Origin of the sequence: Kitasatospora sp. NPDC057223 (assembly GCF_042669755.1) — a bacterium.
Classification (GTDB): domain Bacteria; phylum Actinomycetota; class Actinomycetes; order Streptomycetales; family Streptomycetaceae; genus Kitasatospora.
The window spans coordinates 1-57671 of sequence record NZ_JBHUWW010000016.1; the positions used below are offsets into that span (position 1 = coordinate 1).

41 protein-coding genes, 1 tRNA gene and 2 pseudogenes (1 of these 44 running past the window's edge) are annotated in these 57671 nt (G+C 73.9%); 38 read left to right on the plus strand and 6 right to left on the minus strand.

All coding sequences use genetic code 11. The features are described 5' to 3' along the window. Window positions 1-350: 350 nt before the first annotated feature. Together ACFUK0_RS09000 and ACFUK0_RS09005 are read right to left on the minus strand one after the other, a co-directional pair. Window positions 351-2651, minus strand: coding sequence for a SulP family inorganic anion transporter (locus ACFUK0_RS09000; RefSeq protein WP_380247739.1), 2301 nt, complete (start codon window positions 2649-2651; stop codon window positions 351-353). Window positions 2652-3086: 435 nt separating this feature from the next. Then, entirely contained in the window at window positions 3087-4079 is a 993-nt protein-coding gene (locus tag ACFUK0_RS09005; protein ID WP_380247741.1) for an ATP-binding protein, read from the minus strand. Between the two features lie 185 nt (window positions 4080-4264). On the opposite strand from ACFUK0_RS09005, the gene ACFUK0_RS09010 reads away from it, so the two are divergent. Then, on the plus strand, window positions 4265-5182 hold the full coding sequence (locus tag ACFUK0_RS09010) for an oxidoreductase (RefSeq protein ID WP_380247743.1): 918 nt from the start codon (window positions 4265-4267) through the stop codon (window positions 5180-5182). 572 nt (window positions 5183-5754) lie between these two features. Here the strand turns inward: ACFUK0_RS09010 and ACFUK0_RS09015 are convergent. Continuing rightward, complete coding sequence (locus ACFUK0_RS09015; protein ID WP_380247878.1) at window positions 5755-6588, minus strand: HAD family hydrolase; 834 nt, start codon at window positions 6586-6588, stop codon at window positions 5755-5757. A 986-nt stretch (window positions 6589-7574) separates the two neighbouring features. Between ACFUK0_RS09015 and ssd the strand changes: the two genes are divergently transcribed. The 7 genes and pseudogenes from ssd to ACFUK0_RS09050 all read left to right on the plus strand — a co-directional run. Beyond that, window positions 7575-8690, plus strand: a complete 1116-nt coding sequence (gene ssd / locus ACFUK0_RS09020) for a septum site-determining protein Ssd (RefSeq protein ID WP_380247745.1) — start codon at window positions 7575-7577, stop codon at window positions 8688-8690. Continuing rightward, a complete protein-coding gene (locus ACFUK0_RS09025) occupies window positions 8690-10033 on the plus strand; it encodes a TadA family conjugal transfer-associated ATPase (RefSeq protein WP_380247746.1) in 1344 nt (447 codons plus the stop codon). Before ssd ends, ACFUK0_RS09025 begins: the two co-directional genes overlap by 1 nt. A gap of 483 nt (window positions 10034-10516) precedes the next feature. Beyond that, window positions 10517-11293, plus strand: coding sequence for a type II secretion system F family protein (locus ACFUK0_RS09030; RefSeq protein ID WP_380247748.1), 777 nt, complete (start codon window positions 10517-10519; stop codon window positions 11291-11293). Window positions 11294-11595: 302 nt separating this feature from the next. Further along, a complete protein-coding gene (locus tag ACFUK0_RS09035) occupies window positions 11596-12132 on the plus strand; it encodes a type II secretion system F family protein (protein WP_380247880.1) in 537 nt (178 codons plus the stop codon). A gap of 43 nt (window positions 12133-12175) precedes the next feature. Then, on the plus strand, window positions 12176-12532 hold the full coding sequence (locus tag ACFUK0_RS09040) for a DUF4244 domain-containing protein (protein WP_380247750.1): 357 nt from the start codon (window positions 12176-12178) through the stop codon (window positions 12530-12532). After that, complete coding sequence (locus tag ACFUK0_RS09045) at window positions 12522-12971, plus strand: TadE family type IV pilus minor pilin (protein WP_380247751.1); 450 nt, start codon at window positions 12522-12524, stop codon at window positions 12969-12971. Before ACFUK0_RS09040 ends, ACFUK0_RS09045 begins: the two co-directional genes overlap by 11 nt. After that, a pseudogene (locus ACFUK0_RS09050) lies at window positions 12959-13288 on the plus strand (Rv3654c family TadE-like protein); the annotation flags it as partial. The gene ACFUK0_RS09045 and the pseudogene ACFUK0_RS09050, both read left to right, overlap by 13 nt. Before the next feature lie 116 nt (window positions 13289-13404). Here the strand turns inward: ACFUK0_RS09050 and ACFUK0_RS09055 are convergent. Further along, window positions 13405-15786, minus strand: a complete 2382-nt coding sequence (locus tag ACFUK0_RS09055; RefSeq protein WP_380247753.1) for a DEAD/DEAH box helicase — start codon at window positions 15784-15786, stop codon at window positions 13405-13407. 222 nt (window positions 15787-16008) lie between these two features. Between ACFUK0_RS09055 and bldG the strand changes: the two genes are divergently transcribed. The 17 genes from bldG (at window position 16009) to ACFUK0_RS09140 (ending at window position 37297) form a co-directional block, all read left to right on the plus strand. Continuing rightward, the gene (bldG, locus tag ACFUK0_RS09060; RefSeq protein WP_014178436.1) at window positions 16009-16350 is read left to right on the plus strand and encodes an anti-sigma factor antagonist BldG; all 342 of its coding nucleotides are present in this window, start codon (window positions 16009-16011) and stop codon (window positions 16348-16350) included. A gap of 118 nt (window positions 16351-16468) precedes the next feature. Next, window positions 16469-16885, plus strand: coding sequence for an ATP-binding protein (locus ACFUK0_RS09065; RefSeq protein WP_380247755.1), 417 nt, complete (start codon window positions 16469-16471; stop codon window positions 16883-16885). A 351-nt stretch (window positions 16886-17236) separates the two neighbouring features. After that, window positions 17237-17605 carry a cyclophilin-like fold protein gene (locus ACFUK0_RS09070; RefSeq protein WP_380247757.1) on the plus strand — a complete coding sequence of 123 codons (369 nt, stop codon included), beginning with the start codon at window positions 17237-17239 and terminating at the stop codon, window positions 17603-17605. 81 nt (window positions 17606-17686) lie between these two features. Continuing rightward, entirely contained in the window at window positions 17687-18454 is a 768-nt protein-coding gene (locus tag ACFUK0_RS09075; protein ID WP_380247759.1) for a hypothetical protein, read from the plus strand. Between the two features lie 68 nt (window positions 18455-18522). After that, complete coding sequence (locus ACFUK0_RS09080; RefSeq protein ID WP_380247760.1) at window positions 18523-20070, plus strand: methyltransferase; 1548 nt, start codon at window positions 18523-18525, stop codon at window positions 20068-20070. Between the two features lie 189 nt (window positions 20071-20259). Then, window positions 20260-20763 carry a hypothetical protein gene (locus ACFUK0_RS09085; RefSeq protein WP_380247762.1) on the plus strand — a complete coding sequence of 168 codons (504 nt, stop codon included), beginning with the start codon at window positions 20260-20262 and terminating at the stop codon, window positions 20761-20763. Window positions 20764-21103: 340 nt separating this feature from the next. Further along, entirely contained in the window at window positions 21104-23989 is a 2886-nt protein-coding gene (gene topA / locus ACFUK0_RS09090; RefSeq protein ID WP_380247763.1) for a type I DNA topoisomerase, read from the plus strand. A 148-nt stretch (window positions 23990-24137) separates the two neighbouring features. Continuing rightward, complete coding sequence (gene tmk / locus ACFUK0_RS09095) at window positions 24138-27356, plus strand: dTMP kinase (protein WP_380247765.1); 3219 nt, start codon at window positions 24138-24140, stop codon at window positions 27354-27356. Window positions 27357-27593: 237 nt separating this feature from the next. Beyond that, window positions 27594-28805, plus strand: a complete 1212-nt coding sequence (locus tag ACFUK0_RS09100) for a DNA polymerase III subunit delta' (RefSeq protein WP_380247767.1) — start codon at window positions 27594-27596, stop codon at window positions 28803-28805. Window positions 28806-29094: 289 nt separating this feature from the next. Then, window positions 29095-30237, plus strand: a complete 1143-nt coding sequence (locus tag ACFUK0_RS09105) for a hypothetical protein (protein ID WP_380247769.1) — start codon at window positions 29095-29097, stop codon at window positions 30235-30237. A gap of 89 nt (window positions 30238-30326) precedes the next feature. Beyond that, window positions 30327-31976, plus strand: a complete 1650-nt coding sequence (locus ACFUK0_RS09110; RefSeq protein WP_380247771.1) for an alpha/beta hydrolase — start codon at window positions 30327-30329, stop codon at window positions 31974-31976. Between the two features lie 74 nt (window positions 31977-32050). Next, window positions 32051-32713 carry a leucine efflux protein LeuE gene (leuE, locus tag ACFUK0_RS09115; protein WP_380247773.1) on the plus strand — a complete coding sequence of 221 codons (663 nt, stop codon included), beginning with the start codon at window positions 32051-32053 and terminating at the stop codon, window positions 32711-32713. 124 nt (window positions 32714-32837) lie between these two features. Beyond that, window positions 32838-32911, plus strand: a tRNA-Thr gene (locus ACFUK0_RS09120). 353 nt (window positions 32912-33264) lie between these two features. Further along, a complete protein-coding gene (locus tag ACFUK0_RS09125) occupies window positions 33265-34353 on the plus strand; it encodes an MBL fold metallo-hydrolase (RefSeq protein ID WP_380247775.1) in 1089 nt (362 codons plus the stop codon). Between the two features lie 151 nt (window positions 34354-34504). After that, entirely contained in the window at window positions 34505-35308 is an 804-nt protein-coding gene (locus ACFUK0_RS09130) for an alpha/beta hydrolase (protein ID WP_380247776.1), read from the plus strand. A gap of 49 nt (window positions 35309-35357) precedes the next feature. Beyond that, entirely contained in the window at window positions 35358-36359 is a 1002-nt protein-coding gene (locus ACFUK0_RS09135) for an alpha/beta fold hydrolase (RefSeq protein ID WP_380247778.1), read from the plus strand. Then, a complete protein-coding gene (locus ACFUK0_RS09140) occupies window positions 36356-37297 on the plus strand; it encodes an alpha/beta fold hydrolase (protein WP_380247780.1) in 942 nt (313 codons plus the stop codon). Before ACFUK0_RS09135 ends, ACFUK0_RS09140 begins: the two co-directional genes overlap by 4 nt. A 253-nt stretch (window positions 37298-37550) precedes the next feature. Here ACFUK0_RS09140 and ACFUK0_RS09145 read toward each other — a convergent pair whose 3' ends face one another. Beyond that, on the minus strand, window positions 37551-40625 hold the full coding sequence (locus ACFUK0_RS09145) for a putative bifunctional diguanylate cyclase/phosphodiesterase (RefSeq protein WP_380247782.1): 3075 nt from the start codon (window positions 40623-40625) through the stop codon (window positions 37551-37553). 240 nt (window positions 40626-40865) lie between these two features. Here ACFUK0_RS09145 and ACFUK0_RS09150 point away from each other — a divergent pair. From ACFUK0_RS09150 to ACFUK0_RS09210, 13 genes and pseudogenes are all read left to right on the plus strand, one after another. Further along, window positions 40866-41015, plus strand: a pseudogene (locus ACFUK0_RS09150) (MbtH family NRPS accessory protein); the annotation flags it as partial. Window positions 41016-41048: 33 nt separating this feature from the next. Beyond that, complete coding sequence (locus ACFUK0_RS09155) at window positions 41049-44204, plus strand: amino acid adenylation domain-containing protein (RefSeq protein WP_380247882.1); 3156 nt, start codon at window positions 41049-41051, stop codon at window positions 44202-44204. A 19-nt stretch (window positions 44205-44223) separates the two neighbouring features. Beyond that, window positions 44224-45036 carry a leucyl/phenylalanyl-tRNA--protein transferase gene (locus ACFUK0_RS09160; RefSeq protein ID WP_380247784.1) on the plus strand — a complete coding sequence of 271 codons (813 nt, stop codon included), beginning with the start codon at window positions 44224-44226 and terminating at the stop codon, window positions 45034-45036. A 136-nt stretch (window positions 45037-45172) separates the two neighbouring features. Further along, on the plus strand, window positions 45173-46498 hold the full coding sequence (locus tag ACFUK0_RS09165) for a LamG-like jellyroll fold domain-containing protein (protein WP_380247786.1): 1326 nt from the start codon (window positions 45173-45175) through the stop codon (window positions 46496-46498). A 359-nt stretch (window positions 46499-46857) separates the two neighbouring features. Further along, window positions 46858-47610 carry a glycosyltransferase family 2 protein gene (locus tag ACFUK0_RS09170; RefSeq protein ID WP_380247788.1) on the plus strand — a complete coding sequence of 251 codons (753 nt, stop codon included), beginning with the start codon at window positions 46858-46860 and terminating at the stop codon, window positions 47608-47610. Beyond that, entirely contained in the window at window positions 47607-48344 is a 738-nt protein-coding gene (locus ACFUK0_RS09175; RefSeq protein WP_380247790.1) for a hypothetical protein, read from the plus strand. Before ACFUK0_RS09170 ends, ACFUK0_RS09175 begins: the two co-directional genes overlap by 4 nt. 44 nt (window positions 48345-48388) lie before the next feature. Further along, the gene (locus ACFUK0_RS09180; RefSeq protein WP_380247792.1) at window positions 48389-49489 is read left to right on the plus strand and encodes a glycosyltransferase family 4 protein; all 1101 of its coding nucleotides are present in this window, start codon (window positions 48389-48391) and stop codon (window positions 49487-49489) included. After that, entirely contained in the window at window positions 49486-51786 is a 2301-nt protein-coding gene (locus ACFUK0_RS09185; protein WP_380247794.1) for a DUF2206 domain-containing protein, read from the plus strand. The genes ACFUK0_RS09180 and ACFUK0_RS09185 overlap by 4 nt, the downstream gene beginning before the upstream one ends. Continuing rightward, window positions 51783-52949, plus strand: coding sequence for a glycosyltransferase family 4 protein (locus ACFUK0_RS09190; protein ID WP_380247796.1), 1167 nt, complete (start codon window positions 51783-51785; stop codon window positions 52947-52949). Before ACFUK0_RS09185 ends, ACFUK0_RS09190 begins: the two co-directional genes overlap by 4 nt. Beyond that, a complete protein-coding gene (locus ACFUK0_RS09195) occupies window positions 52946-53419 on the plus strand; it encodes a hypothetical protein (protein ID WP_380247798.1) in 474 nt (157 codons plus the stop codon). The genes ACFUK0_RS09190 and ACFUK0_RS09195 overlap by 4 nt, the downstream gene beginning before the upstream one ends. Then, window positions 53412-54863 carry a lipopolysaccharide biosynthesis protein gene (locus ACFUK0_RS09200; RefSeq protein WP_380247800.1) on the plus strand — a complete coding sequence of 484 codons (1452 nt, stop codon included), beginning with the start codon at window positions 53412-53414 and terminating at the stop codon, window positions 54861-54863. The genes ACFUK0_RS09195 and ACFUK0_RS09200 overlap by 8 nt, the downstream gene beginning before the upstream one ends. Then, a complete protein-coding gene (locus ACFUK0_RS09205; protein ID WP_380247801.1) occupies window positions 54860-56143 on the plus strand; it encodes a polysaccharide pyruvyl transferase family protein in 1284 nt (427 codons plus the stop codon). The genes ACFUK0_RS09200 and ACFUK0_RS09205 overlap by 4 nt, the downstream gene beginning before the upstream one ends. After that, complete coding sequence (locus ACFUK0_RS09210) at window positions 56140-57285, plus strand: glycosyltransferase family 4 protein (RefSeq protein ID WP_380247803.1); 1146 nt, start codon at window positions 56140-56142, stop codon at window positions 57283-57285. The genes ACFUK0_RS09205 and ACFUK0_RS09210 overlap by 4 nt, the downstream gene beginning before the upstream one ends. A gap of 13 nt (window positions 57286-57298) precedes the next feature. Here the strand turns inward: ACFUK0_RS09210 and ACFUK0_RS09215 are convergent, their stop codons facing one another. After that, window positions 57299-57671 carry the end of a cellulase family glycosylhydrolase gene (locus ACFUK0_RS09215; protein WP_380247805.1) on the minus strand. The gene runs 884 nt beyond the window's last position, so the window shows 373 of its 1257 coding nt (coding positions 885-1257); its start codon lies beyond the right edge, outside the window — the gene reads right to left on this strand; its stop codon occupies window positions 57299-57301.

Genomic DNA, 57671 nt, shown 5'->3' on the forward strand with positions numbered 1-57671 from the left:
GCGAGCCGGTCCTCGGAGGCCTGCGCGTACGCGGCCGCCGTGACGTTGGCCGCAGCCGCGAGCTCCGCGGGCGGAGCGAAACGCCGCTCCTCCTTGAGCAGGTTGGCCAGGCTCTCGTTGCTCAACGCGCACTCCTCATCGAGTTTCTTCATGGGGCACTCCCGTGCGTAGGGATTGTCCCGTGTGTCCCAGCACACAGCTCACCAGGCGAACAGGGCTGTTGACAAGAGGCTCCGGGAAATTGGTGTAGACCTTTGACCAAAATCGGGCCTCGGAGGAGGAGTGGCCGGCGTCGATGCGCGGTGGCTGTGCCGGGCCCCGGCCGGTGCGGCAGGGGCCCGACGTGGGCCTCAGGCGATCGCCTCCACCGGAGCGGTCAGCTCCGTGACCGGTGCGAACAGGCCGCTCTCCCGGTCGAGCACGTAGGTCTGGGCGGTGGCGAAGTCGAAGTACATGCCGACCAGTCGCAGGGTGCCCTCGTTGACCCGGCGCTCCACGGCTGGGTTCGCCAGGAGCTGGTCGAGCTGCTGGACGACGTTGGTGAGGCAGAGCTGCTCGGCCAGATCGACCACCGGCCGGCCCGAGAACCCGGCCGGGGCCCGGCGCAGCCGGTCGAGTGATCCGCGCCCGTTGCGCAGCCAGCGGGTCAGGGCGGTCGGCGGGCCGGGGCGCTCGTGCACGCCGTCCAGCAGGGCCTTCATCGCGCCGCAGCCGGAGTGGCCGCAGATCGTGATGGACCGCACCTCCAGCGCCTCGACGGCGTACTGCACGGCGGCCGCCACCGAGTCGTCGGCCGCGCCCGGCTCGAACGGCGCGGGGACGAGGTTGCCGACGTTGCGCACCGTGAAGAGGTCGCCCGGCCCACTGTTGGTGATCATGCTGGTGACCAGGCGGGAATCCGCGCAGGTCAGGAAGAGCTGGGAGGGCGTCTGGCCCTCCCTGGCGAGCCGGGCCAGCTCGGGGCGGATCAGCGGGGCGGTGTGCTGCTGGAACACCCGCACGCCGTCGAGCAGCCGCCCGTGCGGGTCCTCCTGCTGTTCGATGCAGTGGTGGCCGACCCACGGCGTCCAGGCCCGGCAGCGGTGCGGGCCGGCCGAGCTGCCCGAGCGCACGGCGCCGTCCGGATCCAGCACTTCGTCCGCCTGGCGTTCGGTCACCAGCACGACCTGGCCGCCGCCCGCGTGGTGGCCGGTGCGCCAGGAGTGCAGGGACTCGTACGCCGCGTGGTCCAGGAACGAGCCGTCGTGGCAGACGGTCACCCGGGCTCCGGCGGGGATGCCGGCCAGTGCCCGGCTCAGACGGGGCACGGCCGCGAAGGTCAGCGGACCGTGCGTCTGCACGGCGAACGACCCGTCGGGCTCGGCCGTGACGTCCACATGGGCCCGGGTCAGCCGGTGCAGTGCCAGCAGCGCGGCGACCGCCGCGCCGAGCGCGACGCCCGGGAGCACGCCGAGGGCGACGACGCCGAGGACCGTGGCCAGGTACACCGGGAACTCGCGGTGCTCGTGCACCCGGCGGATGTGGGCGAAGCTCACCATCTGCAGGCCGACCACCAGGACCAGTGCGGCCAGTGCGGACAGCGGGATCCGGCGCAGCCCGCCGGTCAGGGCGACGGCGGCGAGCAGGACCCAGACACCGTGCAGGACGGACGCCCACCGCGTCCGTGCCCCGGCCCGGACGTTGGCCGTGCTGCGGACGGCGCCACCGGCCACCGGAAGGCCGCCGAACAGGCCGCTGGCGACGTTCGCCAGGCCCTGGCCGCGCAGTTCGCGGTCGAGGTCGCCCGCCCGCCCGGACATCCGGTCCACCGCGACGGCGGAGAGCAGCGACTCGATGCTCGCCACCGCCGTCACGGTCAGCACCGCAGTCAGGACCCCGAAGAGGGAGCCGTGCGGCAGCATGGGGAGGCCCTGCGGCTGCCACGCGGGCAGCTCGACCCGGGCGAGCCGCAGGCTCAGTGCCATGGACAGGGCGGTGGCGGCCGCGATGGCCACCAGCGGGCCGGGGATCCGCGTCAGCCGGGTGCCCAACTCCCCGGCCCGGCCCGGGAGCCTGCCCAGCCTGGGCCAGCCGCAGAGGATGACGACGGCGAGGGCGCCGACGATCAGCGCCGGCGGATGCGGTTCGGACAGCTGCTTGGGCAGCGCCAGCAGGTTGGCGAGCGCCGAACTCTGCGGCGAACCGCCGAGCACGACGTGGAACTGGGCGATGGCGATCGCGAAGCCGACCCCGGCCAGCATGCCGTGCACCACGGCGGGCGAGACGGCGAGCGCGGTGCGGGCCAGGCCGCGTGCGCCGAGGAGGAGTTGGAGCAGTCCGGCGGCGAGGGTGATGGCGCAGGTGGCCTGCCAGCCGTACTGGGAGATCAGCCCCGCGGTGATCACGGTGAGAGCCGCGGAGGGGCCGCTGACCTGGAGGGACGTGCCGCCGAACAGGCCGACCACGACGCCGCCGACAGCGGCTCCGACCAGGCCGGCGATGAGTGGCGCGCCGGTGGCGAGGGCGATGCCGAGGGAGAACGGGACGGCGATCAGGAAGACCACCAGGGAGGCCGACAGATCCCGGGAGGCCAGGGCCCGGCGGCCGGCGGCCGGCGGGGCGTGGTCGGTGGTGTCGGAGGCGATGGGGGCGCTGGAGATGTCGAGGGTCATGTCTTCCCGTCTTTCCGGGGGAACGAACGCAGTCAGGTCCGGGGTGGTGCTCGGGGATCGGATCGGCTGTCGTGGGTCGCGACGGTGTGGCGGGATGGCGTGGGCGCGGCGGACTGTGCGGGGAGTGGCACAGGCGGGCCCATGGACCATCAGGGACTGTCGAAGGTCACCGAGCGTTGGTCGGAAATCGGCGGACCATCAAGAGTGGGTAAACCGAGAGTAATGAAAGCTTTGCACAGCGTAGAACACGACGACAGGGCCGGGGCTCCGATTCACCCCTATGGGTGGTAGTCGAACCAAGGGGGAACATGGCAGGTGGGGTGGCTGATGCGGTACGCCGCAGCGGGCCGCTCCCTCGGGGAACGGCCCGCTGCGCTGTGTCTCCTGCGGTGCTGTGTCTCGTACCGGTACGGCTCTGCCCGGGAGCCGGCCGGGTCAGGCGTGCGCGCCCGCGGTGGCCGCACGGTCGCTGCCGAGGACGAACTCCTCGTCGACCTGGGTCGCGAGGTCGATTCCGGCCTTGGCGTTGCCCCAGCTCTCGGCATTGCGCAGATGGAACTGGACGGCCTGGCGGGTGTAGCGCTGCGGGTCGCGCCGGTCGTGGGCCGCATCGGCCTCGTGCCGGAGCAGCTCCAGTACGGCGCGGTTGGCGGGTTCCAGCGTCCGCAGCGGCGGCTCCGCACCCTGTTCCAGGCGACGCACCCACTCGGAGTGCCCGAAGGCGGCCAGGAGGTCGTCGCCGGCCTCGCGCCGGAGGAAGGCGAGGTCGTCGGGCCCCTGCACCTTGTTGCCGATCACCCGAAGCGCGACGCCGAAGTCGCGGGCGTACTCCTTGTACTGGCGGTAGACCGAGATGCCCTTACGGGTCGGCTCGGCGACCAGGAAGGTCAGGTCGAAGCGGGTGAACAGCCCTGAGGCGAAGGAGTCGGAGCCCGCCGTCATGTCGGTGACCACGTACTCGTCACGGCCGTCGACCAGGTGGTTGAGCAGCAACTCCACCGCGCCGACCTTGGAGTGGTAGCAGGCGACGCCGAGATCCGCCTCGGTGAAGGCGCCGGTGACGAGCAGGCGGACCGATCCCTCGTCGAGGGCGACCGGCCGGGCGCAGGCCGCGTACACCGGGTTCTCCTCGACGATCCGCAGCAGGCGGGAACCGCGGCCGGGCGGCGTGGTTTTGATCATCTGATCGGCCGAGCCGATCAGCGGGTTCTCGCCGCGCAGGTAGTCCTTGATCTGCGGCAGGTGAGCGCCCAGGGAAGGCAGGGAAGCGGCTTGATCGTCGGTCAGGCCGAGTGCTGGGCCCAGGTGTTGGTTGATGTCGGCGTCGACGGCGATGACCGGGCGCCCGGCGGCGGCCAGGTGGCGGATGAACAGGGAGGACAGCGTGGTCTTGCCGCTGCCGCCCTTGCCGACGAAGGCGATCTTCATCTGGGACTCCGGCTCTCGCTCGTGCTCTTCCCGATTCCCATTGTTGGAAATCGTTATCGTCACCGATAGTGGCCATGCTAGCGGCGGTCCGGGGTGCTCGGCCCCGGGGAGCGGAGGATTGCCTCTAACGGGTGATGGCGGGGTTGCTGTGTCGGGCCCGGCGGCCGTGACCTTACTCTCGGGTAGTGAGCACTGGAACAGATCCCCTCGCCCCGCTGGCCGAGCTGCCCGGGGTGCCCGAGGCCGTCGCCGAGGTCCGTAAGTCCGTCGACCGCCTCTACGGCCACCGCGTCATGCGCCGCAGGGCCGCCGAGGTGACGTCCGAAGCCGCGCTGCGCGGTGCGCGCGCCTCGGCCGCGCTGGACGGCGCGGACTGGCCGCTGGAGGAGGTGCGGCGGCGCAGCGACTTCGGGGCCGATGCCGAGTCCCGTACGGTCGGCGCCGCGCTGCGCGTCAGCGCCGAGGCCGGGCAGCTGCTGAGCGTGTGGCGGCACTCGCCGCTGCAGGTGCTGGCCAGGCTGCACCTGCTGGCGGCCGGGGACGCCGACGGGTCGGCCGGCCGGCCCAGGCGGGCAGGAGAGGGTGCCGAGCCGCTGTTCCCGCTGGATCTGGAGGCCGCCGAGGGGTTGGACGGCGGAGGGCACCAGGAGGCGGCGGCGCCCGCCGCCCCGGGCCGGGCCCGCGTCGAGCTCCCCGCCGCGCCCGGTGCGGAGGAGGTGGCCGCCCGGCTCGACCAGCTGTCCCGGCTGATCGTCGCGCGCGCCGAGGGCCCAGGCGGCGGGGCTCCCGCCCTGGTCGTCGCCGCCGTGGTGCACGGTGAGCTGCTGGCCCTGCGGCCGTTCGGCTCGCACAACGGCGTCATCGCCCGGGCCGCCCAGCGGATCGTCCTGATCGCGGAGGGGCTGGACCCGAAGGCGATCTGCCCGGCCGAGGTCGGGCTGGCCGAACTCGGCACCGGGGCGTACCGGCTGGCGCTGAGCGGCTACCTGGCCGGCACCCCGGACGGGCTGGCCAGGTGGATCGGCCACTGCGGGCAAGCGCTGCGGCTCGGCGTGCGGGAGAGTACGGCCGTCTGCGAGGCGATGCAGCGCGGCATGGTCTGAGTGCGTGCGGCAGGCGGGCGGGTGACCGGCTGGGGCGGATCGGCTGCGGTTCGCCCCGGCCCGCTCTCCGGCGACCGCTGATCGGGCCCGGGGAATTCAGAGTGCGATCAGGAGAATTGACGGCACAAAGATGCGGCGGCACCGGATTCCACCGGGTGCCGCCGCTGGTACAGGTGCCGGGTTACCAAGCATGCACCGGAAGTGCCCATCAGACGGGGATCCTGCCCGTTCGTCTGGTGCGGCGGCCCGACAGCGGGTCGGCTGCATGTGGGTGCTCAGCTATCTGTACGCGGTCCGTGGGGCCTGAACTGCGTTGTCGGTTTGACCTCTTCGGGTCCTGACCGGGTCTCGCGGGCCGTGCTTCATTTGTATCGCGTTTCGGACGAAAGGGGAACCCGAAACGTGCAAGTCTTTGGCTTTTGCCCGTTTTGCGGAGAGCGTTTCGCCGACCGGCCCGGCGGGGTGATCAGGTGCCCGCCGGGCCGTGCTCGGATCGCCCGGGCCGGGGCGCCGAGGCCAGGCCGCCTCGGTCGTCCCACGGTGGCCGGGCCACGTCGGTCGGCCCGCTGCGGTCAGGCCACCGGCCGCCGCCGCTTGGCCGCGTACCAGATCACGGCGGCGGTCAGCACCGCCGTGCCGACGGCCACCGCGGTCAGTACGGAGCCGCTCGGGGCGGAGAACTCCGGCAGCCGGCGCCGCAGTTCCACCGGCCGGTCGAAGACCAGTACCGGCCATTCGCGGGCGACGGCCTCCTTGCGCAGCGCGCGGTCCGGATTGACCGCCGAGGGATGGCCGACGGCTTCGAGCAGCGGGAGGTCGGTCGAGGAGTCGCTGTAGGCGTAGCAGTCGGCGAGGTCGTAGCCCTCGGCCTCGGCCAACTCCCTGATGGCGGCGGCCTTGTTCTCGGCGTAGGCGTAGTACTCGATCTCGCCGGTGTAGCGGCCGTCCTCGATCTTCAGGCGGGTCGCGATGACGTGATCCGCGCCGAGCAGGGCACCGATCGGCTCGACCACCTCGGAGCCTGAACTGCTGACGATCACGACGTCGCGACCGGCAGCGTGGTGCTGCTCGATCAGGGACGCGGCCTCGTCGTAGATGATCGGATCGATCAGGTTGTGCAGCGTCTCGGCGACGATCTCGCGGACCTGTTGGACGTTCCAGCCCCGGGTGAGTGCGGAGAGGTACTCGCGCATCTTCTCCATCTGGTCGTGGTCCGCGCCCCCGGCCAGGAAGACGAACTGCGCGTACGCGCTCTTGAGTACGGCCCGACGGTTGATCAGACCGCCCTGGTAGAACGGCCTGCTGAAGGCCAGCGCACTCGACTTGGCGATGATCGTCTTGTCGAGGTCGAAGAACGCGGCCGTCCGCGGCCCCGCCGTGACCGGCCGCGGGGTGGCGGGGCGCAGTGCGCCGGGGTCCCGGTCATCGAGGTCAACGTCACCGCCCTCGCCCTCGCCCTCGCCGTCGACCGCGTTCCCGATGGTTCCGCCCGCCCTGCCGGCCCCGCCGTCCTCCTGACCGGCGAGGCCGTCGGCCGGCTGGGCCCCGTCGCCGCGCCGGGCGGCGACGGCTCCGGCGGGGCTTTCGGAAAGGGGCTCGCGGGCTGCGGCGGAGTCTGGCCCGGAGTCCGGTTCGGGGGCGGCCTGCGGGCCGGTCCTGGGGCCGCTCTCGGAGTTCCCGCCGGTGTCGGCGGTGTCGTCCGCGTACTCGTCGGCGTTCTCGGTGGTGTCCACGGGAACCGAGGATAGAGGGCGGTGCAAAACGCCCCGCCATTCGGTGTACTCCGGCGTGTGCGGGTTTGTGTTTCTGGCCGCTCGGGTACACCATGGAAGTCACGGATCGTTCGCGACCGTGCTAACCCGGTCCGGCTCCTCCCCCCCGAGTCGGACCGTGGATAGACGACCCCCGCTCTCCCCCCCGGCGGGGGTCGTCGCATGTCCGGGCCCGTTTTTGAGCCGTCGAGGCTCACTCGGGAAGGCCGGCGCAGGGGGTGTCGTCCCGGCCGGGCGGGGTAATCCGGCAAGCTCCTGAGCCATTGAATCGTCACGCTGCGTGTTCGATTACTCCGGGTGGCCAAGGCGCGGACAATACGTCATCCCGCCGATGCCGACCGTGCGCGTTCTTCGCATCGCGGTCTTCCCGTAGGTGCTCTTTCGTCAATTCTTTACCCATTAGCCCCCCGGGGGAGTGAACCCGGTTATCCACAGCCCCGAGTTGTCCACAGGGAATCGGAACGGGGATGACGGATTCCGCATGGCCCCCCACCGTGGTGATCGGCAACAGCGCACAGGCCTCCCCGCCGGAGGACACGGGCTGCTGCCGTACGGCAGGACTTGGACCGCGTGCCCGTACCGCCCCGTGCGGTGCGCACGCCCCACCGGGGGAGACCGCCATGTCGACACCGATCACCGACCACGACCCGGCAGCCGGGCCCACACCCGACCGCCCGCTGATCATCACCCAGGACGAGGCGCTCGCCGAACAGCTGCTGCGCCTCTGTGCGGCCGCCGGAGCCGAACCGCTGCTGCTCTGCTCGGCGCCCCCACCTCGCCAACTGTGGGACGACGCACCGCTCGTACTCGTCGGGGACGACCTCGCGGAGTACTGCACCGGCCTGCCCCGCCGCCCCGGCGTGCTCCTGCTCGGGCTCGACCTCGACGACTCGGAGATCTGGGTCCGGGCCGTCCAACTCGGCGCCGAACACGTGTTGTTCCTCCCCGACGCCGAGAGCTGGCTGCTGGACCGGATCGCCGACACCGTCGAGGGGGTCGGCCCGCCGGCCCTCACCGTCGCCGTGCTCGGCGGCCGGGGCGGGGCGGGGGCCTCGACGCTGGCCTGCGCCCTGGCCGTCACCGCCGCCCGGGCGGGCCACCGTACGACACTCGTCGACGCCGATCCGCTGGGCGGCGGGCTCGACATCCTGCTCGGCGGCGAAGCCGCGTCGGGGCTGCGCTGGCCCGATCTGGCCGGCTCGCGCGGCCGGGTGAGCGGCGCCGAGCTGGTGAAGGCGCTCCCCGTGCTCCACCGGCTCGTCACGCTCTCCTGGGATCGCGGTGAGGCACCGGCCGTACCGCCCGAGGCCATGCGAAGTGTGCTCGCCGCAGCCCGGCGCCAGGGCGGGCTGGTGGTGATCGACCTTCCGCGCCATCTGGATCCGGCGGCGGGCCAGGCCCTGGAGCAGTCCGACCTGGCCCTGCTGGTGGTGCCCGCCGAGCTCCGGGCGACGGCCGCCGCGGGGCGGGTGGCCGCCGCCGTCCGGATGCGGCTGACCGACGTCCGGGCCGTGGTCCGGGCCCCTGGGCCCGCCGGCCTGGCCGGCGCCGAGATCGCCCGGGGGCTGCGGATGCGGCTCGCCGGCGAGCTGCCCCAGGAGCCCGGCCTCCTGGTCGACGCCGAACGGGGGACCCCGCCGGGCAGCCGGGAGCGGGGCCCGCTGGCCCGCTTCTGCGGGACGTTCCTGGACGAGGTGATGCCGCCGGTTCCGGCGGTCGGCGGGGGCGTGCTCTGATGAACCGCCTACGCAGAAGCCGGGGCCCCGGCGCGGCCGGCTCCACCGACTCGGGCAGCGCGGTGACGCGGCGCCCGCTGGGCCCGGGGCCGGTACCGGCCGCACGGGCGGCGCCGGCCGCGACCCACCCCCCGGACACCGGTGACGACCCCGGCCGGGAGCGTGCCGCAGCCCTGGTCGACGCCGTGCGGCTGCGCCTCGCCGAGGCGGGCGCGGCGCCCACGGCCGGCTCGGTGGCGGCCGCGCTGCGTGCCTCCCGGCCGCCACTGGGCGGCGACGACGTGCTCGACGCCGTCCGGACCTTGCGCGCCGAGCTGGTCGGGGCCGGGCCACTCGACCAGTTGCTCGCCGCACCGGACGTCACCGATGTACTCGTCAACGGGCCCGACGAGGTCTGGGTCGACCGTGGCGGCGGCCTGCAACGAGCAGTCGGCATCCGGTTCCCCGACGCCGAGGCGGTGCGCCACCTCGCGCACCGCCTGGCCACCGCGGCCGGCCGCAGACTCGATGACGCCAGGCCGTGGGTCGACGCCCGGCTCCCCGACGGCACCCGGCTGCACGCGGTGCTGCCGCCGATCGCGGCCGGCTGCACCCACATCTCGCTGCGGGCCTCCCGGCCCCGGCCGTTCACCCTCACCGAACTGGTCCGAGCCGGTTCGCTCCCGCCCGCCGGAGCCGAACTCCTCGCCGCGATCCTCCAGGCCCGGCTGTCGCTGTTGATCAGCGGCGGCACCGGCACCGGCAAGACCACGCTGTTGGCCGCCCTCCTCGGCCTGGTCGGCCCCGGCGAGCGGATCGTCATCGCCGAGGACTCCGCCGAACTCCGGCCCGCGCACCCGCACGTGGTCCGGCTGCAGAGCCGCCCGCCCAACCAGGAGGGCCTCGGTGAACTGACCCTGCGGGACTTGGTCCGCCAGGCGCTGCGGATGCGCCCGGACCGGCTGGTGATCGGCGAGGTGCGCGGTGCCGAGGCCGCCGATCTCCTGGCCGCGCTCAACACCGGCCACGAGGGCGGCTGCGGAACGGTGCACGCCAACACCGCAGGAGACGTCCCGGTACGACTGGAGGCACTCGGCTCGCTGGCCGGCCTGGACCGCCTCTCCCTGCACAGTCAACTGCGGGCGGCGCTGGACATCGTGGTGCACCTCGTCAGGGACCAGGCCACGGGGCTGCGCCGGATCGCCGAGATCCACACCCTGGCCTGTGACCGCGACGGCCTCGCGGTCACCACCCCCGCCGTGATCTTCACGGCGACCGGCACCCTGGCGCCCGGCGCCGGCTGGGAGCGGCTCGCGCAGCTGTGCGCGGTGCGCGGAGTGCCGCTGCCCGGCAGGCCGGGATGACGGCGGGCGGCGCCGAGGCGCTGTTCGTCCTCGGGCTCTGCGGCCTGGCGTTGGCCGCGGGCGTGCTGCTCGGCCCGGACGGGTCTACGGAGCGCCGGTGGCGACGTCGGGCAAACCCCTCACGAGGAAGCAAATGTGATGGCACATCAGATTGGTCTGTACTGGACCGCTGCGCTCTGCGGGTTGGTGGCAGCGGCACGGCATGCGCTTCGGCGCCGGGCCGTCGGAAGTCGGCACACGCGGCTGTTGCCGGAGGGCAGTTGGGGCGACTGGGGCGACTGGGAGGACGGGAGCATCGGGGGCGGCCGACGGAGGCCGGGGGACGGGGGTGGGGTGAATGCACGACTGCGGCGAGGCCGCGCGGTTCTGGGGGCCGCCCGACCGCCCTGGCTGGTGCCGGAACTTGTCCTTCTACCGGTCGGTCTGGGGGCCTGCCAGGTACTCCGCTCACCCCTGCCGCTGCTCGCCGGTGCGGCGGCCGTGGTGCCGCTTCACCGATGGCGGGCGCGCCGGCTGCAGGACGGGCAGGCGCGGCACCGGGCCACGGCCGTCATCGAGCTCTGCGCGGCGCTGGCCGCCGAGCTGCGCAGCGGGGCTACGCCTGAGCAGGCGCTGGACACGGTCACGGCACGTCTGGGCGCCGACCGGCCGGCCCTCGGCAGGCTCGGCCCGGAGCCGGTCGCGAGGTTGGCGGCCGGCCGGTACGGAGGCGATGTGCCCGCTGCCTTCGGGATGCTCGCCGAGTTGCCCGGTGGCCGTGGTGCCGCCGCGATCGCGGCGTGCTGGCAGGTCTCCTCGCACGGCGGGGCCGGGCTGGCCGGTGGGCTCGACCAGGTGGCCGAGGCCCTGCGGGCCGAGCGCGCGATGGCGGAGGAGATCGAGGGCGAGCTGGCGGCCCCACGCACCACGATCGCGGTGCTCGCCGTACTGCCCCTGCTCGGGTTGCTGCTCGGCGTCACCCTGGGAGCGCACCCGTTGGACATCCTGTTGCACACCCCGGCAGGGCTGGCCTGTCTGGTGGGCGGTACGGCCCTGGAGGCCGCCGGTCTGGCCTGGACGGCGCGCATCGTTCGCGCCGCCCGGGGAGCACCCGTAGAGCCCGGCCGGCGACCGGGCGAGGCCGGCCCGGGTCGGTCCGGTGCGGGTCGGTCCGGTGCGGGCGGGAGCGCGTGTGGGATCACCCGGCGCCGAGCCGCGCCCACTCCCGCCCACGCCCCCGCCCCTGCCTTTGCCGGGCACGAGCAGGCGGTGCTTCGGTGACCGGGGCGGTGGTGCCGGGCTGGCTGCTGCTCTCGGCCTGGGGCGTGGCGTGTGGTGTGGGGTTGCCGGCCCTCGTGCGGCGCCGCCGGTTGCGGCGCCGGGTACGGTCCTGCCGGGACGGGCGAGGGCGGCCTTCTCCCCGGTGGACGGCTCTCCGGTGGGCGCGGCGGGCCCTTGTGCGGCCCGTCGGTCGCGGGTCGGCCGGGGAGTACCGGGCGCTGTCCCCGGCAGTCGGCAGGGCCGCCGTGGTGTTGGTGGCCGGGATCGCCGTGACCGCAGCACTCGGCGGGGTGGGCGGCCTGGTGGCAGGGTTGTTGCTGACTGCGGGCCTCCACCGCTGGCTGCCGAGGGCTCGTTCGCCCACTGAGCGCCACGCGGCCTGGGAGCAGCAGGTCATCGCCGGACAACTGCCTTTGACCGCAGATCTGTTGGCGGCGTGCCTTGCTTCCTCCGGAGCACCGTCGGCGGCTGTCGCCGCAGTCGGACGGAGTGTCGGAGGGCCCATGGGCCGGCGGCTGGGGGCCATCTCGGCCGAACTGGCCCTCGGCGCACCGCCGGAGCTCAGCTGGAACCGGCTCGGCGAGGAGTGGCCCGTGCTGGCCCCGCTGGGGCGGTGCCTGGTCCGGACGAGCATCAGCGGGGCCCCGCCCACCGGCCCGCTGCTGGGGCTCGCGCAGGCCCAACGTGCCTCGACGGCGAGGGCGGCCCACATTCGGGTGCGGCGGGCCGGCGTCCTGGCCACGGCGCCGCTGGGGGTCTGCTTCCTCCCGGCTTTCATCCTGATCAGCGTCGTGCCCGTGGTGCTGGGGCTGACCTCCGCCTTCGCCCGCCACACATGACTGACCGTCAAGGCTTTTTCCCCGTGAGTAAAGGAGTCTCGCCATGGAAAGCACGGCCGTCCTCAGGACCGCCGCGAACGCGGCCGGTACCGCCGCCTCCGCCTCCGCCCCCACCACTGCGCCCACCACTGCGCCCACCACCACGCCCATCGGCCTGGCGGGCGGGCCCGTGCCGTACCGCTCGTTGTCGGCGTTGTTCCGTCGTCGGGGCCGCTGGGCGGCCTTCCGGGTCAGGAGGATGGCGATCGGCCGGTCGGACAGCGGCATGACCACGGCCGAGTACGCGGTCGGGACGGTCGCGGCCTGTGCGTTCGCCGCACTTCTCTACAAGGTCGTCACCAGCTCCGCGGTGAGCGGCACCCTCACCGAGCTCCTCGACCGGGCCCTTCATGCGGCGTGATCGGCGGACGGGTGCCCGGAGTGCCCCGGGTTCGACGAGCCGGCCGGGCGCCGTTCGGCGCGGACGGGACGCGGGTTTCGTGACGGCGGAGACAGCGGTCGCGCTTCCGGCCCTCGTGCTGCTCATCGCCATGCTGGTCTGGGGCGTGACCGCTGCCGCCGGACAGCTGCACTGCGTCGACGCGGCCCGGGTGGGGGCCCGCGCTGCGGCCCGGGGTGACGCGAACGCCGCGGCTCTGGCGCAGTCCGCCGCGCCGTCCGGAGCGGTGGTGCGCCTGACGGCCGGGGGCGACTTCGTGCAGGTGACGGTGGAGGCGCCCTACCCGGGCCCGGGGCGCCTGGCGGCCCTGGTGTCCGTACGGCTGGGCGCGACGGCGGTGGCGGCCCGGGAGGACACCCTGACGGGCGCCGGGGGAGGTGCGTCGTCATGGCCTTCGTGACCGGTCGGGCGCGCCGTGGCCGGGGTGCCGGTGGGCTGGCACCGGATGCGGGATCGGCGACGGTCTGGCTGGTCGCCCTCGCCATGCTCGGGTGCACGGTGTTCGCGGGAGTGCTGGCCGTCGGGTCGGTCGTCGTCACCCGGCACCGTGCGGAGTCGGCCGCCGATCTGGCGGCTCTCGCGGCAGCCGACCGCATGCTGCTGGAGCCGGACGGCGGCTGCGGCCGGGCGCGCGGGATCGCCGGCGCGCACCACGCCACCGTGGTCTCGTGCTCGGTCGAGCACACCCCGGACGCGGTGGAGGTGGTGGTCGAGATCCCCGTCCGGGGGCTGCCGTTCCCCGTGGGCCCGGCGCGGGCACGGGCACGCGCCGGGCCGGTGTGGGCAGCGGCCGGGCCCGGCGTCGGCGTCGGCGCCGACACGGAGGCGGCCGCCTACTCCTCCTGGGCGCCGCCCGCGACGTCGCCGGCCGTCCCGCCCGGGGCGTCGGCCGGTTCGCCGCCCGGGGCTCCCGCGAGCAGGATGTCCAGCAGCCGTACCGCCGCTGCCTTGTCCAGCGGATCGTTGCCGTTGCCGCACTTGGGGGACTGCACGCAGGACGGGCAGCCCCGCTCGCACTCGCAGGCGGCGATGGCGTCCCGGGTGGCCGTCAGCCACTGCGCCGCCCGCTGGAACCCGCGCTCGGCGAAGCCGGCTCCGCCGGAGTGGCCGTCGTACACGAACACGGTGGGCAGTTGGGTGTCGGGGTGCAGGGGCACCGACACCCCTCCGATGTCCCACCGGTCGCAGGTGGCGAAGAGCGGCAGCAGGCCGATCGAGGCGTGTTCGGCGGCGTGCGCGGCTCCGGGGAGCTGGTCGAACGGGATGTCGGCGTCGAGCAGCTGGTCCTCGGTGACGGTCCACCAGACGGCCCGGGTGCGCAGCGTCCTGGGCGGCAGGTCGAGCTTGCTCTCGCCCAGGATCTCGCCGGTGGAGATCCGCTTGCGGAGGTATCCGACCACCTGGTTGACCACCTCCACGGAGCCGAAGCTGAGCCGGGCCTCGCCCCAGTCCACGGTGGTGTCGGTCGAGAGCACGGAGATGGAGGTGATGTCCCGGGCGGCCGTCGTGTACGGCGGGTCAGCCGGCTCGACGAGAGCGACCGAGTGCTCCAGATCGAGGTCCCGGACGAGGTAGGTACGCCCCTGGTGCAGGTGGACGGCTCCTTCGTGGACGGCGGTGTGCGCGGCGGACGCGTCCACCGTGCCGAGCAGCCGCCCGGTCTCGGCCTCGACGATCTGCACCGGGCTGCCGCCGCTCCCGCGCAGGTCGACGCCGTCGACGGCGCGGTCCCGCCTGGTCCAGTACCAGGTGCCGTCGCCGCGCCTTCGCAGCAGGCCGCGCCGCTCCAGTATCGGCAGCAGGGCGCCGGCGGACGGGCCGAACAGGTCGAGGTCGCTCTCGCCGAGCGGCAGTTCGGCGGCGGCGGCGCACAGGTGGGGGGCCAGGATGTGCGGGTTGTCGGGGTCGAGCACGGTGGCCTCGACGGGAGTGTCGAACAGCGCCTCCGGGTGGTGCACCAGATAGGTGTCCAGCGGGTCGTCGCGGGCGATCAGGATGGCGAGGGCGCCCTGGGCCTCCCGCCCGGCCCGCCCGGCCTGCTGCCAGAGCGAGGCCCGCGTGCCCGGGTAGCCGGCCATCAGGACGGCATCGAGCCCGGACACGTCGACACCGAGTTCGAGGGCGGAGGTGGAGGCGAGCCCGAGCAGCCGCCCGGAGTGCAGGTCGCGCTCCAGTGCGCGCCGCTCCTCGGCCAGGTAGCCGCCGCGGTAGGCGGCCACCCGGTCGGCCAGCGGCCGGCCGAGCTGGTCCTGGGTCTGGAGGGCGACCAGTTCGGCGGCTCGCCGGGAGCGGACGAAGACGACCGTTCGGGTGTTGTTCTCGACGAGTTCGGTGAGCAGGTACGCCGCCTCGGAGGTGGCGGTCCGGCGGACGGGCGCCCCGTGCTCGCCGACGTTCTCGGTCAGCGGGGGCTCCCACAGCCCGAACACCAGCGGCCCGCGCGGCGAGCAGTCCTCGGTGACGGCGACGGCGGGCAGTCCGGTGAGCCGCTGGGCGGTGGCCGCCGGGTCGGCGGTGGTCGCCGAGGCGAGCAGGAACGTGGGCGTGGAGCCGTACCGCGCGCACAGCCGGCGCAGTCGGCGCAGCACCTGGGCGACGTGCGAGCCGAAGACGCCGCGGTAGGTGTGGCACTCGTCCACGACGACGTACTTCAGGGTTTTCAGGAAGGACGCCCAGCGCGGGTGGGCGGGGAGGATGCCGCGGTGCAGCATGTCCGGATTGGTGAGGACGTACGAGGCGTACTGGCGCACCCACTCGCGCTCCTCCGGCGGGGTGTCCCCGTCGTAGAGGGCGGCCCTGACCCTGGTGGGCGCGAGTTCGGCGGCGCGGCGCCGCTGGTCGGCGGCGAGGGCCTTGGTGGGGGCCAGGTAGAGCGCGGTGGCCCCCCGGCCGTTGCGGGCCTCGGTGCCGTCCAGCAGGTCGCTGAGCACCGGGGCGAGATAGCCGAGCGACTTGCCCGAGGCGGTGCCTGTGGCGAGAACCACAGTTTGGCCGGTTTTGGCCAGATTCATTGCCTCGGCCTGATGGGCCCAGGGCTGCGCCACGCCCAGGGCCAGCGCGGACGCCACGATCTCGGGCCGGATGGCCTCGGGCCACGGTGCGTAGCGGGCCTGGCGGGCAGGGAGATGCTCCGTATGGGTGAGTCGGTCGGACCGTCCACGGGAGGCGGAGAGGGTCGCGAGCAGTGCCTCGGGCGGGCGGTGACGGGGCGACATGGGGACCCAGTGTGTCACCGGCATGACGGACAATCGTCGTAAGCCATCGTGCGGGCATGGTCACAGGTGGTTGAATGAAGCCGTGACGGCCACATGGCCGAGGGTCGCAGTGTCGAGGCTCGCCGCGTGCTCATCAGGCGCGCCCAGGCCCGCGATCACGCGGTGGCGGCCGTCAAGGCCGAGGATCGCAATGACGTAGCAAGGCAAGGTGCTGGAGGTTCCGTGGACCTGTCCCTGTCGACCCGTACAGTCGGCGATCGCACGGTCGTCGAGGTTGGCGGCGAGATCGATGTGTACACCGCCCCGAAGCTGCGTGAGCAGCTGGTCGAACTCGTCAACGACGGCAATTACCACCTGGTCGTCGACATGGAGGGCGTGGACTTCCTCGACTCGACCGGTCTCGGCGTCCTGGTGGGCGGTCTGAAGCGAGTGCGTGCCCATGAGGGTTCGCTGCGCCTGGTCTGCAACCAGGAGCGCATTCTGAAGATCTTCCGGATCACCGGTCTCACCAAGGTGTTCCCGATCCACACGTCGGTGGACGACGCGGTCGCCGCGACCGACTGAGTCACCTTTTTTGGGGCGGCGGTGCCCGTCGGGTGCCGCCGCCCCGGTCAAGGACCGGTGCAGTCCGGTCCTCGGGGCTGGCTGTCCAGCCCGTGGTCGGAGAACCCGAGGGGGAGACATGGCAACGGTCGAACTTCGATTCAGCGCGCTTCCCGAGCACGTGCGCACCGCCCGGCTGGTGGCCGCGGCAGTGGCCAGACGCGTCGGGGTCGACGAGTCGGTGCTCGACGAGGTGCGTCTCGCGGTCGGCGAGGCGTGCTCCCGCGCGGTGGGTCTGCACCAGCGGGCCGGAGTGTTGGGCGGCGCTGTCCGGGTCGCTCTCACCGACCAGGAGAAGCGTTTCCTCATCGAGGTCGAGGACGAGGCCGGCCCGATGTCCGTGCCCGCTCCCGGCGCCGACGAGGATGCCGACGAGGACATGCTCGGCCTCGCGGTGATCACCGGACTGGTCGAGGACCTGGAGGTCACCAACGGAGTACGCGGTGGCCTGATCCGGATGAGTTGGCCGGTACCGGCCGACGTCCTGGCCCGCTGAGCCGACGCGCGGAACCGTAGGACCGAGCCGGAAGGCCGAGCCGGAGGGCCGAGCCGGAGGGCGAGTACCGAGCCGGAGGACCCGGCCGGGCCTGAGGTCTGCCCGCCCGTGGCAGGGCCGCCTGCTGCGCCCCCGGCCCTGCGTACCCACATCCCGTCCCACGCACATCCGTCCATCCGCCCATCCGGCCTCGTGTCGTACCGAGTCCGGCGTCGGTGGCTCCGCCGCGAGCCTCGTACCGCCCTGCCCTGCCCCGCCGATGGTTGACAATTTGTTGAACCGGACGGTTCCCTGCTCCTCGGCGCGATCGCTTCGAACCTGTCGGACATGGTCGGACATGAGGGAGCACGCATGCGCATACGCATCCTTTGGCCGGCCGGTCAGCTGACGGCCACGCTGAAGCCGACGCCGTCCGCCGAGGCGGTCTGGGCGGCGCTGCCGATCAGTTCCCTGGCGAACACCTGGGGCGAGGAGGTCTATTTCGGCACCCCGGTGAGCGTGCTTCAGGAGGAGGACGCGCAGCAGGTCGTCGCTCCGGGCACGGTGGCGTTCTGGACGGACGGGGACAGTCTTGCGCTGCCGTACGGCCCGACGCCGATCTCGCGGGCGGGGGAGTGCCGGCTGGCCGGCCCCTGCAACGTCCTCGGCGTGCTGGACGGGGATGCGGAGGTGCTGCGAACGGTCCGTCCGGGCGACTCGATCCGGGTCGAGCGGGCCTGAGGCCGGCCGGTGCCCCGGCAACGGCGGTCGGCGGCCGTGTAGGTTCGCAGTTCGACGACCGCAACCGAAGGGGCTCTCCCGGTGAACAAGCGACTGCTGGCCGTACCCGCGCTGGGCGCGCTGCTCGCGTTCGGCGCCGTGGGGTGCGGCGGTGACAACAGCGCGCAGCTGAACGCCTGGGCGACGAGCGTCTGCGCAGCGGCCAAGGACCCGATCGCACAGGCGCAGGCGGCGCTGGCCGACACCGGGCAGGTCAAGGAGGGTGAGACGCCGGTCGACCTGCAGCAGCGGTTGTCCGCCGACCTGGCCGGTCTGGCCAGGACCAACCAGCAGATCGCCGAGGCCATCGACAAGGCGGGTGCGCCCAAGGTCGAGAACGGCGCCGGCCTGCAGAAGGACGCGGCCGACGAGCTGAACAAGGCGGCGCAGGGCTACCTGGACGTCCAGAAGAAGCTGGACGCCCTGCCCAACACGGACCAGGCGAAGTTCGCGGACGCGCTGCGCAGCGTCGGGGACCAGATCCAGCAGTTGTCGAACCTGTCCACCCAGGCGCAGAACAAGCTCCAGAGCGGTGACCTCGGCGCGGCGATGGCGAAGCAGGCCGGCTGCAAGCCCGGCGGCGCCGCCACTGCGGCCACCGATGCGCCGGCACCGGGCACACCGGCCACCGACGCGCCGGCACCGGGCGCATCCGCCGCCGGGACGCCCGCCGCGGGTGATTCCGCCGCGCCGGCCGCGCCGCCGGCCGCGACCTCCGCTCCGGCGTCGCCCGCGGCCGCACCGGCCTCCTCTGCCGCCACCTCCCCGGCCTCCGCCTCGGCCTCCTCCCCGGCGGCGTCGTCCGGCTGACGCGGCCGCCGCCTTCGCGTGGCACGTCGACGTCGGGACAGGGGTGTGCACCGCGAGACAATGGGGTGGTGACCAGTAGCCCAGTTCTCGACCCCACCCGTCTCGCCAAACTGCGTGAGGCACTGCTCGCCGCCTCGTACACCGCCGACGGCTGCCTCGACCTGCTCGGGCCCACCGGGTACGCGGCGTTGGCCCGCAGTGAGTCGGTGCCCGCGCTGCGTGCCACTCGCGGGGGCAGCCCGTTGGAGACGCTGCTGCGGCTCTTCCTGCTCCAGCAGCCCGTTCCCTATGCCGCCGCGGCTGCGGCGCTGCCGGTCGAGGACTGCCTCGCCGACGGCTGGCTGCGGCCCGACGGCGATCTGGTGCGCGCCACCGTGGATGTCCGTCCGTATGCCAATGAGGTCGCCGGGCTGCCGAGTTCGGACGCCTGGGTGGTGTCCGACCTGGGCTGCGCCGTCGGCGGCGCGGGCGGGATCGGCTCGGGGGAGACGGCGCACGGGGTCGCCCGCAGGGAGCTGGTGCTGGGTGTGGGGGGCGCGTCCACGACGCTGGCCAACCTCGCCGTGCGCCGGCCGGTACGGGCGGCGCTCGACCTGGGCGCGGGCTCCGGCGTGCAGGCGCTGCACGCGGCGCGGCACGCGCAGCGCGTCACGGCCACCGACCTCAATCCGCGGGCGCTGCGGTTCACCGAGCTGACCCTCGCGCTGTCCGGTTTCGACAACACCGAGACGGCCGAGGGGAGCCTCTTCGAGCCGGTCGCGGGCCGGAAGTTCGACCTGATCGTCTCCAATCCGCCGTTCGTGATCTCGCCCGGCAACCGGTTCACCTACCGGGACGGCGGAATGGCGGGCGACGACCTCTGCCGCGGCATCGTCCGGGGCGCGGCCGCGCACCTGGAGCCCGGTGGCTACTGCCAGCTGCTCGCCAACTGGCAGCACGTCAGGGGCGAGGACTGGCACGACCGGCTGGCGGGCTGGGTGGCGGGCACCGGCCTGGACGCGTGGGTCGTCCAGCGGGAGGTGCAGGACGTGGCGCAGTACGCGGAGTTGTGGCTGCGCGACGGCGGTGACCACCACGGCCCCGGCGGCGACTACCAGGCCCGGTACGGCGAGTGGCTGGACGCCTTCGAGGCGGCGAAGGTCGAGGGCATCGGATTCGGCTGGATCACGCTGCGCGCGAGCGGCGCGGACAAGCCGGTCGTGCAGGTGGAGGAGTGGCCGCACTCCGTCGAGCAGCCGCTCGGCCCGCACATCGACGGCTGGTTCGACCGGCAGGACTTCCTGCGGTCGCACGACGACGCGGGCCTGCTGTCGACCCGGTACGTACTCTCCGACGACGTCGTCCAGGAGCAGATCGGCCGCCCCGGTGCGGAGGATCCCGAGCATGTGATCCTGCGCCACAACCGCGGCATGCGGCGGGCGACGAAGGTGGACACCGTGGGCGCGGGCTTCGTCGGAGCCTGCGACGGAACGCTGACGGCGGGCGAGATCGTGGACGCGATCGCCCACCTGCTGGACGAGGACCGGATCGTCCTGCGCGACCAGGTGCCGCAGTCGCTGCGGATGCTGACGGAGCAGGGCTTCATCGAGCCGGCCGGGACCGGCGCGGCGGGCTGAGCTCCTCCGGCGGCGCTCCGGCAGCACGGTGACGGGCCCGGCTCCGCGCCGCCGGTTGCCGTTCACCGTCCCGTCCCCGCTGGTTCGGCTCCCGTACGGCGGACGTCGGTCGGGTGTTGTCCCCGGGCTGCGACTGTCTGTCCACAGGCCTGTGGACAGACAGTCGCGGGCGGAGCGGGGGAGGCAGCGGTGGAGACGCTCACGGGGGTGGTGGCGGGGGTCGTGCTCGTCCTCTTCGGTGGCGCACTGCTGTTCTGGTGCGCCGTCGAAGTGCGTCTTCGCCACCGGGTGCGCCGCCACGGGATACCGACCGCCGCCCTGGTGGTCGCCGACGGCGATCCGTACGGTGCGCTGGACAGTGCTCCGCTGCTGACGTTCTGCACCCTGCCGTCCGTCGGCGGCCAGGGCGGCCCGGGTGCGGCGGACGGGGGAGTACCGTCGGACGGGGCTGTCGCCGGGCGCGCCGAGACCGTGCTCGCCCGGCCCCGCGGACACACGCCGCTGCGCCGGCCGGCCCGGCTGGTGCCCGGTACGGAGGTGCGGGTCGCGTACGATCCGCGGCGGCCGGCCCGGGTCGTCCTGGCCGCCGCCGACACCGGGTCGACGCTGGCCGGCGATGTGATGTGGCTGGTGCTGAGCGCGGCGAGCCTGGCCGCCGGCGGCGCTCTGCTGGCCGCCCTGACCGCTCGCTGAGCGGCGTCCCGCCGGTCCTCGGCGGCGCCGCGACGTGGGCGGAACCACGACGGGACCCGCATCGCCGCGTGCACCGGATCTCGCACCTAAACCCGCCGAAGCACCCCCTCTGCGCGGCACGATCCTCCATCATCGGGTTACCGTTCGAGTGGCGTGGGTCGGCCTTGCCGGTGAAAAAGCAGGATCCGTCCGTTTGACAAGAGTGGCCGGGGTACGGTCACACTCCGCTGGTGGGGTCGTCGCGCAGCGGCAGCCCCGGACGGTGGTCGGGTCGGGCGGAGGACTATCCGTACTGCCTGCGCCGACCAGCTCATATAACGACCGGGAGAGAGAAGCGAAGGTGTCCCCGAGCAGCGAGACCGCGCGCAACGGCCAGCGACTCGTGATTGTCGAGTCGCCGGCCAAGGCGAAGACGATCAAGGGCTATCTCGGCCCCGGCTACATCGTCGAGGCGAGCGTCGGGCACATCCGCGACCTGCCCGGCACGGCCGCCGAGGTCCCGGACCAGTACACCGGCGAGGTCCGCCGGCTCGGAGTCGACGTCGACCACGACTTCGCTCCCATCTATGTGGTGAACGCGGACAAGAAGTCGCAGGTCTCCAAGCTGAAGGCCCTGCTCAAGGAGTCCGACGAACTCTTCCTCGCCACCGATGAGGACCGCGAGGGCGAGGCCATCGCGTGGCACCTCCAGCAGGTCCTGAAGCCCAAGGTGCCGGTGCACCGGATGGTGTTCCACGAGATCACCAAGGCCGCGATCCAGGAGGCCGTGGCCAACCCGCGCGAGCTGAACCAGCGCCTGGTCGACGCCCAGGAGACCCGTCGGATCCTCGACCGCCTCTACGGCTACGAGGTCTCGCCGGTGCTCTGGAAGAAGGTCATGCCGAAGCTGTCGGCGGGCCGCGTCCAGTCCGTGGCGACCCGCCTGGTGGTCGAGCGGGAGCGGGAGCGGATCGCGTTCCGCACCGCCTCCTACTGGGACCTCACCGGCACGTTCGCGACCGGTCGCACCGCCGCCGACGCCGCGAACCCGGAGAGTTTCGGCGCCCGCCTGTCCACCGTCGACGGCAGGCGCATCGCCAGCGGCCGTGACTTCGGCTCGGACGGGCAGATCAAGGGCGCGAACACCCTGCACCTCGACGAGCAGTCCGCCCGTGCGCTGGCCGCCGCGCTGGAGCAGACCGCGTTCAGCGTCCGCAGCGTCGAGTCCAAGCCGTACCGCCGCTCGCCGTACGCGCCGTTCCGCACCACGACGCTCCAGCAGGAGGCCAGCCGCAAGCTGGGCTTCGGCGCGAAGCGCACCATGCAGGTGGCCCAGAAGCTGTACGAGAACGGCTTCATCACCTACATGCGTACCGACTCCACCACGCTCTCCGAGACGGCGATCACCGCCGCCCGGGCCCAGGTGACGCAGCTCTACGGAGCCGACTACCTGCCGGACGCGCCGCGCACCTACGCCAGCAAGGTCAAGAACGCGCAGGAGGCGCACGAGGCGATCCGCCCCTCCGGCGACCGCTTCCGCACTCCGGCCGAGACCGGCCTGAGCAGCGACGAGTTCCGGCTCTACGAGCTGATCTGGATGCGCACCGTCGCCTCGCAGATGAAGGACGCGGTCGGGCAGTCCGTGACGGTGAAGGTCGGCGGCGCGTCCTCGGACGGCCGGGACGTGGAGTTCTCCGCGTCCGGCAAGATCATCACCTTCCACGGCTTCCTCAAGGCCTACGTCGAGGGCGCGGACGACCCGAACGCCGAGCTGGACGACCGCGAGCGCAGGCTGCCGCAGGTCACCCAGGGCGACCCGCTCTCCGCCGAGCAGCTCAACCCCGAGGGCCACTCGACCAAGCCGCCGGCCCGCTACACCGAGGCCTCGCTGGTCAAGGAGCTGGAGGACCGCGAGATCGGCCGGCCGTCGACGTACGCGTCGATCATCGACACGATCATCAACCGCAAGTACGTCTTCAAGAAGGGCACGGCGCTCGTCCCGTCGTTCCTCTCCTTCGCCGTGGTCAACCTGCTGGAGAAGCACTTCGGCCGGCTCGTCGACTACGACTTCACCGCGCGGATGGAGGACGACCTCGACCGGATCGCCGCCGGCGAGGCGAAGTCCGTGCCGTGGCTCAAGCGCTTCTACTTCGGCGAGGGCGAGGGCCACGCCGTGGGTGGCGCGGCCGAGGCCGGCAACGGCGACGGCGACCACCTCGGCGGTCTGAAGGAGCTCGTCACCGACCTCGGGGCGATCGATGCCCGCGAGATCAGCTCGTTCCCGATCAGCGACACCATCACGCTCCGCGTCGGCCGCTATGGCCCGTACGTGGAGAAGGCCTCGCAGGTCGAGGGCGAGCCCGGCCAGCGCGCCGACATCCCGGACGAGCTGCCGCCGGACGAGCTGACCGTCGAGCTGGCCGAGGAGCTGCTGGCCAAGCCCAGCGGCGACTTCGAGCTCGGCACCGACCCGGTCAGCGGCAACCCGGTGGTGGCCAAGTCCGGCCGCTACGGCCCGTACGTCACCGAGATCCTGCCCGAGGGCACGCCGAAGACCGGCAAGAACGCGGTCAAGCCGCGCACCGCCTCGCTCTTCAAGACGATGTCGCTGGACACCATGACCCTGGAGGACGCGCTCAGGCTGCTCTCCATCCCCCGGGTGGTCGGCACCGACCCCGAGGGCCAGGAGATCGTGGCCTACAACGGCAAGTTCGGGCCGTACCTCAAGCGGGGCACCGACTCGCGGTCGCTGACCAGCGAGGAGCAGATCCTCACCATCACCCTGGACGAGGCGCTGGCCGTCTACGCGCAGCCCAAGCTGCGTGGCCGGGCCGCCGCCGCCCCGCCGCTCAAGGAGCTCGGGACGGACCCGGTGAGCGAGCGTCCGGTGGTGGTGAAGGACGGCCGCTTCGGCCCGTACGTCACCGACGGCGAGACGAACGCGACGCTGCGCAAGGACGACGAGGTCGAGTCCCTCACGCCGGAGCGCGGCTACGAGCTGCTGGCCGAGAAGCGGGCCCGCGGGCCGGTGAAGAAGGTCGCCAAGAAGGCGCCGGCCAAGAAGGCCGCCGCCACCAAGACGGCCGCGAAGAAGACCACCACCGCGAAGAAGACGGTCGCCAAGAAGACCGCGACCAAGACCGTCGCCAAGACGGCGGCCAAGACCACGGCGGCCAAGACGGCCGCCAAGAAGGTCGCGGCGAAGTCGGCCGCCGCCGAGAAGAGCACGGACTCCGACGAGGGCTGATCCTCCGGCCCCCGTCGCGGGCCCGTACCTCCCGGCCGGGAGGTACGGGCCCGCAGTCCGTCCGCGAAGCGTCACAACCGTGCAATGACGGGCATCCGGAGGCCCACTCCCCCCATTTGCGGTCACCGCAGACCGCTACGCTGACGGTATGACGAGCGAGGAGCAGCCCACCCCCAGCGCAGCCGCGGCCGCGAGAGCAGCCGCGCCGGACCTCCCCGAGGTCGATCCCGCCGGGAGTCCCGGTGAGCGGGCCCGCGCACTGCTCCGCCTGCGCCCCTACCGGCGGTTGTGGACGACCCAGCTGGTCGGCGGCACCGCGGACCGGCTCGGCCTGCTGGTGCTGCTGGTCCTGACCGTGGTCGCCGCGGTGGTCGGACGGCAGTTCGGCGACCTCCCGCGCAGTGTGGCGTTCGCCGTGGCCGCAGTGTTCGCCGCCCGGCTGGCCGCCACCGCGCTGTTCGGCGCGGTGCTGCTCGGCCCGCTGCACGGGCTGGTGTCGACGAAGCTGGACCGCCGCTGGACGCTGCTGGGCACCGACGTCCTGCGCGCCGTCCTGATCGGCCTCGCCCCGTGGTGGGTGGTCTGGTTCCCGGGCACCGGCGCGGAGCCCGCCTCCGGTACGGCGGCCTACGTACTGCTCGCCACCGTCTTCGTCACCGGCGCCGCCGAGCGGATCTGGACGATCACCAAGGGCGCCACCGCCCCCGCACTGCTGCCTCCCGCGAACCCCTACGCCCCGCTCGCCGAGCAGCGGCCCTCCGCCGCGAACCTCGACACCGTCCGCACCCTGGACCTGCGCACCGGCTGGGCCACCGTGCCGCTCGCGGCCACCGCGCTCGTCCTCCTCACCCTGCTCAACAACGCCGGCGCCGCCCTCGGCTCGGACTGGCTGCGCGCTCACCAGAGCACGCTCGCCGCCCTCGGCTCCGCCGCCCTGTTCGTCACCGCCGCCGCCCTGACCTACCTTCAGGACCTGCCGGTCGGGCCCGTCGCCGCCGTGCCGCGCTCGCCGCTGCAGGGCCTGCGCGCCCCGACCGACACCGCCGCCGGGCCGGCGCTGGGCAAGGGCCGCACCGGCTCCGCCCCGTACTTCACCTTCGCGGTGGCCGCCGCCTACGCCTCGCTGGCCGGCGTCGCCTCGCTCGCCCTGCTGACCGCCGCCGAGCACGGCAGCGGGCCGATCGGCTACGGCCTGATCGTGCTCGCCGCGACCGGCGCCCCGGCCCTCGGCATCCGCCTCACCCGGGTCACCCTGCCCGCGCTCTCCCGCCGCCGGCTGCTCGCGCTGGCCCTGCTGACCGAGGGCGTGGCGCTGATCCTGGCCGGCCTGGTGCTGGACTTCGTGCTCGTCCTGCTGCTCACCGTGCTGGCCGCGCTGGCCGCCGGGATCGTCGTGTCGGCCGGCCGCGCGCTGCTCGCCCAGGAGGTCGAGGAGGTCCGGCTGCCGAAGGTGACCGACCACCTGTACGCGGTGCTGCGGGTGGTGGTCGCGGTCGCGCTGATCGGCGTGCCGCTGATCGCCGCCGGGTACGGCAACGTGGTGCTCGGCGACCTGAAGCCGGGCGGCTTCACCTTCATCCACGGCGGCGCGGCCCTCGCGGTCGCCACCACCGGGCTGCTCACGCTCGTCCTCGCGGCCGTCGTGCTGCTGAAGACGGACGACCGGCGCGGCACCGCCCCGTTCGGCCGCGACCTGCTGGACGCCGTGCGCGGCACCGCCGGCCCGGCCCCGCACCGGGCCGCGGGCGCCGGCTTCTTCATCGCCCTGGAGGGCGGCGACGGCGCCGGCAAGTCCACCCAGGCGCAGGCCCTCGCGGAGTGGATCCGCAGCAAGGGCCACGAGGTCGTGCTCACCCGGGAGCCCGGCGGCAGCCCGGTCGGGCAGCGGCTGCGGGCCCTCGTCCTGGACGTCGGCAACACCGGCCTCTCGCACCGGGCGGAGGCGCTGATCTACGCCGCCGACCGCGCCGAGCACGTCGAGAACGTCATCCGGCCCGCGCTGGAGCGCGGCGCCGTCGTCATCACCGACCGCTACATGGACTCCTCGATCGCCTACCAGGGCGCCGGCCGCGACCTGGCCGCCACCGAGGTCGCCCGGATCTCCCGCTGGGCGACCGGCGGCCTCCTTCCGGACCTCACCGTCGTGCTGGACGTCGACCCGAACTCGGCCCGGGAGCGCTTCACCGAGGCGCTCGACCGGCTGGAGTCCGAGCCGACCGAGTTCCACCAGCGGGTCCGCTCCGGGTTCCTCTCCCTGGCCGCCGCCGACCCGGCCCGCTACCTGGTCGTCGACGGCAGCCAGCAGGCCGGCTTCGTCACCACCGCGATCCGCCACCGGCTCGACCGGGAGCTGCCGCTCTCCGACCAGGAGCGGGCCGCCCGTGTCGAGCAGCAGCGCCTGGCCCGCGAGGAGGCCGCCCGCCGCGCCGCCGAGGAGGCCCGGCAGAAGGCCGAGGCCGAGGCCGCCGAGCGCAGGCGGCTGGAGCTGCTGGAGGAGCTGCGCGCCGAGCAGGCCGAGAAGGACCGGCTCGCCAAGGAGGAGGCCGACCGCGTCGCGGCCGAGGCGGCGCGCAAGGCCGCCGAGGCGGCCAGGATCAAGGCCGAACAGGAGGCCCGGGAGCGGGCCGAGGAGCAGGCCAGGCTGCGGGCCGCCGAGGAGGCCCGGCAGGCGGTCGAGGCCGCCGAGCGTGAGCGGCTGGCGGCGGAGGAGGCCGCGCAGGCGGAGCTCCAGCGTCAGCGTGAGCTGCAGCGCGCCGAGCAGCGCCGCCGTGCCGAGGAGGCCCTGCAGCGGGCGGAGGAGGCCCGGCTGGCGGAGGCCGCGGCGCTCGCCGCCGCCGCAGCTGCCTCGGCCGCCGACGTGACGGCGGAGCTGCCCCAGGTCGGGCCGGACGTGACGGCGGAGCTGCCGCAGGTCGGGGCCGACGAGACGCAGGAGATCTCGGAGCGCGACCGGCAGGCGGCCGTCCGCGCGGCGGCGGAGGCCGAGCGGGCCGCGGCCGCGAAGGCCGCACCGGCCGACGAGACGGCGGTGCTCCCGCGGGTGCCCGCCACCGGCGCGGAGCGTGGGCCGGGCGCCCGGCCCGGCAAGGCCGCCGACGCGGACCGTACGACGGTGCTGCCCCGGGTCGGCTCCGCCCCGGCGCCGGACCGCACGCGCGAGCTGCCGGTGGTCGAGGACAAGCGGGCGGAGGAGCCGCGGCCCGAGCCGCGTCCGCGCCCGTCCTGGGCCGAGGAGACCCCGATGGACGACCTCCCGAGCCTGACGGACTCGCTGCTCGGCTCCCGTGAGGAGTGGGCGCAGTGGGACGGCTCCGGCCCCGAGGACGGCGAGGACGGCCGGGGCAAGGGCCGCAAGCGGCGCCGCTGAGCGCGGCCTGCCCCGGCGGGTGACCGGCGGGTGACCGTGGATCCGACGACGGGTGGTGTCCGGTGCTCCGGGCGCCACCCGTCGTGCTGTCCGCACGGACGCCTGTGGTTGCGGCCGCGGTGACGCCCTCGGCGCCGTCGGAGGTCGCGGCCGGCTGTCGTGGCGGCCACGTATGCTCGACCGCGAGCGGAACCCCGCAGGGCGAAGCGGTACGGACGACGAGGGTTGGGAGCACCGGTGGCCGTCTGGGACGACCTGGTGGGCCAGGAGCGGGTGGTCGAGCAGCTGACCGCCGCCGCCGGGGCGGCCAGGGCGACGGTCGTCGCCGGGCGCGGTGCCGGCGCGGGATCGGGGGTCAACGCGTCCCTGATGACGCACGCCTGGCTCTTCACCGGCCCGCCGGGGGCCGGCCAGACCACCGCCGCCCGGGCCTTCACCGCGGCCCTCCAGTGCACCAGCCCCGACCTCGAACTCGGCGGCGTGCCCGGCTGCGGCTTCTGCGACGGCTGCCACACCGTGCTGGCGGGCAGTCACGCGGACGTGAAGTTCGTCCGCTCGGACGGCCTGTCGATCAGCGTCCGCGACATGCGCGAGCTCGTGCTGCGCGCCTCCAGCTACCCGACCGGCGGCCGCTGGTCGGTCATCATGATCGACGCCGCCCACCGGCTGACCGAGGCGGCGGCCAACGCCCTGCTCAAGGCCGTCGAGGAGCCGTCCCCGCGTACGGTCTGGCTGCTCTGCGCGCCGTCCGTCCAGGACGTGCTGCCGACCATCCGCTCGCGTTCCCGGCTGCTGGTGCTGCGGACCCCCGCCGCCGAGGCGGTCGCCGACATGCTGGTCCGCCGCGACGGCGTGAGCCCGGAGACGGCCCGGGTGGCCGCCCTGGCCGCGCAGGGCGACGTCGAGCGGGCCCGGCGCCTGGCGGTGGACGAGCAGGCCCGGACCCGCCGCGCGGACGTCCTGCGCATTCCGCTGGAGGTCGGCGACATCGGCGGCTGCCTGGCCGCCGCCCAGCGGCTGGTCGACACCGCCAAGGCCGACGCCGAGGCCCTGGCGGAGACCCAGGACGCCCGCGAGACCGGTGACCTGCGGGCCGCGTACGGCGCGGCGGAGGGCTCCAAGGCTCCGCGCGGCATGGCCGGGGCGGTCAAGGACCTGGAGAAGCGGCAGAAGAGCCGGGCGACCCGGACGAGGCGGGAGACCCTCGGCGTGGCCCTGCTGGACCTGCTGGGCTTCTACCGGGACGTCCTGGCGATGCAACTCGGCTCCACCGGGGCGCTCTCCAACGACGACCAGCGGCCGGCGCTGGCGAAGGTCGCGGCGGCCGGCCCGCCGGAGGGGACGCTGCGGCGGATCGAGGCGGTGCTCGCCTGCCGCCAGGCCCTGGACCGCAACGTCGACCCGCTGCTCGCCGTCGAGGCGATGACGGTCGCGCTGCGGGCGGGCTGACCGTCTCACGGGCTGACGGGAAGGCGGGCTGGGCTTTTGACGGGCTGACGGGCTGACGGGAAGGCGGGCTGACCGGCTGACCGGCTGCTCCGAGGGCGGGCTGCGTCCGCCCGCCGTACGGCGGCATCCCTCCTTCGAGTGAACGTCTGCGGTGACCCGGAACGCCCGCGTGCGACCGGCCGATCGTCTTGCACGCTGTGGACCGAGTACACCGTGGCCCGTCCGGTAGAGCCGGTTGCCGGGGCCGCCGCGGCCGTCCGCTACCGGTCCTCCCGAGGTGGTGCGTCCCATGCTCCGTTCACTTTTCGCCGTACTTCTGCCGACCGCTGCGGCCGGCGGAGTCTGGCTGGCCCGTGACGCCCTGCTGCGCCGGCGGGACCTGCGGGCCGCCGAGACCTACGAGCTGGCGGGGGACCGGCGGCCGATGCTGCTGCGGGCCGCCGGCGCGGTGCTGTGCGGGGTCTGTGTCACCGTCCTGGCGCTGCTGACCGCGGCCGGAGTGGCGGGGGACGGCGGCACCGGTGCCGGGCTCCAGGTCGAGGAGGCCCGCACCCCCGCCTCCCGGCAGCCGGCGCCGCCGCCCGGCACGGGCGACCCCGCGCCCGCTCCGGCCGCTCCCGCCGTCACCGCCGCTCCGGCCGCCGCCTCGGCCGCTGCCCCCGAGCCGGTGGCGGCCCGCTTCGAGAGCATCGGCCACCCGGCCGGCGGGAACCTGCTGGAGGCCGCCGTCGCGGGCCGTGACGGGCATCCGCGCAAGGTGCGGGTGTGGCTCCCGGCGGAGTACACCAAGGACCCGAACGCGCGCTTCCCGGTGATCGTCCTGCACGCGGCCGCGCCCCGGACCACGGCCGACACCGAAGTCCCGGACGTCTTCGACGGTGTCGCCTCCGCCGTGCAGCTGGGCCGCTCCCGGCCCTTCGTGGTGGTCGTCCCCGAGTCCCCGTCCGGCACCGGCCACCCCTGCGACCTGGTCGCCGCCGCCCCGCAGGCGGTCGCCGACGACACCGCGCTGCGGACCGCCGTCGCCGCCGCCTTCCGGACGGCGCCGGCCGGCCCGTCCGGCTGGGGGGCGCTCGGCATCGAGGGCGGCGCCCCCTGCGCCGCGGCCGTCGGCCTGTCCCGCCCGGACCTGTACGGGGCGGCCGCCGCCGTCTCCGGCCGCTACGACACGGCGGCGCTCGCCCGGACGGGCGCCGAGGCCCCGGCCGGCGCCGCCCCCAGGCTGCTGCTCGCGGCTGCCAAGGCCGACACCTCCGGGCTGGACGCCGTCCGCAAGCTCCAGGCGGCCCTGAAGGCCGGCACCGGCCAGGCGGCCCGTGCCGACGTCAGCACCTCGGACATCGTGCAGGACTACACGCCGGACCGGGAGCGACTGCGGCTCGTCCGGGTCGCCGTGCAGTACCTCGCGGAGACACTCGCCAAGACCCCCTGACCCGGGGCGGCGGCCCTGGTCACCGCCCGGCGGCGCACTACCCTCGACCACACCACCCTGCACCCGTGCACTCCGAGGGGACCCACGCCATGCGCTCTGCCCAGCCGTCCGGACGACTGGCCGGACGACTGACCGGCCGCCAGGCCCGCCGCCCGCTGCGGGCGGCGGCCGCGGCGGCCGTGGCCGGCGGGCTGCTGCTGGGCGGCTGCACCTCGCAGGGCACCGGTGGCGGGCAGGCCTCGCCGCCCTCCTCGGACTCGCCGCCCACGGCGGCCACCGCCGCGGCGAACCCCGCCGCCACCCCGCTGGAGCCGCTCCCGGACGTCCCCGGCGGCTCGGCCGCACTCGCCGGGTACTACGCGCAGAAGCTCGACTGGCAGCCCTGCGACGACAGCTTCGAGTGTGCGACCTTCAAGGTGCCGCTCGACTACGACCACCCCGGCGACGGTGACATCTCCCTCACCGCGGCCCGTCGGCCCGCCGACGGATCGGGGCAGCGGATCGGCTCGCTGCTGCTGAACCCGGGCGGCCCCGGCGGCTCGGCCGTCGAGTACATGGAGGGCTCCGCCGCCTCCTACGACGCCGGGGTGCGCGCCGCCTACGACCTGGTCGGCCTCGACCCGCGCGGGGTCGGCCGCAGCAGTCCGGTGACCTGTCTGGACGGCGGGCAGATGGACGCCTACACCGCCGTCGACATCACCCCCGACGACCAGGCCGAGACGGACGCGCTGGTGGCCGCCGACCAGGGCTTCGCGGCCGGCTGCCGGCAGCGCTCCGGCGCCCTCCTCGGCCACGTCAGCACGGTGGAGGCGGCCCGCGACATGGACGTCCTGCGGGGCCTGCTCGGCGACGAGAAGCTCTCCTACGTCGGCAAGTCGTACGGCACCTACCTCGGCGCCACCTACGCCGGGCTGTTCCCGTCCCGGGTCGGCCGGCTGGTGCTGGACGGCGCGATGGACCCGTCACTCGACTCGGTCACCGGCAACCGCACCCAGGCCGGCGGCTTCGAGACCGCCTGGGCGGCCTTCGCCAGGGACTGCGTGAAGCGCGAGGGCTGCGCCGTGGGGAGCACCGAGCAGCAGGCGGGGGAGCAGCTCGACGCCCTGTTCAGGTCGATCGACGCGGCCCCGCTGCCGACCGACTCCGGCCGCCGGCTGACGGAGTCGCAGGCCACCACCGGTGTGATCGAGGCGATGTACGCGGAGTTCCTCTGGCCCGGCCTGCGCAGCGCGCTCGCGGACGCGAAGGCGGGCGACGGCACGGGGCTGCTCAAGCTCTCCGACTCGTACTACAACCGGGCCGCGGACGGCTCGTACCCCAACCTGATGTTCGCCAACATGGCGGTCAACTGCCTCGACCTCCCGGCGCCCTTCGCCGGCCCCGCCGACGTCCGGCAGGCCCTGCCCGCGTTCGAACAGACCTCCCCGCACTTCGGCCGCGACATGGCCTGGATGGCCCTCTCCTGCGGGTACTGGCCGGTCGGCTCGACCGGCGCCCCGCACACCGTCCGGGCGGCGGGCGCGGCGCCGATCGTGGTCGTCGGCACCACCCGGGACCCGGCGACCCCGTACGCCTGGGCGCAGTCGCTGGCCGGGCAGCTGGAGTCGGGCCGGCTGCTCACCTACGAGGGGGACGGCCACACCGCGTACGGGCGGCAGAACCGGTGCATCGACGGCGCCGTCAACACCTACCTGCTGACCGGGCAGGCGCCCGAACAGGGGAAGAGCTGCCCGAAGTAATTCGCACTTCAACGATCCCCTGTGCGGCAGGTACGATGACTCGCCCGTTTCCGTGCCTGCCCCAGGAGCCCCCCGTGCTCGGAGTCAACAACCTGGCGACGTACGTCCTCGGCGCCCTGGTCATCGTGCTGCTGCCCGGCCCGAACTCGCTGTACGTCCTGTCGGTCGCCGCCCGCAAGGGCATCCGTACCGGCTACAGCGCCGCCGCCGGGGTGTTCGTCGGCGACTTCACCCTGATCTGCCTGACCTCGCTCGGCGCCGCCTCCCTGCTGAAGGCCAACCCGGCCGTCTTCCTGGTGGTCAAGTTCGGCGGCGCCGCCTACCTGCTCTGGATAGGGGTGGGCATGCTCCGCGCGGCCCGCGGGCTCTGGCGCGAGCACCGGGTCGCGGCCGCCGCCGGACCGGACACCGAGCAGGCCGCCGCCGAGGCCGGCTCCGAGAACCCCTTCCGGCGGGCGCTGGTGATCAGCCTGCTCAACCCGAAGGCGATCCTCTTCCTGCTGTCGTTCTTCACCCAGTTCGTCGACCCCTCCTACGGGCAGCCGGCGCTGTCCTTCGCGCTGCTCGGCGGCGTCCTGCAGACCTTCAGCCTGCTCTACCTCTCGCTGCTGATCTTCGCGGGCACCACCCTGGCCGCCGCCTTCCGCCGCCGCAAGCGCCTCTCCGCCGGCCTCACCAGCGGCGTCGCCGTCCTCTTCGCGGGCTTCGCCGCGAAGCTCGCCGTCTCCTCCGCCTGACTCCCCGCCCCCGGTGATCCGCACACGCCTGCGAGGCCCGTGCGGATCACCCCGCGAAACTGTGTAGACTTGCCCGCGTTGCCGAGGCAATGATTGCCCCCCGGGGCAACCACACCCCGGCGGCGCCGCCTTAGCTCAGTTGGCCAGAGCAACGCACTCGTAATGCGTAGGTCTCGGGTTCGAATCCCGAAGGCGGCTCTGCGAAACCCCAGGACTCACTCGCCGTGACCTGGGGTTTTGTGTTTTCTCGGTGCGGCGCAGGAGCCCGGTGCGAACGCCCGGCGGTGCGCCGGTGGTACCCACGTCGTGATCCTTCCGGCGTGGTCGTGGAGGCCCTTCGAGCCCGCCGCGTGCTCCCGTGCTCCCGTGCTCCGGAACAGCGAACCACGTCCGGGGTGCCGTCCGCACCGGGGCGGTACCCCAGTGCGTTCTGCGGGCCGGGGGAGTGTGGGAACTGGGGTTGTTCCCCGGTGCGAACCGGGTGGCGCGGGTGATGTCCTGCAGTCGTCGCAGCCGGCACCGCCCCGCAACGCACCGGAAGGCCAGACCACATGACACCGGAACTCCTCACCACCGGTACCGCGAACCGCCGCTCGTTCCTCAGGACCGCGACCGCCGCGCTGGCGGTCCCCACCGCGGCCGCCCTCGTCGGCGGTGCGCTCCCCGGCACGGCGCACGCCGCCGAGTCGGCGGACCTCCCCGACTTCGCCCCCGTTCCCGCCGCTGCGGCGGGGCCCGCGCTCAACGCGCAGGGCTACTTCGTCGGCCGCATCAAGGGCAACCTCTACTGGGTGACCGACGCCTACTACCAGGCGATGTTCCTGAGCACCCGGGACGGCGTCGTGCTCGTCGACGCGCCGCCGACCATCGGCCACAACCTGCTGCGTGCCATCGCCGAGGTCACCCAGGCCAACGGCCGTCCGTCGAAGGTCACCCACCTGATCTACACCCACAGCCACGCCGACCACATCGGCGCCGCCGGCCTCTTCGGCAGGCGCGTCGTCCGCATCGCGCACAGCGAGACCCGGCGGCTGCTCCTGCTGGACGCCGACCCCAACCGGCCCGTCCCGACCGTCACCTTCGACGACCGTTTCGACCTGCACGTCGGCGGCGAACGCCTGGAGCTGGCCCACCACGGCCCCAACCACTCCCCGGACAACATCTTCGTCCACGCCCCCGACCACGCGACGCTGATGGTCGTGGACGTCCTCTACCCCGGCTGGGTGCCGTTCAGGAACCTCGCCGTCTCGCAGGACATCCCGGCCTGGGTGAAGGCCCAGGACATAGCCATGAGCTACCCGTGGACGACCCTGGTGGGCGGACACCTGGGCCGGCTCGGGGTGCGCGCCGACGGCGACGTGCAGCGGGAGTACGTCGCCGACCTCACCGCCGGCGTCAAGGCCGCGATGTCCCTCGACCCCACGCCGTACTTCCAGAAGTACGGCCCGGCCGGCAACTCCTGGGCGGTCTTCAAGACCTACCTGGACGCCGTCGCGCGGCAGGCGGCCGATCCGGTGATCGCCAAGTACACCGGCGTCCTCGCCGCTGCCGACGTCTTCACCCTCGACAACGCGGCCACGATGCTCGAGTCGCTGCGGATCGACTCCGGGCTGCTGGGCCCCTTCAGCACCCGCCCGTAACCCGCGCCCGTAACCGGGCCCTTCACCCCGGCCCCGGCCGGCCGCGACACGGACACACTGGGGTCTCTCCCCGGTACGAACGCCCCACGCGCCGTGTTGTGCTGGTCCGACACCGGGCACACGGCCGGACCGACCGCACCGAGAGGTCGCCATGACGACACCGATCCCCGTTCCCGTCATCTTCATCCACGGCCTGTGGCTGCACTCCACGTCGTGGGCACCCTGGCTCGACCTGTTCCAGCAGGAGGGCTACGCCCCGTCCGCACCGGGCTGGCCCGGCGACCCCGGCACCGTCGAGGAGGCCCGTGCCAACCCGGAGAGCATCGCCGACCACGGCATCGACGACGTGGTGGACCACTACGCGGCGATCATCCGGGAGCTGCCCGCCCTGCCCGTCCTGATCGGGCACTCCTTCGGCGGCATGATCGCGCAGAAGCTCCTCGGCCGGAACCTGGCGGCTGCGGCCGTCGCGATCGACGCCGCTCAGATCAAGGGCGTGCTCCCGCTGCCGCTGTCCGCGCTGCGGGCGACGCTGCCGGTGTTCAGGAACCCGGGCAACCGGCACCGGGCGGTCTCCCTCACGGCCGGTCAGTTCCGCTTCGCGTTCGGCAACGCGCTGTCCGAGGAGGAGTCGGCGGACCTGTTCGAGCGGTGGACGATCCCCGCGCCGGGCAAGCCGCTGTTCGAGGCCGCCGCCGCCAACTTCAACCCGCACTCGCCGGCCAAGGTCGACACCGCCAACGGGTCGCGCGGGCCGCTGCTGCTGATGACGGGCGGCAAGGACCACACGGTGCCGGAGGCCGTGGTCCGGGCCACCCTCAAGCAGTACCGGCACTCCGACGCCGTCACCGACATCACGGACTTCCCGGACCGCGGGCACTCGCTGACGATCGACAGCGGCTGGCGCGAGGTCGCCGGTACCGCCCTGAACTGGTTGCGGCAGCACTCCCTCTGACTCCGGACGACAACGGACCGACGAAGACCTTCCCCCACCTGGAGCACCCATGAAGCACCGTCATGCCTTATTCCGCCCGGGGTTCCTGGCGCCGGTGGCGATCGCCGCGGCGATCGGCCTCGGCGCCGCGGCCGTCTCCGCCGCGGTATCCGCCGCGGCCGAGCCCGGGGGCGCCGAAGCCCGGTCGGCCGCCCGCCTCGTCCCGGCCGGGTTCAGCGAGCACAAGGTGGCCGGCATCGACTACGTGATCGGCGGCCACGGACCGACCCTCGTCCTGCTGCACGGCTATCCGCAGACCTGGTACGAGTGGCGCGGCATCCTCCCGGCGCTGGCCGAGCACTACACCGTCATCGCGCCCAGCCTGCCCGGCGCGGGCAGGAGCGACGCCCCGGCGGACGGTTACGACAAGAAGACCATGGCCGCCGCCATCCACACCCTGTTGGTGCGGATCGGGTACTCACAGGACGTCCGGCTGGTCGGCCACGACATCGGCTCGATGGTCGCCTACGCCTACGCCGCTGCGCACCCGGGTGACGTGACGAAGCTCGTCCTCAGCGAGGCCCCGATCCCGGACCCGAGCCTCTACGGGTTCCCGTCCCTCACTGCGGACGGGCCGGGCGCCTGGAACTTCGGCTTCTTCTCCCTGGCCAACGGCCTTCCCGAAGGGGTCGTGGCGGGCCGCGAACAGGCCTGGGTGGGGGGTTTCATCGACAGTCTCGAAGTCCGCAAGGGCGCCGTCACTCCCGAGGACATCGCCGTGTTCGCCGGAGCCCTGAAGGACCCGGCCCACCTGGCGGCGAGCTTCAAGTGGTTCCGCGCCTTCCCCCAGGACATCGAGGACAACGCCGCCGGCAAGGAGACGAAGCTCGCCATGCCGGTCCTGGCGATCGGTGCGTCGGGCAGCCTCGGCGAGTTCGTTCCGGACCAGGTCCGCCAGTACGCGACGAACGTCACCGGCGTCGTCGTCCCCGACTCCGGGCACTGGATCTACGAGGAACGCCCCGCGGAGCTGACCCGGATCCTGCTCGACTTCCTCGGCCCCAGGTCGTGATCGCGCCCCTCGCCGGCCGCACCCGCCCCGAACTCCCGCAGACCGACCTTGAGAAGGGCTCCGCCATGCTCGAAATACCGTCCGTCCCGGTGCGCGGCTGGTTCCGGAAGCGTGTGGTGATCCCGGCCGCGCTGGCCGTCGCCGCGGTGGCAGTCCCGGCGGTCTCCCCGGCCGTCTCCTCGGCCTCTGCCTCGCCGGCGCCGGTTGCGGCGCAGTCGCGGCACTCGGCCAGGCCCACGGTCGTCCTGGTCCACGGCGCCTTCGCCGACTCCTCCAGCTGGAGTGCGGTCCTCGCCCGGCTCCGGCACGACGGCTACCCGGTCATCGCCGCGGCGAACCCGCTGCGGGGCCTGGACTCCGACTCGGCCTACGTCTCCAGCCTCCTGGCCACCGTCCCCGGACCGGTGGTGCTGGTCGGCCACTCCTACGGCGGTGAGGTCATCACCAACGCCGCCGTAGGACACCCGAACGTCAAGGCCCTGGTCTACGTCGCGGCCTTCGCTCCGGCCGAGGGCGAGAGCGCTGTGGAGCTGACCGGGCTGAACCCCGGCAGCCGGCTCGGCGCGGCGCTCGTCGTCCGGCCCTACGCGGTCGCCGGCGGCGCTGGCGCGGACGGCTACGTCGACCCTGCGCAGTTCCGCGCCGTCATGGCGGCCGACCTGCGGGCCGCCGACACGGAGCTGCTGGCCGCCGAACAGCGCCCGGTGGATCTGGCCGCCCTCCAGGCACCGAGCGGCGTCCCTGCCTGGAAGACGATCCCGTCCTGGTACCTGGTGGCCGGGGCCGACCAGGCGATCCCGGCCGCGACCGAGAGGTTCATGGCCGAGCGGGCCGGCGCCCGCACCGTCGTGGTCGACGGCGCGTCCCACCTGGTCATGCTCTCCCACCCCGGCCAGGTCGAGAACCTGATCGTCCAGGCCGCCGGGGCGACCGGCTGACCGGCTGACCGGCTGACCGGCGGACCTGATGACCGGCTGGCCGGCCTGATCGGCCTGATCGGCCGGACCGCCTGCTCCCGGTGTACGGCGCCGGCACCTTCCGGAGCTGCTGGTAGGCGGCCACCCTGTCCTGGTCGCTCTCGGTGGCCCGGGCGCCGCTCTCGGACCGGACCGACCCGGATCTGGACGAACGGGCAGCTCCCCGTCGCGCCCGCCCGACGGGTCGTAAAAGGGGCGGCCGGGACCGGCCGGCTCAGTGCTCGGGGAGCCGGACCAGGGTGGCGTCGTCGCTGACCAGGGCGCCGGCCTGGCTGTCGGTCATCGGCGGGGCGAAGAGGTAGCCCTGGCCGAGCGGGCAGCCCATGGCGGCCAGCAGGTCGCGCTGGGCGGTGGTCTCGATGCCCTCGGCGATGACCTGCACGCCGAGGGTGTCGGCGATCCGGGTGATGCCCTCGACCAGGGCGTACTGCTGCTGGGAGACGCCCAGGCCGTCGATGAAGGACTTGTCGATCTTCAGCAGGGAGATCGGGAACTCCCGCAGGTAGCTGAGCGAGGAGTAGCCCGTCCCGAAGTCGTCGATGGCGATCCGGACGCCGAGGTCGCTGAGGGTGGCCATGTCGGCGCGCACCCGGTCGTCGCGCCGCATCAGGACGCTCTCGGTGAGTTCGAGGATCAGGGAGTCGGGCTGGATGCCGGAGGTGTCGACGACCTCCCGGACGGTGTCGACGAAGCCGGCGTCGCGGAACTGGCGGGCCGAGACGTTCACGCTCAGGTGCAGCGGGGCGCGGCCCCGGACGGCGCGCGGGGCGAGGCTCTGGCGCTGCCAGCGGGTGGTCTCGGCGGCGGCGCGCTCCAGCACCCAGGCGCCCAGCGGGACGATCTGGCCGCTCTCCTCGGCGAGGGCGATGAACTCCTCGGGCGGGACCATCCCGCGGCGGGCGTGCGGCCAGCGGACGAGTGCCTCGAAGGCGACCAGTCCGCCACCCGCGAGGTCGACGATGGGCTGGTAGAAGAGGGTGAAGGCGGATTCGGAGATGGCGGAGTCGAGGCTCTCGTTGAGCTCGTGCCGTTCGGCCAGGCCGGCCTGGAGGGCCGGCTGGTACTGGCACCACTGGCGTTTGCCGCTGGCCTTGGCGGAGTAGAGCGCGAGGTCGGCGTGGCTGAGCAGCTCGGTCGAGTCGACGCTGTCCTCGGTGGTGGCGACGCCGATGCTGGCGGACACCCGGACGGCTCCGGCGCTGAGCCGGAACGGTTCGGCGAACGCGGCGAGCACGCTGTCGGCGATGCCGCCCACGTCGGCGGGGGTGCGGGCGTCCTCGACCAGGACGGCGAACTCGTCGCCGCCGAGCCGGGCCGCCGTGTCGGAGGTGCGCAGCGCCGTGGAGACCCGCAGGGACACCGCGACCAGGAGTTCGTCGCCGACACCGTGGCCCTGGGTGTCGTTGACCACCTTGAAGTCGTCGAGGTCGATGAAGAGCACGCCCGTCACGGTGCCCCGGCGCTCGCTGCGGGTGAGGGCGTGGCCGACGCGGTCCTGGAACAGCACCCGGTTGGCGAGCCCGGTGAGCGAGTCGTGGAAGGCCCGGTGGGTGAGTTCGCGTTCCATCTGTCGCTGGTCGGTGACGTCCCGCAGGGTGAGCACCAGGCCGCCGACGGTGGGGTCGTCGCGCAGGTCGTTGCAGCGCACCTCGACCTCGATGCTGTGCTGGCCGCCGTTCAGCAGCCGCCAGTGCTCGCGCGACTCGGAGCGGTCGCCGCGGCGCATCCGGGCGAGCGCCAGGACGATGGCGTGGCTGTCCTCGGGCGGGACGAGGTCGGTCAGCCGGGCGCCGACCGGGCCCGGGGGGCCGAGGACCCGCTCGGCGGAGGAGCTCGCGTACCGGACGCTGTCGTCCTCGTTGAGGATCAGGATGACGTCGGAGGCGCTCTGCACCAGGGTGCGGAAGTAGGCCTCGCTGTTTCGCGCGTTGATCTCCCGGCCGAGCCGGACCCGCTCGACGGCGAGGGCGGACTGCGCGGCGAGGATCTCCAGCGAGCTGCGTAACGCCGTCAGCTCCTGTTCGGTGCCGCCCACGATCAGCATGCCGACCAGCGAGTCGCCGGAGGGCCGCTTCTCCAGGGCCAGCGGGCAGACGAACGCCCGGGGCATGCCGTGCAGCAGGCCGGCCAGTTCGGCCCCGAACTCCGTCTCGAACACCTCGGCCGGCACCAGCCTGGGTCCCCGGGCGGCGGGACGGGCGGGCCCACCGGGCAGGGCCGGCAGGGGCTCGGCCACCGGGCGGTGGTCCTCGCCGAGGGCGAGCGTCGCCACGTGGTGCGGGGTGGCCGGCATCAGGGTGGTGACGGCCCGCCGGACGGCGCGCGCGACCTCGTCCACGGTGACCGCGGCGGTCAGGGCGGCCCCGGCGGCCCGCAGGACCCGCTCCCGGTCCAGTGCCCGCCGGTGTTCGAGCACCACGCCGGCCAGCCGGGCCAGCACCAGCAGGAACAGCACGGCCGAGAATCCGGCGATCACCCCGGCGTGGCTGGAGTCCCCCTGGGAGACCTCCAGCAGGAGCACGCCGGGGGCGATCAGTGAGGCGAGCGCCAGCAGGGCGATCCGCCCCCGGGTGATGTGGGTGGGCTGGACGGGGAGCGGCCTGGTCAGCTCCACCATGGACGGGTGCAGGGCGGCGGCGCCCCAGGCGGTGTAGAAGGCGGCCCAGCCGAGGTCGACGGGGGTGCCGATGTGCCAGGTGCCGTGCAGCTGGATCAGTCCGTACAGGACGTCGGAGACCAGCATGCCGACGGTGCCGGCGGTCAGCAGTTTGAGCGAGGTGCTCTTGCCGCCGCGCGGTACGAGCAGGCGCAGCAGGAGGGCCAGTACCACCACGTCCCCGAGCGGGTAGGCGATCGAGATGGCCTTCTGGACCCAGGTCAGCTCGGGGTCGCGGGCGTAGGGGAGGATCAGGTAGATCCAGGAGAGCAGGGCCAGGCCGACCGTGAGGGTGAGCGCGTCGATGATACTGCCGCGGTCCTGGTGGGCCGTGCGCCAGCGGATGAACCCGAGGACGCCGGCCGCGCAGAGCAGGTACTCGGCGAGATAGACGCCGTCGGCGATGGACGGGAAATCCGTCTGGCCGAGATAGTCGGTCTGGATGACCTGGACCACCTCGCCGGCCGTGAAACTGAAATTCGCGGCGGCCAGGAAATACCAGGGAAGCGCGTGCGCCGGGCGGTTGATACGGGCCCCGACGATGATGGCGGTGACGCCACTGAGCCCGATTCCCGTCCACCAGATGATGCGTTCGGCGGGATACAGGTAGTAGACGACCGTGAGCAGTGCCATCCAGCCGAAATAGCAGGCCATCAGGCGTTGTCGGCGAGGTGTCAACGCATTCTCCCCCTTCGCGGCGACGGGGCCGCGGGAAGGTCGATGCAGGTCGATGCAGGGAGGGTGGGGCCACCGGCCAGGGCCTGTTCATCATACACAGTTCGCGATTGGTCGATATAGTCGAGGAGTGGCCGCGAATGACGAGCGGCCGCGCACTGTCAGTATTCCCTCGTGTGCATTTCGAGGTCCCGACCGGTGAACACGTCGAAGAATTCCCGGACGCATTATTCAGGGCTGAAGTCCGTCCTGCTGAACGGCACTGGGCAGTACGGGATCTGGCCGGGCGACTTACCGTCCCCCGCCGGCTGGCACAGCGTGTGCGACTCGGCCCCGGCCGACCGCTGCCGGGAGGAGGTGCGGTCCCGCTGGGCGGACTCGTTGCCCTCCGCCGACGGCGTGCGCGACGGCGGCGTCCCGCCGCCGACCCTCCAGGCGCTGCTGCGCCGCACCGCCGCCCGCCGGCTCGCCGCCCCGGCCGTGGTCTCCGAGGACGAGGAGATCACCTACGGCGAGCTGGAGACCCGCAGCAACCGGCTGGCGGTCCTGCTCGCCGGCCTGGGCGTGGACCGGGCCTCGGTCGTCCCGGTCTGCGTCGAGCGGGGCGTCGAGATGGTCGTCGCCCTGCTCGCCGTGCTGAAGGCCGGCGCCGCCTTCCTGCCGCTCGACCCGGCGCACCCGGACCGGCGGCTGCGCCGGCTGGTCGAGGACGCCGACGCGCGGTTCCTGCTGACCACCTCCGACCACGCCTGGCGGTTCCGTACCTGCGGCGTCACGTCCGTCCTGGCCGATGCGCAGCCGGCCGACGGGGAGCGGCGCTCGGGCCTGGACCGGCGTTCGGGGCTGGACCGGCGGCTGGACGGGGCCGGCCGGCGGCCCGACGGGGAGCGGCGCTCGGGCGCCGAGCGGCGGGGCCCGGACTGCCGCAGCGCGCCCGTCCGGGACGTCTCGCCGGACGACGTCGCCTACCTGATGTACACCTCGGGCACGACCGGCACTCCCAAGGGCGTCCTGGTGGGCAACCGGGAGCTGACGCTCTCGCTCACCCGGACCGCCGAGGCGTACGGGCTGACCGAGGAGGACCGGGTGCTCCAGCTGGCCGCGCTCGGCTTCGACACCTCGGTCGAGCAGATCTTCACCCCGCTGCTCAGCGGGGCCACTCTCGTCCTCGGCGGCCGCCGGACCTGGGCGCCCAGCGAACTGCTCGACCGACTGGACCGCTTCGGCGTCACCGTGGCCGACCTGACCCCCGCCTACTGGCACCAGTTCCTGCGGACGGCGGAGCGCGACGGGCCCCGGGCCGCCGCCGGGCTGCGGCTGCTGGTCGTCGGCGGGGACACCGTGCACGCCGAGGACTGCCGCACCTCGCTGCGGCTGCTGCCCGGCACCCGGCTGGTCAACGCGTACGGCCTGACCGAGACCGTGATCACCTCCACCCTCTGCGAGATCACCGACGACCTGCTGGCCCCGGCACCGGCGCCGGTGCCGGTGGGGACCGCACTGCCGGGCAGTACGGCCTACCTGCTCGACGAGCGGCTGGGGCCGGTGCCGCCGGGCGGCCGGGGCGAGGTCTACATCGGCGGGGCGGCGGTGGCCCGCGGCTACTGGCGGCGGCCCGAGCTCACCGCGGAGCTGTTCCTGCCGGACCCCTTCACGGACATTCCCGGCGGGCGGATGTACCGGACGGGCGACACCGGGCGGCTGCGGGCCGACGGCCGGCTGGAGCTCTTCGGGCGGATCGACCACCAGCTGAAGGTGCTCGGGTTCCGGGTCGACCCGGGCGAGGTGGAGTCGGCGCTCGCGACGCACCCGGCGGTGGACCGGGCCTGGGTGATCCCGGTGGTCGGGCCGGGCGGCGGCCAGGTGCTGACGGCCTACTTCACCCTGCAGAGCCCGGCCCGGGCCGGGGACTTCCAGCGCGGCGTGCGGGCCTACCTGACGGCGCGGCTGCCGGAGCACATGGTCCCGGCCGCGTTCGTGCACGTGGACCGGCTGGCGGCGACGGACGGCAAGACCGGGGTGCCCGTGCCGCCGCCCGAGGAGCAGACCCCGGCGGGCGGGCGGACGGCGGTCGAGGCCGGGCTCGCCCACCTCTGGTGCGAGCTGCTGGGGCTCGACCAGGTCGGCCCGGAGGACGACTTCTTCGCCCTGGGCGGCAACTCGCTGATCGCGATGGAGATGCTGGCGCGGGCCCGGATCATGTTCGGCATCGGCGTCACCCAGATCCGCTTCCTGACCCGTTCGCTGCTGCACCACCCGACCCTGCGGGCCTTCGCCGAGGTGACCAGGTCGGCCCGGACGGGCACCCCCGGGGAGGCCTCGCAGCCGGTGGACTTCACGGCCGAGGCGGCCCTGGGCGTCCCCGTGCGCGGCGGCGGCGGGCGCGCGCCGCGCTGGCGGGATCCGGCCGAGATCCTGCTCACCGGGGCGACCGGGTTCTGCGGGGCCCATCTGCTGCGCACCCTGCTGGAGACCACCGGCGCCGAGGTGCACTGCCTGGTCCGGGCACCGGACGAGGCCCGCGGGCTGGAGCGGATCCTCGACGCCCAGCGCCGGTTCCTGCGCCGCGAGCCGGAGACCGGCCGGATCCGCCCGCTGGTCGGCGACCTGGCCGAGCCGATGCTGGGGCTGGCGCCGGAGCGCTTCGAGGCGCTGGCCGGGAGCGTCGACGTGATCCACCACTGCGGCGGGCAGGTGAACTTCATCTACCCGTACCAGGACCTGCGGGCGGTCAACGTGGGCGGCACCCGGGAGGTGCTGCGGCTGGCCGGGCACGCGCGGGCGATCCCGGTGCACTACCTGTCGAGCCTGGCGGTGCTGGCCGGGTTCGGGCCGGCGGGGGTGGCGCGGGTCACCGAGGACATGCCGCTCGGCCACCCGGAGCTCCTGTCGGTCGGCTACGTGGAGAGCAAGTGGGTGGCGGAGGCGCTGCTGCACAACGCGGCGGCGGCCGGGCTGCCGGTGGCGGTGCACCGCGTGAACGACGTCACCGGGGACCTGGCCACCGGCATGATGAACACCGGCACGGAGGTCTGCGCCCTGGTCAAGTTCCTCGCGGACAGCGGGGTCTGCCCGGACGTCGAACTGTGGCTGGACTTCGTGCCGGCCGACCGGTTCGCCCGGGCGGTCGCCCACATCGCCGGGCACATCCCGGCCGCCGGGGAGGTCTACCACCTCACCAACCCGCGCCACGCGCTGCTGGGCGAGCTGGCCGACCGTTTGCGCGCGCGCGGCCACCCGATCGAGCAACTCCCCTACCAGGCCTGGGTGCACCGGCTGGTGCGGTTCGCCGCCGGAAACCCGACGCACCCGATGACGCCGTTCGTCCCGCTGTTCGTGGACCGCTGCACCGGCGCGGACCTCTCCATCAGCGAGATGTACTTCCGGCCCACCCTGCCGCTGTTCACCCGGACCCGAGCGGAGCGCGCGCTGCGCGGCAGCGGCATCGAGTTCCCGCCGGTGGACGCGGATCTGCTGGACCTCTACCTGGACGGCCTCCAGGAGGTCGGATTCCTGGACCCGCCGGGGGCGTCGTGACGGCGGGAGGCGGTGGACGGTGAAGCGGTACCCGTCCTGGAGCGCGCTCGACCTGCGGGCGGCTCCGGCGGACGCCCCGGTGGCCTTCTGCGCCGACCTCCGCCCGGCCGGCCTGCTGGCCGGCTACCGGGCCGGTGCGTATCCGATGCCGGCCGAGGACGAGTACGCCCGCTACCTCAGCGAGGCCCGGTTCGAGGACGGCGTCGAGGCGGGCGATATCGCGGTCGTCGGCGGCGGCGACGGTGACGACGGCCGGGCCGGCGAGGTGCCGTACGACGTGGCCTGGTGGTCGCCGGACCCGAGACCGGTGATCGTGCCGGGGGAGGAGCGCCTCGGCCGGCGGCTGGCGCGGGCGCTGCGCAACCGGCTGGCGTGGTCGACCAGCGTGGACGCGGAGTTCGCCCGGGTGGTGGAGGAGTGCCGGGCCGGCCGCAGTCCGCGCTGGCTGACCGACCCGTTGAAGCAGGGCCTGTGCGGGCTGCACCGGGAAGGTCGTGCACACAGTGTCGAGGTCTGGGAGGACGGTGAGTTGATCGGTGGTGCCTTCGGCGTCCGGGTCGGACCGGTGCTCAGCCTGGACTCGATGTTCCACCGCCGCCCCGGCGCCGCCCGGGTCGCGATCGCCGATCTCGCCGCCCGGTTCGCGGCGGCCGGCGGCCTGCTGCTCGACGCGCAGTGGGACAGCCCGGCGGTCCGTGACCTCGGGGGCACCCTGATGCCCCGGGCCGGCTATCTGCAACTCCTCGGCTCCGGGCGGGGGTCGGCGCCGCGGGGCGGCCTGCGCCCGGCCGCCCGGCTGGGTGACCGGCCGCCCGGCGGCGAGGCGGGGTGACCCCTGCCCGGGGCCGCGGAAAGGGACGGAAAAGGCGCGGCAAAGAACGGCGGAGCCGCTGTGGCGGCGTCCACCGGAGGATCACAATCCGCACATGCCGTTGGGGCGGGCGGAGCTATGTTCTAGCATCCGGTCTATGACTGACGGCACGGAACACCCGGGCGGGGCCGCCGCCGCCCCTGGGCAGGACTCCAGGTACCCCCAGCCCACCCCGCCCGACACCCAGGTGCCGGAGCAGCCCCGACCCCAGGAGCCCGGCGCCTTCGGCGCGCCCGGATCCGGGCCGGCCGTGCCCGGCCAGGCGGGTCCGCAGCCGGGAGCCCCCGGCGGGTACGGCTATCCGCCGCTGCCGGGTGCGCCGGGGGCCTACGGGTACCCGCAGCCGCCGGCGCCCGGCGGGTACGGCTACCCGCAGGGCCCCAACCCGTACCAGGCGCAGCCGCCGGCCCCGGAGCCGTCGCCGTTCCCGCAGTCCGCGTTCCAGCAGCCGCCGCCCGCGCAGCAACAGCAGCAGCCCTACCAGCAGCCCGGCTTCCCGCAGCAGTTCGCGCCGCCCGTGCAGGGCGGGCCGGACTGGGACGCGCTGGCCGCCCGCAACGACGTCGACTCGCGCCGCAAGCGTCGGCTCTGGACGGGCGGGATCATCCTGCTGGCCTGCGTGCTCGGCGTCGGCGTCGGCACCGTGGTCATCAAGGGCAAGGACAAGGGCGGCACTCCGGTCGCCTCGGCCTCGCCGAGTGCCCCGGCGTCCGGCGAGGCCTCCGGCGGCGCGTCCGCCAGGCCGGGCAACGAGCCCACCGTGGCCGGGCAGCCGGGCTTGCTCGCGGACCACTCCGGGCAGGCGAACGTCGCCCTCGGCCCGGACGCCCTGGTCAGCAAGGTGTCGGACGGCTACGTCCTGCGGCTGCGCAGCAACCCCAACTCCTTCGCGCAGTCGGCCAACCAGATCATCGACGTCAGCCAGAGCTTCAGCGTCTCGGCCTGGGTCTACAACGAGGCTCCGGGCGGCTCCCGGACGGTGCTCAGCGAGGGCGACGGTGCCTCGTTCTCGTTCGAGCTGGGCCGTGACGAGATCAACGGCAAGCTGGTGTGGGCGTTCCGGGTGCAGACGGCGGAGGGCGGTGCGGACGGCACGACCGTCCAGACCGTCGCCGAGAGCCCCAACACCGTCAACACGTGGGCGCTGATCACCGCGACCTACGACGCCGAGCAGCGCACCATCGCGCTCTACGTGGACGGTGCTCCGGCCTCCTCGGCGAAGGTGCCGGGCATCTGGTCCGGCCCCGGGCCGCTGCAGTTCGGCCGCAGCCGCCACCACGGGATCTGGGGCAACTACTGGGCCGGCGTGGTCGGTCACATCCTGGTCTGGAACCAGCCGCTGACCGCGCCGCAGGTCGCCAGCCTGAAGAACGGCGGCACCGGACTGACGGCCAAGCCGACCGCTTCCTGGCTGGTCGGCTGACGCCCGATCGACCGAGCCGGGTCGCCGGCCGTGGACGGTGACCCGTCCGTGGCCCGGCGGCCCGGTTTCTTTCTGCGCCGGGAGCTGTGCCCATGTCACCCGGCGGGTCGTCATAGAATGGCGGGGAAACGGCAGGGAAAGATCGAATTCGTCGGGAGAGAGCGATTTCCGACGCGATTCCACCGTGCGCGTACCGATCCGCCGGCCGGCCCGACGTCCTGGCAGCCGATCGCGATCCGGCCCACCGGGGGCGCGGGGCAGCGGTGCCGGCGGGTGCGGGCGAGGGGGCTGCCGATCCGTCAAGCGCCGTCCCGGGGTAATCTCACCCCCGTCCACAGCAGCCACTCGGGGGGCACTACGTGAACACGCTGTCCATTGTCATTCCCGCGCTCAACGAGGCGTCAAACCTACCCACCGTGATGGCCTCGGTGCCGGTGTCCGAACTCGCCGCGGCCGGTTGGCAGACCGAGGTGGTCGTGGTCGACAACGCCTCCACCGACGACACGGCCGACGTGGCCCGCTCGCTCGGGGCCCGGGTGGTGTCGCAGCCGCGGCGCGGCTACGGCAACGCCTACCTGGCGGGATTCGACGCGGCGACCGGCGACGTGATCGCCACCGGGGACGCGGACTGCACCTACCCGTTCGACTCGCTGCCGGACCTGCTGCGGACTCTGGTCGACCAGGACATCGAGTTCATGACGACCGATCGGCTGCGCCGCGAGAACCGCTCGGCGATGAAGGCCTCGCACACGGTGGCCAACCACGCGCTGAGCGCCCTCAGCCGGGTGCTGTTCCGCAACGGCCTGCGTGACTCCCAGTCGGGAATGTGGATATTCCGCCGCCACGTCTGGCACGGCCTCGACGTCCGCTCCCCGGGGATGGCCTTCTCGCAGGAGATCAAGAACGCCGCGACGCGGGCCGGCTACCGCTTCCTGGAGGTGCCGATCGAGTACCGCACCCGGGGCGGCGAGGTGAAGCTGAACGCGCTGCCGGACGGCATGGCGAACCTGCGCCAGCTGTTCTCGCACCGCTTCCGGCGGTCCGCGGCGCAGCCGGCGGTGGCGGACATGGCCGCGAAGACCCCGCGGTCAGAGCAGTACGAGGCGGTATGACCGACTCGTCCCCCCGGGCGTCCGGATCCGCCGGGTCGTCCAGGGCCGCCAGGCCGGGCGCGACCGGACGGACCGGCAGACGCGCCCGCCCCGCCGGGCCGGGCCGGGCCGCCGCGACCGCAGAGGCGGCCGGAACCGCCGTCGCCGAGGACCGCCCGGACGACAGCCCCGAGGAGGGCGTGGCAACCGACGAGCCCGCGGCGGCCGAGGAGGCCGAGGAGCCGGAGGAGCCCGCCGTCCGCGTGCCACGGCCCCGGGCCGGGCGGGTGGGCGCCGCGCGCCGCCGCCGGCGCCGTGGGCCGAGCCTGCGGGGCCGGGTGACCGCGGCTCTGCTCGCGGGTGCGCTGGCCCTCGTGCTGGGGGTGGTGGCGTGGTCCGTGCCGTCGACCCGCAAGGTCCTGCTGGAGTCCTTCACCGAGCGGCCGCGGCCGTACGCCGAACTGTTCTTCACCAGCTCCCCGAGCTTCGAGGGGGCCACCGTGCTGGTGCCGCTGGCGGTCACCGACCACGGCGAAGGCGCCAAGGGCTACCAGATCAAGGTGACGCTAGAATCGCCCACCGGAGCGGCCGTGGCCACCACGACGGTCAAGCTGGAGGCCCACTTCGGCGCCCCGGTGCCGGTCGTCGCGAAGCTGCCGGCGACGGGCGACGTGGCCATGCTGCGGGTCGCCCTGGTCGGTCACCCGCAGACGCTGCACTTCCGTTTCGGAAGCGCTCAGCCCCCCAAGCCCTGAGGGCCCAGCATGCATGACGACCGAGCCTCTGCCCAGGGAGCCTGATGCGCACCATCCTGCAGGTGACCCCGTACTACCCGCCGCACCTGGGCGGGCTGGAGCGCGTGGTGGAGCACCTCGCGAAGCAGCTCGGGCAGCGCCACGACGTCCGGGTCGTCACCACCGTGCTCGGGGCCGGCGGCGCGCCGAGGCGCTCCCGGGAGGGCGGTGTGGGCGTGCGCCGGCACCGCGCCGTCGAGGTCGCGCACACGGCGATCGCGCCGGGCCTGCCGCTCTCGCTGCTGCGCGCCCCGCGGTCGGCCGTGCTGCACCTGCACTGCGCGCACGCCCTGCTGCCCGAACTGGTGGCGCTGACGGCCCGGCTGCGGCGCCGCAGGTTCCTGCTGCACTTCCACCTCGACGTGGACGCCTCCGGCCCGCTGGGCAGGCTGCTGCCGCTGTACAAGAAGCACGTGTTCGGCCGGGTGATGCGGGCCGCCGCGGCCGTCGTCGTGCTGACCGGGAGCCAGGCCGCGTTCGTCCGCGAGACGTACGGGGTGCCCGCCGAGCGGGTGTTCGTGGTGCCGAACGGCGTGGGTGAGGCGTACTTCATGCCGGTGCGCGAGCCGCGGCCGGACGACGGGGAGCCGTTGCGGCTGCTGTTCGTGGGCCGGCTCGGCGCGCAGAAGAACGTCGCCCGCCTGCTGGACGCGATGAGCCTGCTGCGCCGGCCCGTCCGGCTGCGGGTGGTCGGCGACGGCGAACTGCGCGGGCAGCTGGAGGCGCAGGCCGCCCGGCTCGGGCTGACGGGGGTGGAGTTCTCCGGCGGGCTGCTGGGCGACGAGCTGGTCGCCGCGTACGCCGGGGCCGACGCGTTCGTGCTGCCCTCCGACAAGGAGGGCATGCCGCTGGTCGTGCTGGAGGCGATGGCGGCCGGGCTGCCGGTGGTGGCCACCGCGGTCCCGGGGACGGCCGAACTGCTGGACGGGGTCGGGCTGCTCGCCGAGCCCGAGCCCGCCGCGCTGGCGGCGGCGATCGACGCCCTCGCCGGTGACCGTGAGCTGCGCGGGCGGCTCGCCCGGCGCAGCGCCGAGGCGGCCCGCGGCCACTCCTGGGACGCGGTGGCGGCCCGGGTCGAGCAGGTCTACGCCGAGGCCGGGATATGACCGTGACCGCCCTGCTGCGCGGGCGCCTCGGGGTGCTCTGGAGCATCGCCCTGGCCTGCGTGCTGGAGATGGTCCCGGGCCTGCCGGGCCTGCCGCTGACGCTGGCCGGCCTCTGGCTGCTGGTCGGCGCGCCGGTGCTGCTGTGGCGCGGCGTCGCCTCGCGGGTGGTGTCGGGCCGGGACAGCAGCCTGATGCTCGCGGTCGGCCTGGCGGTGATCACCGACATCGTGGTCGCGCTGGGGGTGAACACCCTGCTGCCGCTGTTCGGCATGGCGCATCCGCTCACCCGGGTGTCGATCGCGGGGGCGACGGCGATGACGCTGATCGTGATCGGCGCGTTCGTCCCCGAGGAGGAGCGGGCGGCGGCCTCCCGCCGCAGCGGTACGCCGCCGGGCCTGCTGCCGGTGCTCGGGCTCGGCGCCCTCGCGCTGGTGCTGTCCGTCGCGGGGCCGATCCGGCTGAACAACGGCCTGAGCGGCACGGTCAGTACGTTCGCGCTGGTGGCGGTCGCTGGGCTGCTGGTGCTGCTGATGGTGCGCCGCCGGCGCTACCCCGTGGCGGTGCTGGAGACCGGACTGTTCACGGCCTCGGCGGCGCTGCTGCTGCTGAACTCGCTGCGCGGCTGGTTCATCAACGGCCACGACGTCCAGCGGGAGTACGAGTACTTCCGGCTGACGCTCGGCGGTTCGCTCTGGGACGTCGGCACCTACCCCGACGCGTACAACGCCTGCCTGAGCATCACCATCCTGCCGGTGAGCGTGGTGCGGCTGACCGCGATCCCCGACCTGTACGTCTTCAAGCTGCTGCTGCCGCTGCTGTTCGCGCTGACCCCGGTGCTGGTGCACCGGGCGGTGCGCAACGTGGCGCCGCAGTTCGTGGCGCTGCTGTCGGCGGTGTACTTCCTGGTCTTCCCGACCTTCTTCACCGACATGACCTTCCTGGGCCGGCAGGAGGTCGCGTTCCTGCTGCTCGGCTGCGCGATGGTGGTGCTGACGGACGCGGCCCGGCCGGTCCGGTCACGGCGGCTGATGTTCAGTGTGCTGATGGCCGGCTGCGTGCTCTCGCACTACTCGACGACGTACGTGGTGGTCGCCACGATGGGCGTCGCGCTGGCGACCGACCTGGGGTGGCGGCTGGTGTCGCGGCGCGGGCGCAGGCGGGTGCGGCGGCGCAGCCGGCACAGCGAGACCCGGGGTTTCGTGACCTGGTGGATGGTGGCCGTGCCGGCCGTGCTGGCGCTGGTCTGGGCGGGGCCGGTGACGCACACCAGCGTGCAGTTGCAGAGCACGCTGGGCACCGTCGTGCAGAACCTGGTCCACCCGGGGCAGGCGAAGAGCGGCTCCTCCGACACCTCGTACAGCCTGTTCGGCGGCCGCAAGGTCACGCCGGAGGAGCGGCTGCGCGACTACCGCGAGGAGACGCTGCGGAACACGGTCGCCCAGCGCGCCGACGGGGACTACCTGCCGGTGGAGGCGGTGGACCCGTACCCGACGCCGGCCGTCACGCAGCCGGACCAGCCGCTCACCGCGGCGGGCCGGGCCCTGCAGGGGCTGGGCGTGAGCGTGCCGGGGCTGAACGGGCTGCTCCGGCAGGGCGCCGCGCTGCTGCTCCAACTGCTGGTGGTGGTCGGCTTCGTGGTCGCGGTCCGCGGGCGGCGCCGGTCGTTCCGCCCGGCCCGGGACCAGGTCACGCTGACCGTCGGCGCGCTCGCCATGGTGGCGCTGTTCACGCTGCTGCCGCAGCTGTCGGTGGACTACAGCGTGCTCCGCGCCTTCCAGCAGGGGCTGTTCTTCTTCGCGCCGTTCCTCGCGGCCGGCACCCTGTGGGCGCTGCGCTGGGCCGGGCACCGGACGGTGCCGATCGCCTGCGCGCTGGTCACCACGCTGTTCCTGGATCTCACCGGGGTCGTCCCGAAGGTCCTCGGCGGCTACCCGGCGCAGTTGCAGCTCAGCAACTCCGGCCAGTACTACGACATCTACTACACGCACCCGGCGGAGCGGGAGGCGGCGTTCTGGCTGGAGCAGCAGATCGCCCACGACCCGCGGCAGTTGCTGCAGACCGACCGCTACAGCTTCAGCCGGCTGCAGACCCTGATCACCGGCCCGGCGCAGGGCGACGTCTTCCCGACGCTCACCCGGACGAACTCGTACATCCTGCTCGGGACGACGACCGTGCGGAAGAACGAGGTGACGGTTTTCTACCAGGGCGACCTGGTGACCTACCGTTATCCGGTGGCGCTCCTGGACGCGACCAAGAACCGGATCTACAGCAGCGAGGGAGCGGTGATCTACCGATGAGCGGGCCCGACCGGACAGCCCGGCCCTACCGGGTGCTGCTCGTCAGCCACTACTACCCGCCGCACCTCGGCGGCATCGAGAACGTCGTCCGCCAGGAGGCCGTCCACCTGGCGGCCCGCGGCGTCGACGTCACGGTGCTGACCAGCGGCGAGCGCGGCAGCGTCCGGCAGGAGGACGGGGTGCGGGTGGTCCGCGTCGCGGCCTGGAACGGCGCGGAGCGGGCCGGGGTGCCGTTCCCCGTGCTGTCGCCCGCGGTGCTGGCCGCCGCGCTGCGCTGGGCCCGCCGGGCCGACGTCGTCCACCTGCACGACTGCCTCTACCTCACCTCGTGGACGGCGGGCCTGGCCGCCTTCCTCACCCGCACCCCGCACGTGCTCACCCAGCACGTCGCCATGGTGGAGCACCCGTCCGCCCTCGTCCGCGGGGTGCAGCGGGCCGTCTACGCGGTGGCGGGCCGGGCGCTGCTGCGCCGGGCCCGGCGGGTGCTGACGCTCAACGCCTCGGTGGCCGCGTTCGTCGGGGAGTACGGCGCCCGGGCCGAGCGGCGGCGGCACCTGCCCAACGGCGTGGACACCGCGCTGTTCCGGCCCGCCGAGGGCGCGGAGGAGCGCCTGCTCGCCCGCAAGCGGCTGGGCCTGCCGGCTGACCGGACGCTGGTGCTGTTCGCCGGCCGCCTCGTGCCCAAGAAGGGCTACGACCTGCTGCTGGCGGCCCACGACGGGACGGACCGGTACGACCTGGTGTTCGCGGGCGACGGCGACGCGCAGGCGCTGGCCGGGCGCCCCGGCGTGCACCACCTCGGCACGCTCGCTCCGGAGCGGCTCGCCGAGGCGTACCGGGCCTGCGACGTGTTCGCCCTGCCGTCCACCGCCGAGGGGTTCCCGCTGACCGTGCAGGAGGCGATGGCCTCCGGACTGCCGGTGGTGACCACCGACGACCCCGGCTACGCCCCCTACCGGCTGGACCGCGAGCGGGTCATGCTGCTGCCGAGGGACGCCGCCGTACTGCGCGGCGCGCTGGCCGCGCTGGCCGCGGACGAGCCGCTGCGCGCCCGGATGGGCCGGTACTCCCGGGACTGCGCCACGACCGCGTTCGGTTGGGAGGAGCACGTGAGCGCGCTGCTCGGCCACTACCAGGACGGGCCGCCGGTGGAGCCCGCATGAGAGGGCTCGCCCGGCCGCTGACCGAGGTGGCCTTCGTGCACGGCCTGCTCGGCTGGCTGTACGTGGCCGCCTGCGCGGCGACCCGGCCCGAGGAGCTGGACGTGGCGGTCGCCACGCTCTTCCCGGTGCGCCGCGACACCTTCGGGGCCGCCTGCTTCGCGCTGTCCGCGCTGGCGGCCTTCGCGCTCCAGGTGCGCGGCGCCGGCGGCCCCGCGCCGTGGCGCCCGGCCCGCCCGGCGCGGCGCGGCCCGGTCGACGCCGCTCTCCGTACGGTGGTCGGCTACACGCTGCTGACCTGGGCCTATCTCTGCGTCAACTCGCTGACCCACCCGGAGACCATCGCCCGGCAGTTCACCCACTTCGCGTCCGTGCCCTCGGAGGGCACGACGGCGGCCGTCTGCTTCGCGGCCTCCGCCGCCGCCCTGTTCGCCCTGCGGGTGCGCGGGGCCCGGCCGGTCCGGCATGGGTAGCCGCCGCGGCGGCCGGCACGCCCGGCCCCGCGACCAGGTGTACCGCAGCTCGTTCTTCCTGCTCGCGTCCTCGGTGACGACGGCCGGCCTGGGCTTCCTGTTCTGGGTCGTGGTGGCCCGTTTCTACAGCCCCGAGCAGGTCGGGGTGGCCACCTCGCTGATCTCGGCGACCTCGCTGCTGTCCTACCTCAGCCTGTTCGGCCTCAACAGCACGCTGGTGCGCTTCCCGGCGCCCGACTTCGCCCGCAACGGGCAGTTCACCCAGTCGATCGTGCTGGTCGCGGGCACGGCGTGCGCGGCCGGGGTGATCTACCTGGCGGGCCTGCCGCTGTACGGGCAGAAGCTGGTGCACATCCGGGACCACCTGTGGCTGGCCGCGGCCTTCGTGCTGTTCTGCGCCTGCGCCGCGGTCAACCAGCTGACCGACTCCGTCTTCATCGGCGCCCGGATGCCGCAGTACAACGTGCTCGTCGACGGCCTGCTCCAGGGCCTCACCAAGCTCGCCCTGCCGGTCGCCCTGGTCGGCTTCGGCGCGGTCGGCATCGTCGGCTCGACCGGCGGCGGCTACGCGGTCGCCGTGCTGGCCTCGCTGGTGCTGATGCGCCGCCGGCTCGGTTTCCGCTTCGACTTCCGCACCCGGGGCACCCGGCTGCGCGAGCAGCTGAGCTTCTCCGTGGCGAGCTACGTCTCCAGCCTGCTCAACCTGCTGCCGCTGATGGTCGTCCCGCTGATCGTGCTGCAGCAGCTGGGCGAGGCGGCGGCCGGCTACTACTACGTGGCCTTCCAGATAGCGAGCCTGCTGCACGCGGTGTCCGCCGCCGTGGGGGAGGCGCTGTTCGCCGAGGTCTCCTCGGACGAGTCCCGTTTCGCGGAGCTGCTGCGGCGCTCCGCGCTGATCACCGCCGCCGTCCAGGTGCCGGCGGTGGCCGTGGTGGCGGTGGGCAGCGGCCTGCTGCTGCGGATATTCGGCGGCGAGTACGCGGCGCGGGCGCAGGGCCTGCTCGTGGTGCTGGCCCTCGGGGCCCTGGCCGTCGCGTTGAACACCTGGGCGAGTTTCTCCCTCAAGCTGGCCCGGAAGCTGAAGCACCTGATCCTGAGCAACGTGGTGTACGCGGTGGTGACCATCGGCCTGGCCGCCGCGTGGGCACCGCGCGGCCTGGTGTGGCTCGGCTGGGCCTGGGGCGTGGGCAACCTCGCCTCCGGCGTGTACGCGGCCGTCGCGCTGTTCGCCGCGCGGGCCGCCGCGCCGCTGCCGCCCCCCGCGCCCCGGCCGCAGCAGTACCAGGAGCAGCACCCGCTGCAGTACCAGGAGCAGCACCCGCTGCAGTACCAGGAGCAGTACCCGGAGCAGCCGGCAGCGCCGCCGGCCGGGCCGCCGTCCCAGGCGCCCCGTACCCGGCTCCCGGGGCCGGAACTGATCCCAACCGAGGGACACCACCGATGAAGATCGTGGTCATCAACGCGTACGTTCGGGAGAACGCCGGGGATGCCGCTCTGCTCGCGGTCTGCCTGCGGCACGTCCGGGAGGCCTACCCCGGCGCCCGGCTCAGCATCGCCGGGATGGAGGACCGGACGGTCCACCCGTCGTTCGAGGGCGTCGAGAACCTCGGCTCGATCCGCCGTCACGTCGCGGACGGCGGCGTCTCACTGGCCCGCCGCGTGCTGCGCAAGCTCCTGGTCGCCCCGGTGGCGGTGACCGCGCTGCTGCTGCCGCGGGCGGCCTGCCGGCTGCTGCTGCGGCTGCTGCCGGTGGAGGCGCGCCGGGAGGCCGACGCCGTCTCCCGGGCCGACCTGGTGGTCTCGATGGGCGGCGGCTACCTGCTGGCGCGGCCCGGTCCGGACGGCTACCAGAACGTCTTCTTCGTCCTCCTCCCGGCCCTCATCGCGCAGAAGGCGCGGGTGCCGGTGGTGTTCGCCCCGCAGTCGTACGGGCCGTTCCCGGCCGCGGCGCAGCGCCGGCTGGTGGGGCGGGTGCTGCGCCGCGCCGCCCTGGTGCTCGCCCGCGAGGACGTCAGCGTGGAGCTGCTGAAGGAGTGCGGGGTGCCCGCCGGGCAGGTCCGGCGGGCCGCCGACGCCGGTTTCGCGTTCGCCCCCGAGCCGGCCGCGGACTGGCGCTCCCGGCTCGCCGCCGACGGCCGGCAGCTGGTCGGGGTGACCGCCCGGCGCTGGCTCGCCCCGGCCGAGCAGGAGCGCTACGAGCGGGCGCTCGCCGCGACGGTCGACGCGCTCCAGGAGGACGGCGCGCAGGTGGTGCTGATACCCCAGGTGACCACGGACTACCTGGGCGACGACGACCGGATCGTCGAGCGCCGGATAGCGGGCTACTGCACCAGCGCCCCGCTGCGGATCGACGAGCGGCTCGACTACCGCGAACTCAAGGGCCTGTACACCGAGTGCTCGCTGCTCGTCGGGACCCGCTTCCACTCGGTGATCTTCGCGCTGACCAGTGGCGTCCCCTGCGTCGCGATCGAGTACGAGCACAAGACGAGGGGCATCATGGCCGACCTGGGGCTGGAGGAGTGGGTGCTGCCGATCGCCGAGGTGACGGCTGCCCGGCTGTGGGCGCTGGTGGCCCGGCTGCGCGCCGACCCGGCGGCGTACCGCGCGCTGCTCCAGCAGCGGATCCCCGGCTACGTCCAGGAGGCGGAGCAGTTCCGCGAGTTGCTGCGGGAGCTCGGTGACGCCCGCCCGGCCGGCCGCGAACTCGCGCGGGCCGGCGCGTGAGCGCCCGCGCCGGAGGCCGCCGTACGGTGGCGGTGGTCTCGCCGTACTACCCGCCCAAGATCGGCGGGGTGGAGAACTACGCGGCCCGGATCGCCGCCGCGCTCGCCGCGACCGACGACCTGCGGCCCGTCGTCATCACCACCCGCCCCGCCGGGCTGCGCACCACGGTCGCCACCGAGGACGGCGTGCAGGTGGTCCGGCTCGGTGCCTGGCTGCGGCTGTCCAACACGCCGCTCAGCCCGCTCTGGCCGCTGCAACTGCGGTACTGGCTGCGCCGGACGGGCGCCGAGGTGGTCAACGCGCACGCCCCCGTCCCCGGGCTGGCGGACCTCGCGGTCGCCTGCGCGGGGGCGCGCCCGGCCGTCCTGACGTACCACGCCGGCTCGATGCACAAGGGGGAGCCGGGCAGCGGACTCGCGGACCGCCTGATCGGCGGGTACGAACGGCACGTCCTGCCGAGGGTGTTCCGGCGGGCCCGCACCCTGGTCGCGGTCTCCCCGGTGTCGCTGGCCGCCGGCCACGGCCACGCGGTCGAGATCACCCCGGGCGTGGACACCGCCCGCTTCACCCCGGGCGCACCGGCCTCGCAGCGCCCGCGCACGGTGCTCTACGTCGGCCGGATGGACCGCACGTCCGCCTGGAAGGGCGTCGACGTGCTGATCCGCGCGTTCGCGGAGCCGGGCGGCCCGCCGGGTGCCCGGCTGCGGCTGGTCGGCGGCGGCGACGCCGTCCCCGATCTCCTCCGGCTGGCTGCCGAACTAGGCGCCGGCGACCGGGTGCAGGCCGTCGGCGAGCTCACCGGCGAGGCCCTGGTCACCGAGCTGCGGACCGCCGCGGTGCTGGCGCTGCCGTCCCGCACCGAGGCCGAGTCCTTCGGGATGGCCCTGGTGGAGGCGATGGCCTGCGCCACTCCCGTGATCGGCTCAGAGGTGGGCGGCATCCCGCACGTCGTGACGGACGGCGACACCGGCCTGCTCGTCCCGCCCGGTGACCCGGCCGCCCTGGCGGCCGCCTGCCGCAGGCTGCTGGAGGACTCCGCGCTCGCCGACCGGCTGGGCGCGGCCGGCCGCCGCCGGGCGGAGGAGCGCTACGCCTGGGACGGCCTGACGGAGCGCTACGCCGAGCTGTTCCGGGGGCTGTAGCGGGGCCGGGCGGCTACTGCTTCTGCTGCTTCTGCTGCTTCTCGTACGCGGCGATGGCGGAGCCGAACGCGTCGAGGGAGGGCTTCGGGGAGCCGTCGTAGCGGCGCAGGCCGTAGAACAGGGAGCGGTGCGCCCGGTCCTTGTCGGTGCCCGCGTCCTGGTCGGCGAACCAGAAGACGGCCTCCACGTGCCGGTTGGCGGCCGAGGCCGGGATGGTGTCGGTGGCGATCGCGGCCTGGAACTCCTCGGTCACGTGGGTGGCCGTGTCCGCCGCGTTCGACTTGCCGTCGGCGGCCGTGCCGGGACCGTCGGTGGGGGCGCCGGTCTCGGTGAGCCAGATCGGCAGGTCGGGCGTGCCGTACTTGTCCAGCACCGCGACGAGGTTG

Excerpts from the sequence above, each read along its gene's own strand:
- ACFUK0_RS09040 (WP_380247750.1), top strand. The coding sequence starts at position 12,176 with ATGGAAAGCACGGCCGTCCTCAGGACCGCCGCGAACGCGGCCGGTACC.
- ACFUK0_RS09200 (WP_380247800.1), top strand. The coding sequence starts at position 53,412 with ATGGGTAGCCGCCGCGGCGGCCGGCACGCCCGGCCCCGCGACCAGGTG.
- ACFUK0_RS09025 (WP_380247746.1), top strand. The coding sequence starts at position 8,690 with ATGAACCGCCTACGCAGAAGCCGGGGCCCCGGCGCGGCCGGCTCCACC.
- ACFUK0_RS09110 (WP_380247771.1), top strand. The coding sequence starts at position 30,327 with ATGCGCTCTGCCCAGCCGTCCGGACGACTGGCCGGACGACTGACCGGC.
- ACFUK0_RS09145 (WP_380247782.1), bottom strand. The coding sequence starts at position 40,625 with ATGGCACTGCTCACGGTCGTCTACTACCTGTATCCCGCCGAACGCATC.
- ACFUK0_RS09135 (WP_380247778.1), top strand. The coding sequence starts at position 35,358 with ATGAAGCACCGTCATGCCTTATTCCGCCCGGGGTTCCTGGCGCCGGTG.
- ACFUK0_RS09005 (WP_380247741.1), bottom strand. The coding sequence starts at position 4,079 with ATGAAGATCGCCTTCGTCGGCAAGGGCGGCAGCGGCAAGACCACGCTG.
- ACFUK0_RS09055 (WP_380247753.1), bottom strand. The coding sequence starts at position 15,786 with ATGTCGCCCCGTCACCGCCCGCCCGAGGCACTGCTCGCGACCCTCTCC.
- ACFUK0_RS09045 (WP_380247751.1), top strand. The coding sequence starts at position 12,522 with ATGCGGCGTGATCGGCGGACGGGTGCCCGGAGTGCCCCGGGTTCGACG.
- ACFUK0_RS09180 (WP_380247792.1), top strand. The coding sequence starts at position 48,389 with ATGCGCACCATCCTGCAGGTGACCCCGTACTACCCGCCGCACCTGGGC.
- ACFUK0_RS09190 (WP_380247796.1), top strand. The coding sequence starts at position 51,783 with ATGAGCGGGCCCGACCGGACAGCCCGGCCCTACCGGGTGCTGCTCGTC.
- ACFUK0_RS09175 (WP_380247790.1), top strand. The coding sequence starts at position 47,607 with ATGACCGACTCGTCCCCCCGGGCGTCCGGATCCGCCGGGTCGTCCAGG.
- ACFUK0_RS09130 (WP_380247776.1), top strand. The coding sequence starts at position 34,505 with ATGACGACACCGATCCCCGTTCCCGTCATCTTCATCCACGGCCTGTGG.
- ACFUK0_RS09000 (WP_380247739.1), bottom strand. The coding sequence starts at position 2,651 with ATGACCCTCGACATCTCCAGCGCCCCCATCGCCTCCGACACCACCGAC.
- ACFUK0_RS09185 (WP_380247794.1), top strand. The coding sequence starts at position 49,486 with ATGACCGTGACCGCCCTGCTGCGCGGGCGCCTCGGGGTGCTCTGGAGC.
- ACFUK0_RS09070 (WP_380247757.1), top strand. The coding sequence starts at position 17,237 with ATGCGCATACGCATCCTTTGGCCGGCCGGTCAGCTGACGGCCACGCTG.
- ACFUK0_RS09195 (WP_380247798.1), top strand. The coding sequence starts at position 52,946 with ATGAGAGGGCTCGCCCGGCCGCTGACCGAGGTGGCCTTCGTGCACGGC.
- ACFUK0_RS09105 (WP_380247769.1), top strand. The coding sequence starts at position 29,095 with ATGCTCCGTTCACTTTTCGCCGTACTTCTGCCGACCGCTGCGGCCGGC.
- ACFUK0_RS09065 (WP_380247755.1), top strand. The coding sequence starts at position 16,469 with ATGGCAACGGTCGAACTTCGATTCAGCGCGCTTCCCGAGCACGTGCGC.
- ACFUK0_RS09125 (WP_380247775.1), top strand. The coding sequence starts at position 33,265 with ATGACACCGGAACTCCTCACCACCGGTACCGCGAACCGCCGCTCGTTC.
- ssd (WP_380247745.1), top strand. The coding sequence starts at position 7,575 with ATGTCGACACCGATCACCGACCACGACCCGGCAGCCGGGCCCACACCC.
- ACFUK0_RS09165 (WP_380247786.1), top strand. The coding sequence starts at position 45,173 with ATGACTGACGGCACGGAACACCCGGGCGGGGCCGCCGCCGCCCCTGGG.
- tmk (WP_380247765.1), top strand. The coding sequence starts at position 24,138 with ATGACGAGCGAGGAGCAGCCCACCCCCAGCGCAGCCGCGGCCGCGAGA.
- ACFUK0_RS09205 (WP_380247801.1), top strand. The coding sequence starts at position 54,860 with ATGAAGATCGTGGTCATCAACGCGTACGTTCGGGAGAACGCCGGGGAT.